The sequence below is a fragment of the Rhizobium sp. CAU 1783 genome (genome assembly GCF_054551725.1).
Genome location: NZ_JBTOLM010000003.1, coordinates 506,729 through 551,973, shown reverse-complemented (window position 1 = coordinate 551,973; position 45,245 = coordinate 506,729). Strand labels below are relative to the sequence as shown.

The 45,245-nt window shown below is 63.3% G+C and carries 43 protein-coding genes and 1 pseudogene (1 of these 44 cut by a window edge); 9 read left to right on the top strand and 35 right to left on the bottom strand.

What is annotated here, in order from left to right; genetic code table 11:
* The 4 genes and pseudogenes from ACX93L_RS16470 to fghA all read left to right on the top strand — a co-directional run.
* A pseudogene (locus ACX93L_RS16470) lies at window positions 1–295 on the top strand (S-(hydroxymethyl)glutathione dehydrogenase); the annotation flags it as partial.
* A gap of 61 nt (window positions 296–356) precedes the next feature.
* Window positions 357–797 (top strand): YaiI/YqxD family protein, encoded by a 441-nt coding sequence (locus tag ACX93L_RS16465; protein ID WP_459405821.1) that lies wholly within the window; start codon window positions 357–359, stop codon window positions 795–797.
* A gap of 43 nt (window positions 798–840) precedes the next feature.
* Window positions 841–1,500 (top strand): DUF1345 domain-containing protein, encoded by a 660-nt coding sequence (locus ACX93L_RS16460; RefSeq protein ID WP_459405820.1) that lies wholly within the window; start codon window positions 841–843, stop codon window positions 1,498–1,500.
* Window positions 1,501–1,520: 20 nt separating this feature from the next.
* Window positions 1,521–2,354, top strand: coding sequence for an S-formylglutathione hydrolase (gene fghA / locus ACX93L_RS16455; protein WP_459405819.1), 834 nt, complete (start codon window positions 1,521–1,523; stop codon window positions 2,352–2,354).
* 72 nt (window positions 2,355–2,426) lie between these two features.
* Here fghA and ACX93L_RS16450 read toward each other — a convergent pair whose 3' ends face one another.
* The 9 genes from ACX93L_RS16450 to ACX93L_RS16410 form a co-directional block, all read right to left on the bottom strand.
* The gene (locus tag ACX93L_RS16450; protein ID WP_459405818.1) at window positions 2,427–4,061 is read right to left on the bottom strand and encodes a glycoside hydrolase family 43 protein; all 1,635 of its coding nucleotides are present in this window, start codon (window positions 4,059–4,061) and stop codon (window positions 2,427–2,429) included.
* Between the two features lie 113 nt (window positions 4,062–4,174).
* Window positions 4,175–5,227: an L-glyceraldehyde 3-phosphate reductase gene (mgrA, locus tag ACX93L_RS16445; RefSeq protein WP_459405817.1), complete on the bottom strand. Its 1,053-nt coding sequence runs from the start codon at window positions 5,225–5,227 to the stop codon at window positions 4,175–4,177.
* A 124-nt stretch (window positions 5,228–5,351) separates the two neighbouring features.
* Window positions 5,352–6,485, bottom strand: a complete 1,134-nt coding sequence (locus ACX93L_RS16440) for a Gfo/Idh/MocA family protein (protein WP_459405816.1) — start codon at window positions 6,483–6,485, stop codon at window positions 5,352–5,354.
* A 32-nt stretch (window positions 6,486–6,517) separates the two neighbouring features.
* Window positions 6,518–7,279, bottom strand: coding sequence for a sugar phosphate isomerase/epimerase family protein (locus tag ACX93L_RS16435; RefSeq protein ID WP_459405815.1), 762 nt, complete (start codon window positions 7,277–7,279; stop codon window positions 6,518–6,520).
* 77 nt (window positions 7,280–7,356) lie between these two features.
* A complete protein-coding gene (locus ACX93L_RS16430) occupies window positions 7,357–9,819 on the bottom strand; it encodes a beta-mannosidase (RefSeq protein ID WP_459405814.1) in 2,463 nt (820 codons plus the stop codon).
* A 235-nt stretch (window positions 9,820–10,054) separates the two neighbouring features.
* Window positions 10,055–11,146, bottom strand: a complete 1,092-nt coding sequence (locus ACX93L_RS16425) for an ABC transporter ATP-binding protein (protein ID WP_459405813.1) — start codon at window positions 11,144–11,146, stop codon at window positions 10,055–10,057.
* A 6-nt stretch (window positions 11,147–11,152) separates the two neighbouring features.
* Entirely contained in the window at window positions 11,153–12,097 is a 945-nt protein-coding gene (locus ACX93L_RS16420; RefSeq protein WP_459405812.1) for a carbohydrate ABC transporter permease, read from the bottom strand.
* A complete protein-coding gene (locus ACX93L_RS16415) occupies window positions 12,090–12,992 on the bottom strand; it encodes a carbohydrate ABC transporter permease (RefSeq protein ID WP_459405811.1) in 903 nt (300 codons plus the stop codon). Before ACX93L_RS16415 ends, ACX93L_RS16420 begins: the two co-directional genes overlap by 8 nt.
* Window positions 12,993–13,127: 135 nt before the next feature.
* The gene (locus tag ACX93L_RS16410) at window positions 13,128–14,363 is read right to left on the bottom strand and encodes an ABC transporter substrate-binding protein (protein WP_459405810.1); all 1,236 of its coding nucleotides are present in this window, start codon (window positions 14,361–14,363) and stop codon (window positions 13,128–13,130) included.
* Window positions 14,364–14,811: 448 nt separating this feature from the next.
* On the opposite strand from ACX93L_RS16410, the gene ACX93L_RS16405 reads away from it, so the two are divergent.
* A complete protein-coding gene (locus ACX93L_RS16405) occupies window positions 14,812–15,846 on the top strand; it encodes a LacI family transcriptional regulator (RefSeq protein WP_459405809.1) in 1,035 nt (344 codons plus the stop codon).
* A gap of 86 nt (window positions 15,847–15,932) precedes the next feature.
* Here ACX93L_RS16405 and gndA read toward each other — a convergent pair whose 3' ends face one another.
* The 9 genes from gndA to ccoN form a co-directional block, all read right to left on the bottom strand.
* Entirely contained in the window at window positions 15,933–17,357 is a 1,425-nt protein-coding gene (gene gndA / locus ACX93L_RS16400) for an NADP-dependent phosphogluconate dehydrogenase (RefSeq protein WP_459405808.1), read from the bottom strand.
* Window positions 17,358–17,463: 106 nt separating this feature from the next.
* On the bottom strand, window positions 17,464–17,619 hold the full coding sequence (gene ccoS / locus ACX93L_RS16395; RefSeq protein WP_459405807.1) for a cbb3-type cytochrome oxidase assembly protein CcoS: 156 nt from the start codon (window positions 17,617–17,619) through the stop codon (window positions 17,464–17,466).
* Window positions 17,616–19,916: a cation-translocating P-type ATPase gene (locus ACX93L_RS16390; RefSeq protein WP_459405806.1), complete on the bottom strand. Its 2,301-nt coding sequence runs from the start codon at window positions 19,914–19,916 to the stop codon at window positions 17,616–17,618. The genes ccoS and ACX93L_RS16390 overlap by 4 nt, the downstream gene beginning before the upstream one ends.
* Complete coding sequence (locus tag ACX93L_RS16385) at window positions 19,913–20,410, bottom strand: FixH family protein (RefSeq protein ID WP_459405805.1); 498 nt, start codon at window positions 20,408–20,410, stop codon at window positions 19,913–19,915. Before ACX93L_RS16385 ends, ACX93L_RS16390 begins: the two co-directional genes overlap by 4 nt.
* Entirely contained in the window at window positions 20,407–21,993 is a 1,587-nt protein-coding gene (ccoG, locus tag ACX93L_RS16380) for a cytochrome c oxidase accessory protein CcoG (RefSeq protein WP_459405804.1), read from the bottom strand. The genes ACX93L_RS16385 and ccoG overlap by 4 nt, the downstream gene beginning before the upstream one ends.
* Window positions 21,994–22,281: 288 nt before the next feature.
* The gene (gene ccoP, locus ACX93L_RS16375; protein ID WP_459405803.1) at window positions 22,282–23,145 is read right to left on the bottom strand and encodes a cytochrome-c oxidase, cbb3-type subunit III; all 864 of its coding nucleotides are present in this window, start codon (window positions 23,143–23,145) and stop codon (window positions 22,282–22,284) included.
* Window positions 23,146–23,148: 3 nt separating this feature from the next.
* Entirely contained in the window at window positions 23,149–23,301 is a 153-nt protein-coding gene (locus ACX93L_RS16370) for a cbb3-type cytochrome c oxidase subunit 3 (RefSeq protein WP_169588202.1), read from the bottom strand.
* Window positions 23,302–23,311: 10 nt separating this feature from the next.
* Window positions 23,312–24,043, bottom strand: coding sequence for a cytochrome-c oxidase, cbb3-type subunit II (ccoO, locus tag ACX93L_RS16365; RefSeq protein ID WP_459405802.1), 732 nt, complete (start codon window positions 24,041–24,043; stop codon window positions 23,312–23,314).
* A 15-nt stretch (window positions 24,044–24,058) separates the two neighbouring features.
* Window positions 24,059–25,687, bottom strand: a complete 1,629-nt coding sequence (ccoN, locus tag ACX93L_RS16360; RefSeq protein WP_459405801.1) for a cytochrome-c oxidase, cbb3-type subunit I — start codon at window positions 25,685–25,687, stop codon at window positions 24,059–24,061.
* 291 nt (window positions 25,688–25,978) lie between these two features.
* Between ccoN and ACX93L_RS16355 the strand changes: the two genes are divergently transcribed.
* Window positions 25,979–26,500 (top strand): hemerythrin domain-containing protein, encoded by a 522-nt coding sequence (locus ACX93L_RS16355; protein ID WP_459405800.1) that lies wholly within the window; start codon window positions 25,979–25,981, stop codon window positions 26,498–26,500.
* 71 nt (window positions 26,501–26,571) lie between these two features.
* On the opposite strand, the gene ACX93L_RS16350 is transcribed toward ACX93L_RS16355, so the two are convergent.
* The 8 genes from ACX93L_RS16350 to hemN all read right to left on the bottom strand — a co-directional run bounded on the left by ACX93L_RS16350 (window position 26,572) and on the right by hemN (window position 34,442).
* Complete coding sequence (locus ACX93L_RS16350; protein WP_459405799.1) at window positions 26,572–27,279, bottom strand: PAS domain-containing protein; 708 nt, start codon at window positions 27,277–27,279, stop codon at window positions 26,572–26,574.
* A gap of 303 nt (window positions 27,280–27,582) precedes the next feature.
* Complete coding sequence (locus ACX93L_RS16345; protein WP_459405798.1) at window positions 27,583–28,512, bottom strand: lipid A biosynthesis lauroyl acyltransferase; 930 nt, start codon at window positions 28,510–28,512, stop codon at window positions 27,583–27,585.
* 4 nt (window positions 28,513–28,516) lie between these two features.
* Entirely contained in the window at window positions 28,517–29,545 is a 1,029-nt protein-coding gene (locus ACX93L_RS16340) for a zinc-binding dehydrogenase (protein WP_169588212.1), read from the bottom strand.
* Window positions 29,546–29,607: 62 nt separating this feature from the next.
* The gene (locus ACX93L_RS16335) at window positions 29,608–30,897 is read right to left on the bottom strand and encodes a beta-ketoacyl-ACP synthase (RefSeq protein WP_459405797.1); all 1,290 of its coding nucleotides are present in this window, start codon (window positions 30,895–30,897) and stop codon (window positions 29,608–29,610) included.
* 12 nt (window positions 30,898–30,909) lie between these two features.
* Window positions 30,910–32,115 (bottom strand): beta-ketoacyl-ACP synthase, encoded by a 1,206-nt coding sequence (locus tag ACX93L_RS16330; RefSeq protein WP_459405796.1) that lies wholly within the window; start codon window positions 32,113–32,115, stop codon window positions 30,910–30,912.
* A gap of 96 nt (window positions 32,116–32,211) precedes the next feature.
* A complete protein-coding gene (locus ACX93L_RS16325) occupies window positions 32,212–32,685 on the bottom strand; it encodes a hotdog family protein (protein WP_459405795.1) in 474 nt (157 codons plus the stop codon).
* Window positions 32,686–32,708: 23 nt separating this feature from the next.
* On the bottom strand, window positions 32,709–32,987 hold the full coding sequence (locus tag ACX93L_RS16320) for an acyl carrier protein (protein WP_003502893.1): 279 nt from the start codon (window positions 32,985–32,987) through the stop codon (window positions 32,709–32,711).
* A 105-nt stretch (window positions 32,988–33,092) separates the two neighbouring features.
* On the bottom strand, window positions 33,093–34,442 hold the full coding sequence (gene hemN / locus ACX93L_RS16315) for an oxygen-independent coproporphyrinogen III oxidase (RefSeq protein WP_459405794.1): 1,350 nt from the start codon (window positions 34,440–34,442) through the stop codon (window positions 33,093–33,095).
* 202 nt (window positions 34,443–34,644) lie between these two features.
* On the opposite strand from hemN, the gene ACX93L_RS16310 reads away from it, so the two are divergent.
* Window positions 34,645–35,373: a Crp/Fnr family transcriptional regulator gene (locus ACX93L_RS16310; protein WP_459405793.1), complete on the top strand. Its 729-nt coding sequence runs from the start codon at window positions 34,645–34,647 to the stop codon at window positions 35,371–35,373.
* Between the two features lie 149 nt (window positions 35,374–35,522).
* Here ACX93L_RS16310 and ACX93L_RS16305 read toward each other — a convergent pair whose 3' ends face one another.
* The 5 genes from ACX93L_RS16305 to cobA all read right to left on the bottom strand — a co-directional run bounded on the left by ACX93L_RS16305 (window position 35,523) and on the right by cobA (window position 40,216).
* Window positions 35,523–35,951: a L,D-transpeptidase gene (locus tag ACX93L_RS16305; RefSeq protein WP_169588223.1), complete on the bottom strand. Its 429-nt coding sequence runs from the start codon at window positions 35,949–35,951 to the stop codon at window positions 35,523–35,525.
* Between the two features lie 140 nt (window positions 35,952–36,091).
* A complete protein-coding gene (cbiB, locus tag ACX93L_RS16300; RefSeq protein WP_459405792.1) occupies window positions 36,092–37,075 on the bottom strand; it encodes an adenosylcobinamide-phosphate synthase CbiB in 984 nt (327 codons plus the stop codon).
* Complete coding sequence (gene cobD, locus ACX93L_RS16295; protein WP_459405791.1) at window positions 37,072–38,076, bottom strand: threonine-phosphate decarboxylase CobD; 1,005 nt, start codon at window positions 38,074–38,076, stop codon at window positions 37,072–37,074. Before cobD ends, cbiB begins: the two co-directional genes overlap by 4 nt.
* A complete protein-coding gene (locus tag ACX93L_RS16290; protein ID WP_459405790.1) occupies window positions 38,076–39,377 on the bottom strand; it encodes a cobyrinate a,c-diamide synthase in 1,302 nt (433 codons plus the stop codon). Before ACX93L_RS16290 ends, cobD begins: the two co-directional genes overlap by 1 nt.
* Window positions 39,374–40,216, bottom strand: a complete 843-nt coding sequence (gene cobA / locus ACX93L_RS16285) for a uroporphyrinogen-III C-methyltransferase (protein ID WP_459405789.1) — start codon at window positions 40,214–40,216, stop codon at window positions 39,374–39,376. Before cobA ends, ACX93L_RS16290 begins: the two co-directional genes overlap by 4 nt.
* A gap of 92 nt (window positions 40,217–40,308) precedes the next feature.
* Between cobA and ACX93L_RS16280 the strand changes: the two genes are divergently transcribed.
* Both ACX93L_RS16280 and ACX93L_RS16275 read left to right on the top strand, forming a co-directional pair.
* Window positions 40,309–41,439, top strand: coding sequence for a cobalt-precorrin-5B (C(1))-methyltransferase (locus ACX93L_RS16280; protein ID WP_459405838.1), 1,131 nt, complete (start codon window positions 40,309–40,311; stop codon window positions 41,437–41,439).
* The gene (locus ACX93L_RS16275) at window positions 41,429–42,112 is read left to right on the top strand and encodes a cobalt-precorrin-6A reductase (RefSeq protein ID WP_459405788.1); all 684 of its coding nucleotides are present in this window, start codon (window positions 41,429–41,431) and stop codon (window positions 42,110–42,112) included. Before ACX93L_RS16280 ends, ACX93L_RS16275 begins: the two co-directional genes overlap by 11 nt.
* Before the next feature lie 101 nt (window positions 42,113–42,213).
* Here ACX93L_RS16275 and ACX93L_RS16270 read toward each other — a convergent pair whose 3' ends face one another.
* The 4 genes from ACX93L_RS16270 to cobJ form a co-directional block, all read right to left on the bottom strand.
* Window positions 42,214–43,176, bottom strand: coding sequence for a nucleoside hydrolase (locus tag ACX93L_RS16270; RefSeq protein WP_459405787.1), 963 nt, complete (start codon window positions 43,174–43,176; stop codon window positions 42,214–42,216).
* A gap of 74 nt (window positions 43,177–43,250) precedes the next feature.
* Window positions 43,251–43,706, bottom strand: a complete 456-nt coding sequence (locus ACX93L_RS16265) for a GFA family protein (RefSeq protein ID WP_459405786.1) — start codon at window positions 43,704–43,706, stop codon at window positions 43,251–43,253.
* Between the two features lie 86 nt (window positions 43,707–43,792).
* On the bottom strand, window positions 43,793–44,581 hold the full coding sequence (gene cobM / locus ACX93L_RS16260; protein WP_459405785.1) for a precorrin-4 C(11)-methyltransferase: 789 nt from the start codon (window positions 44,579–44,581) through the stop codon (window positions 43,793–43,795).
* Window positions 44,582–44,837: 256 nt separating this feature from the next.
* Window positions 44,838–45,245: the 3' end of a precorrin-3B C(17)-methyltransferase gene (gene cobJ, locus ACX93L_RS16255; RefSeq protein ID WP_459405784.1), read on the bottom strand. It continues 1,509 nt past the right edge of the window; the window shows 408 of its 1,917 coding nt (coding positions 1,510–1,917); the start codon falls outside the window, past its right edge; the stop codon is at window positions 44,838–44,840.

The window sequence follows — 45,245 nt, the reverse complement described above, 5'->3', positions numbered from 1 at the left end:
GGCGCTCGAAAGCGCGCATCGCGGCTGGGGCAAGTCGGTGATCATCGGGGTGGCGGGCGCCGGCCAGGAAATCTCGACGCGTCCGTTCCAACTCGTCACTGGCCGCCAGTGGATGGGAACCGCGTTCGGCGGCGCGCGCGGCCGCACCGACGTGCCGAAGATCGTCGACTGGTACATGGACGGCAAGATCCAGATCGACCCGATGATCACCCACACCATGCCGCTCGAAGACATCAACAAGGGCTTCGACATGATGCACAAGGGTGAATCCATCCGCGGCGTCGTCGTCTATTGAGACCTGCCTGATCAAACATCGCGGTGGCAGGGACGCCCTTGCCACCGGGTACGGAGTGATCATGATCTATGTCGATGCCGATGCCTGTCCGGTGAAGCCGGAAATCCTGAAGGTCGCCGAGCGCCACGGCCTCGAGGTGACCTTCGTCGCCAATTCGGGCCTGAGACCGTCCCGCGATCCGATGGTGAAGAACGTCATCGTGTCCGGAGCATTCGATGCCGCCGACGACTGGATCGCCGAGCGCGCCGGTCCGGGCGACATCGTGGTGACAGCAGACGTTCCGCTCGCCGGGCGCTGCGTGGCCGCTGGCGCTTTCGTGACCGGGCCGACGGGGCGTGTCTTCGATACGACCAATATCGGCATGGCGACCGCCATGCGCGACCTCGGGGCGCATTTGCGCGAAACCGGCGAGAGCAAGGGTTACAACGCCGCCTTTTCGCCGCGCGACCGTTCCGCCTTTCTCGAGACGCTGGAGCGGCTTTGCCGCCGCTCCAAGGCGTGATAGTCGGTTGCCTCCCCGTAACCCGCGCACCGGAGGTCCGGACATGGCCAGTCTCTTCGACCGCCTGATCGCCCACCGGCACGGGCCTTTCTATGCAGGTCTCTCGACCGGACTGGTTGCCGCGCTCGCGGCCTTTCTGATCAAGCCTCGGCTCACCCTGGACGCCGGCGCTGTCGTCTTCTTCTTCACCTATCTCGCGCTGATCGCTCTTCGGATGCCGCAACTGACGGCCGACTATCTGAGGGACAATGCCGAGCAGGCCGACGAACCGGCGCCAGTGATTCTGGTCGTCACCCTCGGCGCCGTGGTAATTGCCGTCGTCACGCTCTTCCTCGCACTCAACCGCACCTCCGGCGGCAGCGCCGTCGGACTCGTGCTCTCCTTTCTCTCCGTCGTCGGCGGCTGGGCGACCATCCACACGATGAGTGCCATCCACTACGCGCATCTCTACTGGCGTCCGGAAACGACGGCCGACGGTGCCGACAACAAGGGCGGCCTCGCCTTTCCGGAGACCGAGGCGCCGTGCGGCTGGGACTTCCTCTATTTCTCCTTCGTCGTCGGCATGACGGCGCAGACCTCCGACACCGACATCACCTCCACCCGCATGCGACGGATCAACCTGTTACACGCCGTCGTATCGTATTTCTTCAATACCGTGCTCATCGCGGCCGCCGTCAACGGCGCCGTTTCGCTGGCCGGCTAACAGTACAGGGGACCCCAAAGATGAAGATCCTTTCCCAGAACACCGCCTTCGGCGGCATGCAGGGCGTGTTCTCCCACGAGTCGGAAGCGACCAAAGGCGAGATGACCTTTGCCGTCTTCGTTCCGCCGCACGCGATCACCGAAAGGCGGCCGGTTCTCTGGTATCTCTCCGGCCTCACCTGCACCCACGCCAATGTCATGGAGAAGGGCGAGTATCGCCGCATGGCCGCCGAACTCGGCCTGATCATCGTCTGCCCCGACACCAGTCCGCGCGGCAGTGACGTGCCGGACGAGCTCACCAACTGGAAGATGGGCAAGGGTGCCGGCATGTATCTCAATGCCACCGAGACGCCGTGGTCGGATAACTTCCAGATGTATTCCTATGTCACCGAGGAACTGCCGGCGCTGGTTGCCGAGCATTTTCGCGTGGACCTGGACCGACAGGGCATCTTCGGCCATTCCATGGGCGGCCACGGCGCGATGACGATCGCGCTGAAGAACCCCGGCCGCTTCAGGAGCTGCTCGGCCTTCGCGCCGATCGTCAATCCGCTGACCGCCGACTGGACGCAGGACGCCTTCGAGAAATATCTTGGACCCGACCGAGCCAAGTGGCGCGAATACGATGCCTGTGCGCTGGTCGAGGATGGGGCACGCTTCCCGGAATTCCTCATCGACCAGGGCAAAGCCGACAGCTTCCTCGAAACCGGCCTCGCGCCGTGGAAGTTCGAAGAAGCGATCAAGGGCACGGATATCGGGCTGACGCTGCGCATGCACGAGCGCTACGACCACTCCTACTACTTCATTTCGACCTTCATGGACGACCACTTGAAGTGGCATGCCGAGCGGCTGGGGTGAACTTCGAGACTTACGCCGTCATGCTCGGGCCTGTCCCGAGCATGACGACCGGAGAGGCCGGAGCGCGGTCCGTCACACCCGCTGATAAACGAAGAAATCGAAATCGGCGTCTTTCGCCCGGCCGCTGGTGTCGAAGGCGAACATGCCGCAGAAGGCGCCGGTGAAGGAGCCGTGCTCGCCTCGGCCTCCCTCGTCGGAGATTACACCGGCGTCGAGGACCGGGCCGACAAGCTGCCAATCGACATCGCCTGCCCCCGAAGCCGCATCGGTCGCGGCTGGCCGCCAGAAGAACCGAAGATCGTTGTCTATGACCTCCATGGCGAGATCGATGGAGCCATCGGGAACGGAAACGCCAGGGCCGAGCGGGAAACTTAGCCGGCTATCCGGGTAGTCTCCGGCGCACGACAGGATGGTGATCATACGACCGAGCTTCTCGTGCAGCGTCACGCCGAGGGCGTGAAGCTTGTGCCGATTGTAGTAGTGGGTGAGACCGGCCACCTGCTGGTAGGTGTCGGGGGCAAAGTCGATGCGGGTCTCGGCCCGGAAGCGATGGTCTTCCTGCCTGCGGGCTACGAGCGCCTGTTCGAACCATGAGCCGAGGCTTTCCCGGCCATAAAGGCGCAGATGCCCCGGACGGGCGGCGAGCGAGAAGAGCCGGTCCGGTTCCGGAGTTCGAAGCCACTGGAACTCGGGCGGAAGGACGGTGTCATCGAAGTGCCGGCTGATGACGGTAGGCCTCGCGTGGCGATCGACCGGTTTCGGCGGCGCAACTTCCAAGGCCGGAACCGGGGTGTCGTCCACGAGATAGAGCCAGCCGTCGTCCCTCCAGACACATTTCTGCACAGCGGTTTCGCGGCCCAGCGTGCAGCGGCGCTTCGGCGCCAGCGGCCGGCCGCAGAGATGGGTGTGATAGGCCTCGCCGTCGGGCGTTTCGACATACTGGCCGTGGCCGGCCCGCTGAAGCGCTGCCCCCGTATCATCTTTCGAGGTGATCAGATGGGTGTCGGGATGCATCTCGTAAGGGCCGTCGATCGCCCGCGAGCGCGCCATGGTGACGGCATGGTCGTAGCCGGTGCCACCCTCGGCGGTGGTCAGGTAATACCAGCCGTTCTTCTTGAACAGATGCGGCCCCTCGACCAGGCCGAGCGGACTTCCGGCAAAGATGTTCCTCACCGGCCCTTTCAGCGCACCCACGGCCGGGTCCCATTCCTGCAGAAGGATGCCGTCGAAGGCCGGGTGTTTCGGCGAGCCGCCATAGCTCTCCGTTCGGTGGTTCCACTGCATGTTGAGGAACCATTTGCGACCGTCGTCGTCATGGAACAGCGAAGGATCGAAGCCGGAGGAATTCACATAGACCGGGTCGGACCATTCGGCTTCGATCGATGGTGCGGTGACGATGTAGTTGTGCGCGTCCTTGAAGTTGCCGTCGAAGCGCTTGACGTCGGTATAGACCAGCCAGAACCGGCCGTCGGCATGGGAAAGGCAAGGCGCCCAGACGCCGCAGCTGTCGGGATTGCCGCGCATGTCGAGTTGGCTCTTACGCTCCAGCGGCCGGCGCACCAGCGTCCAGTTCACCAGGTCGCGCGAGTGATGGATCTGCACGCCGGGATACCACTCGAAGGTCGAGGTGGCGATGTAGTAGTCCTCGCCGACCCGGCAGATCGACGGGTCGGGGTTGAAGCCCGGCAGGATGGGATTGATGATCATGCTACGTCTCTCCTTCGTATGCGATGGTACCCCCCGCTGGCGTGCCGACATGTCCCCCTTTGAGGGGGGAGATGTCGGCGCAGCCGACAGATGGGGGTATCATTGCTCCGGGTTCATTTCTTTTTGCGTGCCGGCCCCTTCCGCTCGGCGGAAGCGGCCCAGAGGTTGATGTCGGCTTCCCGCGCGTAAACGTCGATCTCGGCCAGTTCGTCGGGGGTGAAATCGCGCCGTTCGAGCGCCTTGACGCAGTCCTCGACCTGGGCTGCCTTCGAGGCGCCGATGAGGGCGGTGGTTATGCGGTCGCCGCGGAGCACCCAGGCGAGCGCCATCTGGGCGAGCGTCTGGTCACGACGCTCGGCGATCGCGTTCAGCTTGCGAATGTTGTCGACATTGCGCTCGTTCAGGAATTCGCGGTTCAGCGATTTATCCTGCGCCGCCCGGCTCTCGTCGGGGATGCCGCCGAGATATTTCGAGGTCAGCATTCCCTGCGCGAGCGGAGAGAAGACGATCGAGCCGATGCCGAGTTCTTCCAGCGTGTCGATCAGGCCGTCCTCCTCGATCCAGCGGTTGATCATCGAATAGCTCGGCTGGTGGATGAGGCAGGGCGTGCCGAGGCTCTTCAGGATGTCGACCGCCTCGCGGGTGCGCTTCGAATTGTAGGAGGAAATGCCGACATAAAGCGCCCTGCCCGACCGGACGATGTGATCGAGCGCGCCGCAGGTTTCCTCCAGCGGCGTATCGGGATCGAAGCGGTGCGAGTAGAAGATGTCGACATAGTCGAGTCCCAGGCGTTTCAGGCTCTGGTCGCAGGAGGCAATCAGATATTTGCGGCTGCCCCACTCTCCATAAGGTCCCGCCCACATGCCGTAACCGGCCTTGGACGAGATGATCAACTCGTCGCGATAGCCAGCGAGATCGGTCCTGAGGATCTCGCCGAAGGCAGCTTCCGAAGCGCCGCCCGGCGGGCCGTAGTTGTTGGCGAGGTCGAAATGGGTGATGCCGAGGTCGAAGGCCTTGCGCACGATCGACTGCTTCACTGCGTGAGGCGTATCATTGCCGAAATTGTGCCACAGCCCGAGCGAGATCGCCGGCAGCTTCAGGCCGCTCCTGCCGCAGCGGTTGTAGGTCATCCGCTCGTAGCGGTCTTCGGCCGGGGTGTAGGTCATGGAAGCCTCCCAAATTCAGTCAGCTCAGGTCGTCATTTACCCCTCATCCCCCTGCCTGGACCTTCTCCCGCGAGCGGGGAGAATGTGGCGGCAGCCGGATGAGGGGCAAGCGACGCCTCTGAACTCATCTAAGCAGTGCCAGCGCCTCGTCCACCCCGAGTGCCGCCGGCTGGGTGCAGGTTGTCGACAGTGTCACGAACTCGCCCGTCTCGCCGGACTTCAGGATCGAAGTCATGACGTCGACGCCATGCAGCGCGCGGTCGAGCGAGCAGCGCGCGTCGCGGTTTTCAAGTATGGCGACGGCCATGTCGGCAAGGCCGGCGGTGCGGTAATTGGCACGCGGGCCTTGCGGGCTCTCCTGGTTGTTGCGGCCGAAGGGGTGGTCCCAGGCGTCGAGCGGCCGGATGTCCTTGTCACGCCCCGAGGCCTCGACCAGACCGCCGAAGAAGTTGGGATCGGGGACGTAGAGCGAGCCCTCGGTGCCGTAGAGTTCCATGTTGGCGTGGCGATGCGACCAGACATCCCAGCTCGCCGACAGCGTAATCGTGGCGCCGTTTGCGAATTCCAGAAGGGCGTGGATGTTGGTCGGGGTCTTCACGGGGATCACGTCGCCGGCGCGCGGCTGGCTGGTGATGGTGCGGGTTTCGCTCGCCATCGAGGTCAGTGCGGCGACCCGCTTCACCGGGCCGATCAGGTTGACGAGATTGGCGATGTAATAGGGTCCCAGATCGAGGATCGGACCGCCGCCGGGCAGGAAGAAGAAGTCCGGGTTCGGATGCCACATCTCCATGCCCGGGCTCATGACATGGCAAGTACCGGAGGTGATCCGGCCGATGCCGCCCTGGTCTACGAAGGCGCGGGCAAGCTGATGCGCACCGCCGAGAAAGGTATCCGGCGCGCATCCGACGGATAGTCCCCGGCCGCTTGCGATCCGGCGCAGGTCCTCGCCGGCCTCGAGGCTCAAGACCAGCGGCTTTTCCGAATAGACATGCTTGCCGGCTTCGAGAATGCGCTTCGAGACGGCGTAGTGGGCGTCCGGGATGGTCAGGTTGACGACGATGTGGATCTCGTCATTGGCGAGCAGCTCGTCGATCGTCTGTGCCTTCACGCCGTATTCCTCGGCGCGCAGCTCGGCGGCGTTCATGTTTAGGTCTGTGCAGGCCAGCACCTTCAGGCCCTTGAAGAGCGGTGCGAGCGAGAAATAGGTGGTCGAGATATTGCCGCATCCGATGATGCCGACGCCGAGTTCGCGTGCCATGGATAAGTCCTGCTTTCTGAGGCCGGTAGAGTTCAATAAGTGCGAAAGGAGGCGATCGAGCGCTCGATCAAGCGCGCAAGATCCTTCGGATTGTCATGTTCAAGAACGTAATGACGGACGCCGGAAAGGCGAAGGCGGGCCAGCAGGTCCTTCCACGGCACGGTGCCGTGGCCGAGATCCGCCCAGCCGTCCTCGTCCACATTGGCGCCGGTGGGGGCTATATCCTTCACATGCACCGCGGTGATGCGCTTGCCATAGCTTTCGATCCAGGCGAAGGGATCGGCGGAGCCCCGGATGATCCAGGCGATGTCGGCCTCCCAGGCAAGCTCGGGGCCGCCGGCGAAGATCTGTTCCTGCGGGGTCGATCCGTCCTCCAGCGTGGCGAATTCGAAGTCGTGATTGTGCCAGCCAAAGGTAAGCCCGGCATCACGGATCGGCTTGCCGATCTCCTGCAGACGCTGGCCGAAGGAGAACCAGCTCATCGGATCCTGCGGGCGCAGTTCCGGCAGCAGATAGGGGCAATAGATCGCCTCGATGCCGAGCGCCCGGGCGATCTTCAAGGCCCTTGCCGGGTCGCTTTCGAGGAGGTCGAGGCCGAAATGGGCTGTCGGCATGGTCAAACCATTGCGGTCGAGGTCGCCGCGCAGCCCATCGAGACCCGCGTCATCGAGAGACGCATACATGGCGCCGTACCCCTCGACATGGGCGTATCCGGCTTCAGCAAGCAATGGATAGACGTTGGTGAAGGGCTGGAAATTGCGGGCGCTGTAAAGCTGGAAACCGAATTTCGTCATGGTGTTTTCCTCCTCTTCCTGTAGGCGCTCGGCGCGGGACCGCCGCGGCACTTGTTCTCATGCGGTGAAGACGATCCTCAGCCGACCTGCTGGCAGCTGAAGAGGTCGTAGGTGCGAAATTGCGGAACGGCGCCGGAGCCGGCACCATCGGCGGGGGTGAAAATGATGCGGCGGGTCTCGCCGCCCGCGAGATCGAAGGCATTGTCCGAACAGCGCCCGGGGCGATCGGCCTCGATCACGACGAAGAGCGCCAACTCCGCCGCGGTCAAGGACACCTCGTAGGTGCCGTCCGGCAGCGGCCGGACATTGAGGGCAAGGCTAGGCTGCTCGAGTTCGAGCGCCTTGTAGGGCAGAACCGAGAGATGCCCCTCGCCTGCCGTTCCATTTGCGGCTGTGAAGCGCCAGCCGAGCAATGCATCTGCCGGGATATCCGCCTGGGCCACCTCGAGGAGGGCGATCGCGCGGTCCGCCGAAGCGCTCCCCGTCACCGTCTTCAGCGGCAAGCGGCGACCGGACAGCGTCAGCGCAAAGAGCTCGACCTCGACGGTCACGGCATCGGTCGTGTCGTTGACCAGGGACAGCGCGATGGAACTGCCGTCCTCGGACGGGATGGCGACGACGTTGACCGGCTGGAAGAAACGCCGCGCCATGTAGTGCAGAGCCTTCCAGCCGCCGCCGTAGTCGAGGCTAGACCAGGATGCGACCGGCCAGGTGTCGTTCAATTGCCAGTAAAGCGTGCCCATGCAATGGGGCTTGAGCGAGCGCCAGTAGTCGACCGCGGTCTTGATCGCGAGGCCCTGCTGGATCTGGCTCAGATAGACGAAGTTGGCAAAATCCTTCGGGAAGCGGAAATAGCGGAACATGGTGGCTGCGATCCGCTCATTCCCACCGGCATTCTTCTGGTGCAGCTCGATCACCGGCGAGGCGATATTGAGGTCATCCTTTTCCGCGAAGGTCTCGATCACCGGCATCGAGGTGTAGGACTGAAAGCCGAATTCCGAGCAGAAGCGCGGTTTGACAGTTCGGTAATTAGCGAAACTCTTGTTTTCGTGCCAGACCGACCAGTAGTGCATGTCGCCGGATCCGTCGGCATGCCATGCGTCGCCATAATCGAGATAACCCGAGGCCGGGCTCGACGGCCACCAGATGCCCTGCGGATGGGCCTTGCGCACCCCCTGTTCGATCACCCGGTTCAGGCGGTCATAGGCGACGAGATAGCGGTCGCGATTGTCGCGGCTCTCCTGAAACCAGGTGAGAGCGCCGACCAGTTCGTTGTCGCCACACCAGAGCGCGATCGAGGGATGCGAAGAGAGCCGACGGACCTGATAGTCGACCTCCTGCGCCACGTTGGCGAGGAAGTCTTCGGAGCACGGATAGAGATTGCAGGCGAACATGAAGTCCTGCCAGACCATCAGCCCGAGTTCATCGCACAAATCGTAGAACCAGTCGGCCTCGTAGAAACCGCCGCCCCAGACGCGGATCATGTTCATATGGGCCGCGGCCGCGGAGCGCAGCAGGTCCCCGGTCCTGGCTTGGCTCGTTCGGGAGAAGAGCGCATCCGCGGGAATCCAGTTGGCGCCGCGGCAGAAGATCTCACGTCCATTGACCCGGAAGGCGAAGCGCGCGCCCGCCTCGTCTGGATCGGTGATCAGCGTGACGGTCCGCAGACCGATCTGACGCGTCAGCGTTTCGCCCGGGATCTCCGCCGACAACGTGTAGAGCGCCTGCTCCCCGCTTCCGGCCGGCCACCACAGGCGCGGCTTTTCGACGGTGAAGACATGGGAAATCACCGTCTGACCCGCGGCGATGCCGCAATCAAGGCGCTCCCTCTGGGCGTCGAATTCGAAATGCACCGGCACCACGCTCGGTTCGAAGGCGTGAAGTGTCAGACGGACATGCAGATTGACGCTGCCGTCGTCGTGATGGACCTGCTCGGTCTCCAGGTGCTCGATCCGGGCCGGGTCGAGCTTCCTCAGCGCGATGGTGCCGTAGAGGCCGAGCGGCGCGATGGCGATGTTCCAGTCCCAGCCGAAATGGCATTGCGGCTTGCGCAGCATGTTGCCGTTGGCGATCGGCGAGTTGGCCGTCGAATACGGAACGAAGAACGGCTGCCGCGCCTGGCGTTCGGCGCCGGCGGCAATCGAGGAATGAAAGAGAATGCGGATGCGGTTCTCGCCGGGCTGCAGGGCCTGGGACACGTCCGGCCGGTAGCGACGGAAGCAATTGTCGGCGGAGAGGACCGGAATGTCATTGACGAAGACGACGGCAACCGTGTCGAGATAGTCGACGTCGAGATACCAGCGGCCCTCGGCAGACTCGAGGAAGACGCTGCGTTCGACCATCCAGTCGCGTTCCGCCACCCACTGGACTGCCTCCTCGTTGCGGCCGAAGTACGGGTCGGGAATGATGCCGGCAGCCTCGAGCGCCGAATGCACGTCGCCCGGCAGCGTGATCGGCGCGTCGTGCTGACCGTCGGCCGAGGCGAGGCGCCATTCGCCGGAGAGATCGATCGTGGTTTTGGCATCACTCGCAGTCTTCATGGGTCATCTCATTCCGGGCAGCAGGCCCATTTTCATCTCTCGCGGTCACGAGGGGCCATCCTCGCGGCCCCTCATCCGCCTGCCGGCACCTTTGCCAGCCTTTCGCCTTTGCTCAGGGCGTTCGTCATTCGAAACGGTTCACTAGATCGTTTCGTCGGCTGCGCCGACCATCCCTCACCCTGACCCTCTCCCCTCAGGCGGGGAGAGGGTCAGGGTGAGGGGCAGGTCATGCGTCTCAAAGCCGCTCCTCCGTTTCGGCGTCGAACAGCGAGGCAACAGACATGTCGAAGCCGAGGCGAAGCCTTGCTCCGGGTTGGTAGCGGCGGGTGCCGGAGGTGCGGACCGACATGACGTGGCCGGCATGTTTCAGCCACAGCAGGTTGTCGGCGCCCATCGGCTCCTCGATATCGACCACGGCCTCGTGGGTTTCGGCGCCGGCCGGCACCTCGTCGTCGATCAGCACGTGTTCCGGGCGGATGCCGAGCACGACCTTGCTGCCCGCAGCGAGCGGCCCGGCCGTCTCGTAGCCGTCAAGGGAAAAGTCGACACCGCCGGTGGTGAAGACCAGGCCGTTGGCGCGCTCGACCAGTTCACCGCGCAGGAAGTTCATCGACGGCGAGCCGATGAACCCGGCGACGAACAGGTTCTTCGGGCGGTTGTAGATGACCATCGGGTCGTCGAGCTGCTGGATCACGCCACTCTTCATAATGGCGATGCGGTCGGCGAGCGTTAGCGCCTCGATCTGGTCGTGGGTGACGTAGATCATCGTGTTCTTCAGCGAATGATGCAGCCGCTTGATCTCGACGCGCAGCTCTGAGCGCAGCTTGGCGTCGAGGTTGGAGAGCGGTTCGTCGAACAGGAAGACGTCGACGTCGCGGACCAGCGCCCGGCCGATCGCCACGCGCTGGCGCTGACCGCCGGAGAGTTCGGCCGGCTTGCGCTTAAGCAGCGCCTCGATCTGCAGGATCTCGGCGGCGCGCGCCACCTTCTCGCGGATCTTCTCTTCCGGCACCTTGGCGACCCGAAGACCGAAGGACAGGTTCTTCTCCACCGTCATCTGCGGATAGAGCGCGTAGGACTGGAAGACCATGCCGATACCGCGGTCCTTCGGCTCCTCCCAGGTGACGTTCCGGTCCTTGATGAAGATCTGCCCGTCGGTCGGCTCGAGCAGGCCGGCGATGCAGTTGAGAAGCGTCGACTTTCCGCAGCCGGACGAGCCGAGCAGCACGAGGAACTCGCCGTCGCGAATGTCGAGATTGAGGTCTTCGAGAACGGTGACCGCTCCGAACGAGAGCGACAGATCCCTGATCGAAACACTGTTGGACATGAGCACTTAACCCTTCACTGCGCCGGCGGCGATACCCCGGACGAAGAGCCGGCCGGATACGAAATAGACGATGAGCGGGACGAGACCGGTCAGCAGGGTCGCTGCCATGTTGACGTTGTATTCCTTCACCCCCTGCACCGAATTGACGATGTTGTTGAGCTGAACGGTCATCGGATAATATTCCGGCCGCGTGAACACGACGCCGAAGAGGAAGTCGTTCCAGATGCCGGTGATCTGCAGGATCATCGCCACGACGAAGATCGGCAGCGACATGGGCAGCATGATCCGCCCGTAAATCTGCCAGAAGCCGGCCCCGTCGATGCGGGCCGCCTTGAACAATTCCTCTGGCAGCGAGACGAAGTAGTTGCGGAACAACAGCGTCAGGATCGGCATGCCGAAGATGGTGTGGACGATGACAAGGCCAGTCAGCGTGCCGTAGATGCCCATTTCGCGCAGCACAATGACGATCGGGTAGATCATCACCTGATAGGGGATGAAGGCGCCGACGATCAGGATGGTGAAGAAGATCTCCGAGCCCTTGAACTTCCAGTTGGCCAGCGCATAGCCATTCACCGAGGCGATGATGATCGACACAATGGTGGAGGGAATGGTGATGCGCACCGAGTTCCAGAAGCCGCGCGACAGGCCGTCGCAGTTGAGCCCCGTGCAGGCTTCCGCCCATGCCTTGACCCAGGGTTCGAAGGTGATCTCCATCGGCGGCGAGAAGATGTTGCCGAGCCGGATCTCGGGCATGCCCTTGAGCGAGGTCACGACCATCACATAGAGCGGCACGAGGTAGTAGACGGCGGCGAAGAACAGCGTGCCGTAGAGCATGATGTTGCGCGACGAGAGCGTGCGCCGGGGCTTGCGACCGCGCGGGCCGGAGCCGAGCCTGTCGGAGACAGCGTCGAAGCCGGCGGCCGTCGCGTTGAGTGTTGCGGGATTAGCCACGCTTCTTTCCTCCGAATTCCAGATAGGCCCAGGGAACGACGATGATAGCGACGGTCAGCAGCATCATGGTCGAGGCGGCGAAGCCCTGGCCAAGATTCTGCGCCTGGAACATGTAGTCGTAGACGTATTTCGCCGGCACTTCGGAGGCGATGCCAGGGCCGCCGCTGGTCTGGGCGACGACGAGGTCGTAGACGCGGACGATACCGCTGGCGATGATGACCAGCGTGGTGATGAAGACAGGGCGCATCATCGGGATGATGATGAAGAGATAGGTCCGCCACATCGGAATGCCATCAACCCGCGACGCCTTCCAGATGTCCTCGTCGATGCCTCGCAGGCCGGCCAGCATCAGGCACATAACCAGGCCCGTGCCCTGCCACAGCGCGGCGATCAGGATGCCGTAGATGACGATGTTGGGATTGTAGAGCGGGTCGAAGGCGAAGCTATCCCAGCCGAGCGAGCGCACGATCGACTGCACGCCGAATTCCGGATTGAGGATCCACTGCCACACCAGGCCGGTGACGATGAAGGACAGCGCGAAGGGATAGAGGAAGATCGTCCGGAAGGCATTCTCGAAGCGGATCTTCTGGTCCATCAGGGCGGCCAGCAGAAAGCCGATCACCAGGCTGAAGATCAGCGACAGGATGCCGTAGACGGCGAGATTCTGGATCGCCATCAGCCAGCGCGGGGCGGCCCACAGGCGCTCGTACTGGTCGAGACCGACGAAGGAAAGCCGCGGCAGCAGCTTCGAATTGGTGAAGGAATAGAAGACGGTCCAGAGCGTGCCGCCGAGAAAGACGACGACGGCGGTCAGGATCATCGGGATGGAGGCAATCTTCGCATTGAGATTGCGCAGCAATTGGTTCGGCCGACCGGCGCGCACTTGGCCCGTCATGGGTCACTCCCTTTCTTCGCGATCCGCATTGGTGGCTCGACCCGGCCTCCCAGAGCCGGGCCCGACACCCCTCCCCGCAGAGCCACCGGCCCCGCGTGAAGCGGGACCGGCACACTGCGGCCGGGAGGAATGGGATCAATCGGCGCTGGCGATGATGTCGGTGAAGCGCTTCTGCGCGTCTTCCGGCGTCATCGACGGCGTGGCGAAGAACTCGGAGAACAGGTCTTCCATCTGCTTCTGGCTGTCGGCGGAAAGCATCTGGTCGGTGCTGATCAGGACATTTCCCTTGGCGAGAATGTCGAGGCCCTTCTTCATGCAGTCATTGGCGGCGGCCAGATCGACGTCGCCGCGGATGGGCAGCGAGCCCTTCTTCAGGTTGAAGGCGACCTGGGTGGTCGGATTGACCAGCGTCGAGGCCAGGACTTCCTGCGCCTTGGACTTTTCCTCGTCCTTCAGCACGGGGAAATAGAAGGCGTCGCCCCCCGTGGTGATGATCTCGTTGACGCCGAGACCCGGAAGGCAGGTATAGTCCTTGCCGGCGACTTGACCAGCCAGCTGGAATTCGCCCTGCGCCCAGTCGCCCATGATCTGGCCGCCGGCCTTGCCGGTGATGACCAGATTGGTCGCCTGGTTCCAGTCCTGCACATTGCTGCCCTTGGACATCCGACGCGCATCGTCGGCCGCCTTGAACACCTTCGCGATCTCAGGCCCGGCCGCCACTTCCGCGTCCTTGTCCTGGAACACCTTGAGATAGGTGTCCTTGCCGCCGATGGCGATCATCAGAACACCGAAGGCGCCATTGGCCTGCCACGGCTGGCCACCGACCGCGAGCGGCTGGATGCCGGCCTTCTCAAGCGCCGGGGCGGCGGCGACGAACTCGTCCCAGTTCTTCGGAACCGGCACGCCGGCCTTCTCGAAGGCGGCGTTCGAAAGCCACAGCCACTGCCAGGAATGGATATTGACCGGGGCGCAATAGATCTTGCCGTCGATGGTGCAGGAATCGAGCAGGCTGAGCGGCCGGATGAAGTCCTTCCACTTTTCCTTCTCGGCAACCGCCGTCAGGTCGCGCATGAGGCCGGACTGGGCCAGTTCCTCGGCCTGGCGGCCATGGTTGAACTGGGTGGCACCCATCGGGTCCCCGCCGGTGATGCGGCTGACCATGATCGGCCGGGCCGTGCCGCCCGAGCCGGCGATCGCGCCGTCGACCCATTTGTTGCCCGTCTTGTCGAACGCCTTGGCAAGCTCCGCGACCGCGGCCGCCTCGCCACCGGACGTCCACCAATGCGTGACCTCCAGGTCGGCTGCCTGAGCCACGGCAAAAGGCAATACGACGCTTGCGACCAATCCGGCCGCGACGCTACGAAAATTCATGAGTCTCCTCCCTCACTGAAACGTTGCCGGAAAAACCTATTCGAATCGATTTAAACACGCAACCTCCGCGAACATTAATTTTTTCCTTCGACGTATTTTCCACCGACGGTCGAGCCAGACACAGGATTTCCGGCATGCCGCTTTCCGGTGATTCCATCCGAAAAAAGCGACATTGTCCGTTCCTTTATCGTCATTTACCGCAAATATGTTCGCCCTTATGGTGCATTGCGGCATCTCATGCTCGCTTGTCGCGTTTTTCCTGCTCGAGAATGCGCGTACAATTTATGATTGCACCTCCTTCGCAAACGCACACAAATCGGCACTCGACTTTTCACCTGTATCGTTACAGATTTTGCCGTCCATAATACGAAGGATTAGCGCCGATGCGCATTTGCAGCCGACGCTCGGGCATCTATAAGGGAAGCTCAAGGGAAGCGGTGGGGACAGCATGAAAGAAGACAATGCGCGGGACGTCGGCAGTCTCGCGAAGGAAACGAAGGAGCGACCGACGCTCAAGACGATCGCCTTCATGACCGGACTCGGCATCACCACCGTTTCACGCGCACTGAAAGACGCTCCGGACATCGGCGCCGAAACGAAGGAACGTGTGCGCATGGTGGCCCGCCAGCTCGGCTACCAGCCCAATCGTGCCGGGGTTCGCCTGAGGACGGGCAAGACGAACGTGATCGCGCTGGTGCTCAGCATTGACGAGGAGATCATGGGCTTTTCCAGCCAGATGGTATTCGGCATTTCCGAAGTACTGTCGGGCACCCCCTATCACATCGTCGTCACGCCGCATTCGCACAGCAATGACCCTATGCAGCCGGTGCGCTACATCCTCGACACCGGATCGGCCGACGGGGTGATCATCTCGAGGATCGAGCCCGATGACGCGCGGGTCAGGCTGCTTGCCGAACAGAACATGCCGTTTGCCACCCATGGGCGGACCAATGCGGGGCTCACCCATCCGTTCCACGACTTCGACAACGAGGCCTTCGCGCGCCAGGCGGTGGAGCGGCTCGTCGCCCGCGGGCGGCGGAAACTCGCCCTGCTGCAGCCGCCGGGCAAGCTCACCTACTACACCCATACGCGAAACGGCTTCCTCGAGGGGCTGAAAGCCTGCGGCGCGACGGAAGTTCCGCTCACGGTGACGATCGACACGCCGCTCGCCGAGATCCGCGACGCCGTGGAGGCCGTGATGCGTTCCGACAATCCGCCCGACGGCATCGTCTCGTCCTCGGGAAGCTCGACGATCGCGGTTAATGCGGGCATCGAGGCGGCCGGCAAGCGGGTTGGACGCGACATCGACCTTGTGTCGAAGCAGTCAGCCCCGATTCTCAACTGGATCAGGCCCGAGATCATCACCGCCTATGAAGACGTGCGGCTGGCCGGCCGGGAACTGGCGAAGGCGGTGATCGCCAGCATCGACGGCGTCGCGCCGGACATGCTCCAGAGCATCAGCCAGCCGATCTGGGAACACTGAGGCGTCCCGGAAGAAGCAGCAAACCACTCACAAAAAAGCCGGCGCGACGCCGGCTTTTTTGTATTTGTCCAACCTGCTTTGGAGCATCACGCACCCGCGCTCCACGGCCCGTGGTGGACGTCGAAGCCGTCGGTGCGATCGAAGCCGTGGGCGCCGAAGAAGTCGCGTTGCGCCTGGATCAGATTGGCGGTACCGCGCGCCTGGCGATAGGCGTCGAAATAGGTGAGCGCCGACGCAAGCGCCGGAACCGGAATTCCGGCCGTGACGGCAGCGGCCACGATCCGGCGAAGGGCTGGCAGGCTTTCGCGGACCATCGCGGAAAAAGCCGGCGTGACGATCAGGTTGGCGACATCCGGTGTCTCGGTGAAGGCCTTGGTGATCTCGTCGAGGAACTGCGAGCGGATGATGCAACCGGCCCGCCAGATCCGCGCAATCGTCGGCATGGGGAGAGACCAGCCGAACTCGCGGGATGCTTCGGCCATCACCGCAAACCCCTGCGCATAGGCACCGATCTTGGCGGCGAAGAGCGCCAGTTCGAGGTCCTTCAGCAACGCAGCACCGTCCTCAAGCGGAAAGGCATAATCCGGAGCGCCGAAGATCGCCTGGGCGGCCTCGCGCTCCGCCTTCATCGACGAAAGACTGCGAGCGGCGACCGCCGCCTCGATCGCCGTCGCCGGCACGCCCATCTGCTGGGCCTCGATGACCGACCACTTGCCGGTGCCCTTCTGGCCCGCACGGTCGAGGATGACGTCGACGATCGGCCGGCCGGTCGAGGCATCGCCGGCGGCCAGGACCTTTTCGGTGATCTCGATCAGGTAGGAATTGAGCCGGCCCTTGTTCCAGCCGCCAAAGATCGCACCGATCTCGCCGGCCTGCTTGCCGAGGCCATCGCGCAGGATTCCGTAGATCTCGGCAATCATCTGCATATCGGCATATTCGATGCCGTTGTGGATGGTCTTGACGAAATGGCCGGCCCCGTCGGTTCCGAGCCAGGCGCAGCACGGATCGCCTTCATAGCGGGCCGAGATCGAGATCAGAACCTTTTCAACGCGTTCATAGGACTGCCGGGTCCCACCGACCATGATCGACGGGCCGTGGCGGGCGCCCTCCTCGCCACCGGAAACGCCCATGCCGATGAAGGTGAGGCCCGTATCCTTCAGCCGGTCGAAACGGGCAATGGTGTCACGGAAATTGGCGTTGCCGGCGTCGATTACTATATCGCCACCCGACAGCAGCGGCTTCAGCGCGTCGATCTGCTGGTCGACCGCCTCACCTGCCTTGATCATGATGATGATCGGCCGTGGTGGACGGATGGCGGCGACGAAGGCTTCGATCGTGTCGCAGCCGACGATGTTGCCGGCCAGCGAACCGGCCTCGGCGACGAATTCCGCTGTCCGTGACGGCGTGCGGTTGAAGACCGCGATACGGCTACCCTTTTCGGCGATGTTGAGCGCCAGGTTGGATCCCATCACGCCAAGACCGATCAGCCCGATTTCCGCAAGTTCCGTCATGTTGTCCCTCGTTGCCGTCTAATGCATGAGGTCCACTTTGTGACATTCTGAAACGTTGCCGACAAGCGGGGCGCGGTTGACCGCGATCAAAATTCCGTTGACGAAATCAGGTACCGGGACGGTCGTCGTCTTCGCTGATCGCTCGCCAGGCGGCGCCTTCGAGGTCCTCGTATTGCCCGCTCTTCAACGACCAGAGGAAGGCGAAAAGTCCCAAGCCTCCCAGAAACAGGGCGATCGGGATCAGGTAGATCAGCATGTTCATGATGCGAGGCTCGCATTGGGCCCGACATAGGCCGGCGCCGGCTGCACCTGGTCGGCATCATCCTTCAGCGCCAGCCGATTGAGGCGGAGCGCATTGACGACGACGATGATCGACGAGGTGGACATTGCCACGGCGGCAATCAGCGGGGTGGCGTAACCAAGGATGGCAATCGGCACGGCAATGACGTTGTAGCCGATGGCGAGCACGAAGTTCTCGCGGATCAGCCGGCCGGCACGCCGGGATGCCTCGATGGCAAAGACAACCGAATCGAGGTTCTGGCGCATGAAGACGAAGTCGGCCGCCTGGCGCCCGACATCGGCAGCCGTTGCCGGTGCGATCGACACATGGGCGGCGGCAAGCGCCGGCGCATCGTTGATCCCGTCGCCGACCATCAGCAGCTTGTGGCCTTCGGCCTGAACGGAAGCGCAGAACTCGGCCTTTTCGCGCGGGGCAAGTTCGGCCTTCCAGTTGTCGATACCGAGGCGCCGGGCGAGCGACGCGACCACGCCGCGGCGGTCACCCGACAGGATGCCGACCGCATAGCCCTTGGACTTCATCAGGTCGATCGCCTTTTCGGCGCCGGGTCGCAGGGTGTCCTCGAAACGGAAGGCCTGCAGTTCACGGCCGTCGAGCGAAAGCACGACCTCGGAATTTGCGTGATCGGCAGCGTCCCCCGCGGTTTCAGCGCAGGCAAAGCGGCGGCTGCCGAGCCGGTAGACGCCATCGGCCGTCGTGGCTTCGATACCGGCACCCGGGATTTCCTTCACGGCATCGAACACCATGGTCGGGCCCGAGGCAGCGCGCCAAAGGGCCTCCGACAGCGGATGGCGTGAATGCGCCGCAAGGCCGGCTGCGATCGAAAAAGCATGAGCGTCGATCGACGCGGTATCGAGCAGGCGCGGCTTGCCAAGCGTGAGCGTGCCGGTCTTGTCGAAGGCGACGGTATCGATCTCGGCCAGTCGCTCCATCGCGGATCCGTCCTTGACCATGATCCCAGCCTTGAAGAGCCGACCGGCGGCGACAACCTGCACCACCGGAACGGCAAGGCCGAGCGCGCAGGGGCATGTGATGATCAGTACCGCAACGGCGACGAGCATCGCGTGCTTCCAGTCACCATCGTAGAGGCCCCAGCCGAGAAAGGACAGCAGCGCCGTCAGATGGACGGCCGGCGAATAGTATTGTGCCGCACGGTCGGCAATGCGGCGGTAACGGGCGCGACCGCCTTCGGCCGCCTCCATCAGGTTGATCACCTCGGCGAGGAACGAATTGCGCGCCGTGGCCGTCGCCTCGATCACCAGCGATCCGGTAAGGCTCAGCGTACCCGCCTGGACCGTGTCGCCGGCGGCGACCTCAAGGGGCGCGCTTTCGCCGTTGACGATCGACACGTCCATGTCGCTCGCGCCGCTTACGATGGTGCCGTCGACCGGGACCCGGTCGCCGGTCGAGACGGCCACCTTGTCGCCGACCCGGATTTCCTCGAGTGCACGATAGTCCCGCGAGCCGTCTTCCGCCACGACGAGTGCGCCGCGCGGGCTGAGGCGGGCCAAACCGCTGATCGCCGAGCGCGCGCGGTCACGCATGATGTGGTCGAGGGTACGCCCGATCAGCAGGAAGAAGAGCAGCGATGCGGTCGCGTCGAAATAGGCATGCTCACCGTGATGGATCGTCTCCCACAGCGAGATGAAGTAGGACATCGTGATCCCGATGGCGATCGGCACGTCCATGTTGGTACGGCCATGACGCAGCGCGTTCCAGGCGGACTGGTAGAAGAAACGACCGGCATAGATCAGTGCAGGCGCCGCGATCATCGCCGAGATCCAGTGAAACATGTCGCGGGTCGAGGCGTCGGCGCCCGACCAGACCGAGACCGAGAGCAACATGATGTTCGTCGCGGCGAAGCCGGAGACGGCAACCGCCCGGATCAGCTTATTGCGCAGTTCGTCACCGGCTTCCTCGGCGGCGGTGAAGAGATGCGATTCGTAGCCGGTCGAGGCGATCGCACGCGCAAGGCCGACCGGATCGGTGGACGTCTCGCCGACCTTGTCCTTCCAGACGATGGAAACCCGCTTGGTCGAAAGATTGACGCGGGCGCGCTCGACTTCCGGAAGAGCTCGCAGGGCCCGCTCAATGGTGGTGATGCAGGTGCCGCAGTGGACTGCAGGAACGCTGAGATCGGTCTGCAGGAGCCCCTGCCCCAAATCCCGACTCGCCAGACGCAGCTCTTCCGCCGTCGGAAGAGCATGTCCGGCACGCTCCATATCGAGCGCGCCTTCCGTTCCTGCGGCACAGCAGCTCATTTTGCCTCTCCGATTACCGCAATGCGGTTCGCTTCATGCATGATGGTCTGCCCCTCCCTGACCGCGATCACCTCGACGATCCAGTGGCCGTGCAGAACCTCGTGCGGCGCCTCGAAGACACCCGCGCCGACCGACTGCAGCTCGGCGACAAAGTCCTGGTGTTCGCCGACCGGGCGCTTGAAGTGAGCCGTCACCTTGTCGGCGATGACCGGCTCGTCGCCCGACATGGTCAAGTGATAGCGGATGACGCCGTCCTTGACCTCGAGCTTGCCCTTGATACCGGTCGCCAGCATGGCGCGGATGCCGGCTGCCTTGCCGTTGAACTCCTGGCTGGCGACGTAGGTGTTTTTCACCACAAGGCCGCTCCAGGTCGAGGACGCCAGATAGGCCATGGTAAAGTTGACGGTGATGATGGTGCCGAAGAACAGCACCATGATCGTCAGCATGTGCCAACCGGTGAAGACGAAGGGCCGCTTCTCGCTCTGCGTGGTCATTTCCTTGCTCCGGGGCCGAAGAATACGGCGTCGTAGGTATCCTGCTCGTCGCCACCCTGATCCTTGACGACGAATTCAAACTCTTCCGCGTGATGTTCGAGGCTACCTTTGGGCAGGGTGACAAAGACCTTGAGCGTGGTCGCTTCATCCGGACCGGCATCAACCGTGAAGGAGCGAACCTCCTCGTCCGAAGTTCCGTTGACCTTCATCGTCGCATCCGGCAGGCCCTCGAGCGAGACCAGGATATTGCGCGGTTGTGGGATCATGTTCAAGATGCGCACCGTGTAGCCGTTGCGGATGGAACCGTCAGATTCCAGAACGAACTGCGGGTTACGGTCATGGAGAACGTTGACCTCAAGCCGATCGCGGCTGAGAAGCGCGACCAGCAAGCCCACGCCGACCGCGGACCAGACACCCATGTAGAGCAGCGTGCGGGCACGGAAGATGATTCTCCAGTCGAAGTGGCGGATGCTGTCGATGAACTTGCCATCGGCATCGCGCACCTTGTGCGGATCGATCGGCGTGGTGCCATCGGCGGTCGCGAGCGCCATGTTGCCCTGATATTCGTCGAGCGTCGCATAGGCGATCAGGCCGCGCGGCTTGCCGATCTTGTCCATGACGCTGTCGCAGGCGTCGATGCAGAGCGCACAGGTGATGCATTCGAGCTGCTGGCCGTCACGAATGTCGATGCCCATCGGACAGACGGCAACGCAGGCGTTGCAATCGACACAGTCCCCGACCGGAATCCCGGCGGCTGCGGCCTTCTTCGCGCCGCGGGTGCGCGGTTCGCCGCGCCAGTCGTTATAGGTGACGACCAGCGAGTTCTCGTCGAGCATAGCGGCCTGGATACGCGGCCAGGGGCACATGTAGATGCAGACCTGCTCGCGCATGATGCCGCCGAACACATAGGTGGTGGCGGTGAGCACGGCGACGGTCATGTAGGCGACCGGTTCTGCGTAGCCGGTGATGAAGTCCATCGCGAGCGTCGGCGCATCGGCAAAATAGAAAATCCACGCACCGCCGGTCGCCACCGCGATCGCCAGCCAGATGGCATGCTTGACCACCCGCTTCGAGATCTTGTCGAAGGTCCAGGGACCGGCATCCAGCTTCATGCGGGCATTGCGGTCGCCTTCGACCGCGCGCTCGACGACGAGGAAAAGGTCCACCCATACGGTCTGCGGACAGGTGTAACCGCACCAGGCACGGCCGACCGCCGACGTGATGAGGAAGAGGCCGAACCCGGCCATGACGAGAAGGCCGGCGACGAAGAAGAATTCCTGCGGCCAGATCTCAATGAAGAAGAAGTAGAAACGGCGATGCGCGAGGTCGATCAGCACCGCCTGGTCAGGAGCGAACTCGCCGCGATCCCAGCGCAGCCAGGGTGTCAGGTAGTAGATGCCGAGCGTGACCAGCATGACCAGCCACTTGAACTGACGGAAACGCCCCTCCGCCCGCTTCGGGAAGATCTTCTTGCGTGCCTCGTAAAGGGGACGCCGGACCTTGGCCGACATGACCGGTTCGGCTTCAAGACGTTCGATTTCGGCGGGCTCGGCCGCCTTGCCTTTTTCAGCATGCAGATTCATCAGAGGACCTCTTCGATTAGGGCTTCTTCTCCCATTCGGCACCATATCCCGCCTTGACTTATATCAAGCAGCGGCGAAGCGTCGCAATGCATAGAAAAAGCACCATATCGGGAAAGATGCGACGTTATTGCACAGCAAGAGCGCACGCCTGCGGCGCACCGCGAGAAAAGCTGCATGGAATCCGTCCCAAAGCAAGAAAAGGCCACGCCCAAAGGCGTGGCCCGGAGTCTTGAAGTGCGGCGATCGGCGGCACGTTGCCAGTGCCGCCGAGGCCTCATGCCGATCGGCTTATTCGCCGCCACCCAGCGAGTGGACGTAGATGGCGAGCTGCTTGACGGTCGCGTCACCGAGGCGTGCGCTCCAGGCCGGCATCACACCGTGCTTGGGCTGCGCGACCTGCTCGGCGATCTGTGCCTCACCATCGACCTTCAGCCAGATGGCGTCGGCCAGGTTCGGAGCACCGAAGTCCCGGCCGCCCTTGGCGTCTTCGCCGTGGCAGGAAGCGCAGTTCTCGGCGAACACGGTCTTGCCGGGTTCGACCATGGCTGCGTCGGCCGGGGTGCCGGACAGGCTGACCACATAGGCGGCAACCTGCTTGATCTGCTCCGGCTGGAGAATGTCGGCGAAGGCCGGCATTTCGGAGACGCGGGTGTCGGCGTCGCTGGCATAGCGGATGCCGTGCGCCAGCGTGGTGTTGATGGTCTCAAGATCACCACCCCACAGCCAGTCGTCGTCGTTGAGGTTCGGATAGCCGTTGCCGCCCTGTGCGCCCGAGCCGTGGCAGGGCGAGCAGTTGACCTTGAAGGCTGCAGCACCGCCAGCGATGGCGAACTGAGTGAGCTCCTTGTCGGCGACGATGTCGGCGAGCGGCAGAGCGGCGATCTTGTCGAGATACACCGCCTGGGCAGCCTTGGCGTCGGTGAGTTCGGCAGCGACCTGGGCACGACTCGAGAAACCGAGCATGCCCTTGGTGTTTTCCTTCAGGAGCGGCCAGGCCGGGTAAGCGATCGTGTAACCGATCGCCCACAGGATGGTCGCGTAGAAGGTCCAGACCCACCAACGCGGCATCGGATTGTTGAGCTCGCGGATACCATCCCACTCATGGCCAGTGGTTTCGACGCCACTGATTTCATCAATATGTTTCTGTGACATCTCTTAGTCCTCCTTGAGAGGGATGCTTGCCGCCTCGTCAGCAACTCGCTTGCCGCCGGGCCGGAACGTGAAGACGACAACGCCGACAAAGAACAGGGTCATGGCGAGCAAGCCCCAGCTGTCTGCGAAGTGGCGCATGGCCGTATAGGTTTCCATGTGCCCCTCCTCAGCGATAGCCGGTGGCGTCGTCGTAGGTGGTGAAGTCGACGAGCGTGCCGAGCATCTGGAGATAGGCGACGAGTGCGTCCATCTCGGTCAGTTCAGCCGGATTGCCGTCGAAGTCGCCGACCTTGGCCTTCGGATAGCGGGCCAGCAGCGCAGTCGTATCCGCATTCGGATCGGCCTGGGCTGCAAGGTCTGCGGCCGCGTTCTCTACCATCTCGTCGGAGTAAGGAACGCCGACGGTGCGGTTGGCCTTCAGTTCCATGTCGATGCTGGCGATCTTGAGCGGCGTCGTCTTGAGGAACGAGTAGCTCGGCATGATCGATTCCGGCACGACGTCACGCGGTTCGGTCAGGTGCTGGACGTGCCATTCGTTCGAATAGCGGTCACCCACGCGGGCCAGATCCGGACCGGTACGCTTGGAACCCCACTGGAACGGATGGTCGTACATCGACTCCGCAGCCAGCGAGTAGTGGCCATAGCGTTCGACCTCGTCACGGAACGGACGGATCATCTGGCTATGGCAGACATAACATCCCTCACGGATGTAGATGTTGCGGCCGGCCAGCTCCAGCGGCGAGTAGGGACGCATCCCCTCGACCTTCTCGATGGTGTTCTCGAGATAGAAGAGCGGTGCAATCTCGACGATGCCGCCGATGGTGACGACCAGCAGTGAGCCGAGAAGCAGAAGGCTGGAGTTCTTCTCGAGGATTGCGTGTTTATCAAGAATAGACATCTTTAGCCTTCCTTCTTATTCGGCCGGCTGGACGGCGGCAGGTGCGACAGAGCCCGGGATCGGGGCTTCCTGGCGCTCGTAGCCGAGGATCGTCATGAGCACGTTGTAGGCCATGATGATGCCACCGAGCAGGTACATGCCACCGCCGACGGCGCGCAGGACGTAGTACGGGAACATGGCTGCGACCGATTCGGCGAACGAATAGACCAGGAAGCCCTGCTCGTCGTATTCACGCCACATCAGACCCTGCTGGATACCGGCGACCCACAGAACGGCGGCGTAGACGACGATGCCGAGGGTGGCGAGCCAGAAGTGCCAGTTGACCAGGCGCAGCGAGTAGAGACGGTTGCGGTTCCACAGCTTCGGCGTCAGGTAGTAGACGGCACCGAAGGTGATCATGCCAACCCAGCCGAGTGCGCCGGAGTGAACGTGACCGATGGTCCAGTCGGTGTAGTGGCTGAGCGAGTTGACGGCCTTGATGGACATCATCGGACCTTCGAAGGTCGACATGCCGTAGAAGGCGATCGCGATGACCATCATGCGGACGATCGGGTCGGTACGGATCTTGTCCCAGGCGCCCGAGAGCGTCATCAGACCGTTGATCATGCCGCCCCAGGAGGGCATCCACAGCATGATGGAGAAGACCATGCCGAGGGTCTGGGCCCAGTCCGGCAGAGCGGTGTAGTGCAGGTGGTGCGGGCCGGCCCAGATGTACATGAAGATCAGAGCCCAGAAGTGGATGATCGACAGACGGTAGGAATAGACCGGACGGCCGGACTGCTTCGGAACGAAGTAGTACATCATGCCGAGGAAGCCTGCGGTCAGGAAGAAGCCGACGGCGTTATGGCCGTACCACCACTGGGTGAGCGCGTCCTGAACACCGGAGAAGGCCGAATAGCTCTTCACGCCGAGGAAGGAGACCGGCATCGCCAGGTTGTTGACGATGTGCAGCATCGCGATGGTGACGATGAAGGACAGGTAGAACCAGTTCGCGACATAGATGTGCGATTCCTTCCGGGTCATGATCGTGCCGAGGAAGGTGATCAGATAGGCAACCCAGACGACGGTCAGCCAGAGGTCGACATACCATTCCGGTTCCGCATATTCGCGGCCCGAAGTGATGCCGAGCAGGTAGCCGGTGGCGGCCATGACGATGAAGAGGTTGTAACCCCAGAACACGAACCAGCCGAGCGAACCACCGAACAGGCGTGCGCGCGAGGTGCGCTGGACGACGTAGAAGGAGGTGGCGATCAGCGCGTTACCGCCGAAGGCGAAGATAACGGCGGAGGTGTGCAGCGGACGCATGCGGCCGAAGTTGAACCACGGCTCGATGTTGAGGTCCGGAAAGGCCAACTGCAGCGCCACGACGACGCCGACGAGGAAGCCGACGACGCCCCAGAACACCGTGGCGATCACGCCGTACTTGACGACTTCGTCGAAGTATTCGGACTTGATCTGCTCGGCGGTCTTGGCGTTGACCGGAGCGAACTTCATGCGGCGAAGCATGACGATCGTACCGGCTGTCAGCACGAAGAACGCGACCCACATATGGGCAGCGAACAGGCTGTCGTGGGCAAAAGCGACCCCGAGCAGCGCAGCGAAGGCCAATACGGCCATCACTATTGTTTCTAACGTGTAGTTCATTGTTGGCATCCCCCAACGGCTTGCTGATCACTCACGAAAACATACCCGTACGAGACGGAGAATCCTTTCGCGTCACGTGCAGAATTCGCATTCCGGCCCACAATCCACCTTGATCCAAATCAATGCAAGCGGGGTCTGAATTACGGAATTATGCATTCACACTACCCCTTCTGCGATTTGCCGGACCGGCGCCATGCGTCATCGGCGCGCAGTCGGAAGGGATCTTGAGGCTCGCCGGGAACTTGCGAGGGATCGGGTCCCGGCGGAGACCGATGCGGTGGAGGTGGCGGAATGCACGCAAAGAAAGTGAATAATGGGCCGACCGGCGGGATTGAGCAGTCGCTCGCCAACGGCCAGCAGGACAGCCAGCGCTCGCTCGCCTGGCTTCGCAGAGCACACGAAGAGCAGCTGGCGCTGTGCGGCGAACTGGAAGAGATTGCCGATTCGCTGCCTGCCAGCGTCAACCGGCAGAAATGCATCTACGCGGCCAAGTCACTCGGACCGCTGATCAAGGGCGTGCACCACTATGAGGAGACGGTGCTGTTCCCTTGGCTGGAGACGGCGAACCGGAACGTGGAAAACCTTCGCGACACCCTCGACCGGCTGAAGTTCGAGCATTGCGAGGATGAATGCTTTGCCGAGGAGCTGACCGATGCGCTGCTCAAGCTCGGATCGGGAACGGCGGTGAACATGGAGGCGGTGGGTTATATGCTGCGCGGCTTCTTCGAAGGCATCCGGCGGCATATCGCGTTTGAGCGCGAGCATCTGCTCTACAGCATCCCGGAAGACGCGAAGGTTTCCGGCCACAACTGAGCCGGCCCCGTCATCAAATTTCGGTAAAGAAATCGGCGGCGCTCCTTGGGGCGCCGCTTCTCGTCATTCCCTCAGGCGGCGATCTCGCCGGAGGCGACCTGATTGTCGAGTAGCATCATCACTGCGCCGATGACATCGCCTCGCCCGGTGCGGAGCGGCGTCAGACGACAACGCAGCGGCATGCTGCGGCCGTCCCCGAACGACCAGTAGGAATAATCTCCCTGCTCTCCGGCAAAACAGCGGTCGAGCTGGACTCGCATGCCGTCGCTGACCTGGCCATCTTCAAGGAAATCGAACAGGTTGCGGCCGACAAGTTCCAGCGGCGTCGACTTCAGATAGGCCGCATGGGCAGGATTGGCGTAGAGATACCGGTAGTCGAGCGTCAACACGGCGACGCGATCCGGCAGGCTGTTGAGGATCGACTCGTTCAATAGACCGTCCTCGCCCTGAACACGGGCCTCCAGCGGCACTTCGCCGCGAGAGGACGGCGAACGCCCCTTGTTGGCCGTATTGTCTCCGAAATAGCGATCAAGCAATACGGACAGAACGGCGGCATGTCGCTGCACACAAGAGCGGTCGTCGGCATCCTCCCGGATGAGATTGCTGATGAAACGGAGCTGCAGATGAATCTCGGCGAGATCGGCCGCATGGTAGTCGATGACGGCGGCAATCAGCGGATCCAGCTCGCGATCGAGGAGACGGACCAAGTGATCGTCACCGACGCGGATCGCCTGCTGCAACTGGACATTCTTCAGCGAAACCGCTTCGAAGAGAGGCAACAAACTCGGGTATGGGAAAACTTGAGATGCCACTTTGACAACTACCCTGAATACGCGTGGGAAAAGGTCGACATCGACGGGCGTCCAGAGTGAACGTGCACCAATGCGGCTGTATTAGGGGCAGTTAACATGAATGTTACTCACATTCAATTGCCTAACTTTTGGGGTAGAAAAGCCCTAAAATTGATGCTTGTGAAGTATTTGGGCCGTTTTACGCGCTGAAACGATACCGGTGGCGCTCATAGCGCTTGAGAGGGTGTCCGACAGGCACCCAAGACCCAATAAAAGTCAGGTCCGGCTCTTTCAGAGCTCTTTCTTGATGTTCCAGCGGTCGTGATACCAGAGCCATTGCTCGGGATATTCGCGCACCCAGGCCTCGACTTTGTCGTTCAGATACTGCGCGGTTCCCCGGACGTCGATGCGCCCGTCGGCATCCTTCGGCAGATCGACGCGCGGTTCGATCTCAAGCCGGTAGCGGTTGTTCGGCAGGCGGATGCAGCGAGCCGGATAGACGTCACAGCCGAACTGGCGCACGAGCTTTGCCAGCAGAGGGTTGGTGTGAACGTCGCGGCCGAAAAATTGCGTCGGCTGGCCCTTCTTGAACTTCTGGTCGACGAGCACGCCGACACCCTGCCCCGCTTCCAGCTGGCGGGCAAGCTGGAAGGACGAGCCGGCATGCGAGGGAACGAGGTTGCCCATGCGTGCGCGTCGGAAGTCGAAGACCATGTCGGCGATGTAGGGATTGTTCGGCGGACGGAAGAGCACGGTCACATAAAGGCCGAAGGCGGCCCCGGCGACCGGAAGCATCTCGAAATTGCCGGTATGACCGGTGAAGACGATGAACGGACGCGGATTGTTCAAGAGATCGAGGAAGATCGGTACGCCCGACACCTCGACACGCCCCTCGCCCGGCCGTTCGGGATCGAAATCGAAGAGTTCGTCGAGAAAGACATATTCGGCGAACTGGCGTCCCATGTGTCCCCAGGCGTCAGAGGCGATCTTCTGGATTTCCGCTTCGCTCTTTTCCGGAAAGGCGTTGCGAAGATTGGTCAGCATCAGCCTGTGACGCGACAGCTTCGGTCCGATGAAACGGACCAGCCGGTCGGCGGAATTGATCGCGGCATCGGCCGGCAGAAGCTTCAGAACCTTGAGCAGGACGAGCACCAGCTTCGCCACCAGCCATTGCGGGAAGCGGCGAAACGCCAGGACGATCTTGGTGACGACCTGCCTCAAGCGATCAATCCATCCGCAGGATGATCTTGCCGAAGACCTGGCGGCCTTCCATGCGCAGCAGGGCGCGATCGATATCCTCGAGGCTGACCTCGGTATCGATCACCGGATGGACGAGACCGCGCGCCATCTTCTGCATGGCATTCGCCATGTTCTCCATGCGGCAGCCGAAGGAACCGAAAAGCTTCAGCTGCTGCTGGAAGAGCATCATCAGGTTGATGTCGGTGGAGACGCCGGACGTCGAACCGCAGGTGACCAGGCGGCCGCCGCGCTTCAGCACGAACATCGAGCCCGCCCAGGTATCCTTGCCGACGTGTTCGAAGACGACGTCCACGCCCTTCTTCTTGGTGATCTTGCGCACCACGCCCTCGAAACGGTCAGTGCGGTAGTTGATGACGTGATCGGCGCCGAGCGCCTTGGCCGGCTCGATCTTGTCGTCGGAACCGACGGTGGTGATGACCGTGCAGCCGATCTTCTTTGCAAGCTGAATCGCGGCGGTGCCGATGCCGGACCCGCCGGCATGGACCAGGATGGTTTCGCCGGATTCCAGCTTCGCGTTGTCGAACAGCATGTGCTCGACCGTGCCGAAGGTGACAGGCGCCAGCGCCGCGCCGACCGCATCGACGCCGGGCGGTGCCGGAACCAGCAGGCGCGCCGGCAGGTTGATCTTTTCCTGGGCGAAGCCGTCGAGATGGAAGCCGTGCACGCCGCCGACGTTTTCGCAAAGATTGTCGCGGCCCTCGCGGCAGGGCTTGCAGAGTCCGCAGGTGCGCGCACCGTAAACGGCGGCAAGCTGACCCGGAAGAATGTTGCCGACACCCGGACCGATCGCCTCGACCACACCGGAGGCTTCTGCGCCAATGGTCAACGGCATCTTGCGCTTGGCAAACGCCATGCCGCGCCAGCCCCAGACATCGATGTGGTTCAGCGCCACGGCTTTGACGCGCAGGGTCACCTCGCCCGGGCCGGGTGCATCCGGTTCCGGGATATCAACGATTTCGAGCTTGCGATCATCGACGAGTTGAAGTGCGCGCATAAGGTCTATCCTCGCGCCCCGAGGGCGCTCAATTCAAGGTAAAGGGACTAGAGAACCGTCGCTTAAGCCGGTTCACGCGTCATGACAAGGCTGGCGTTCTGGCCGCCGAAGCCGAAGGAGTTCGACAGGACGGCCGAAACCTCCGCCTCTCGCTTCACGTTCGGCACCACGTCCAGCACGATCGCCGGATCCGGATTGACGTAGTTGATGGTCGGCGGGATCGTGCCGGTCAGCATGGTCTGGATGGAAAAGACCGCTTCGACGGCGCCGGCCGCCGTCAGCGTGTGGCCGATCATCGACTTGTTGGACGAGACCGGGATCCTGTCCTTCAGCTGCTCACCGAACACCGAGAGCATGGCCCCGTATTCCATCTTGTCGTTTTCCGGCGTCGAAGTGCCGTGGGCGTTGATGTAGCCGATCTGCTCTTCCGAGAGGCCGGCGTCGTCGAGTGCCGCGTGGATCGTGGCGATCGCCGGTCCACCGTCCGGCGACGAACGGGTACGGTGGAAATGGTCGGCCTTCTCGCCGCAACCCTTCATCACGCCGAGCACGCGCGCGCCGCGGGCGATCGCCGATTCCAGCGATTCCAGCACGAGGGTGGCCGCACCTTCGGCGATGACGAAGCCGTCACGGTCCTTGCTGAACGGCTTGGAGGCCTTTTCCGGCGGATCGTTCTGGGTCGAGAGGGCGGACAAAAGCGCAAAGCGGATCAGCGCCTCAGCGCTGACCGAGCCATCCGTCGCCACCGTCAGGGCGCGATCGGTGCGGCCCTGGCGGATCGCCTCGACGCCAAGCTGGATCGCCGTTGCACCGGAGGCACAGGCAGTCGACAGCGTCACGGGAAGGCCGCGCGTGCCAAACCTGTCCGAAAGGCGCTCGGAGATCGAACCGAACTGCACCGCCTCCATGAAAACCGGATCGGCCTTGGCGCGCATGGCGGCGAGCAGGCGATGATAGGCGTGGCCCTCGTTCTCTTCCGGCGGAATGCGTTCAGCGAGACGGAAGCGGTCGTCCCACTCCGGTTCGACCGGCGGTGCGGCGAGGAAAAGAGGTCCGTCGAAATCACCCGACAGGCCGGCCTGGGCGAGCGCCTCGATGGTGGTCTCGCGCGCCATCGCATAGGAACGGTCGACCGCGTTGACCGCCGGCAGATCGATGAAATCGACGGTGCCGCTGATGCGGGTATTGAGACCCTCGGTAGGGAAACGGGTAATCTTGTGGATACCCGAGACGCCGCCGGTGAGCTTTTCCCAATTGTCGGTGAGTCCCTGGCCGAGCGAGGTGATGACGCCCATGCCGGTCACGGCGACAATCGGGCGGCCCAGATGATCCTTGAAGCGAGATTCAGTCATGGTCCTGTCTCCTCACGCCTCGGCCGTCAGGTGCGCAAGGCCCTCGCCGCGCACATATCCGACCGTGGTCACCACGGCATCCGTCGCCGGTGCTGCCATGACCGTTTCATTTTTGTCGTCAAAGGCAGGAACAACCGCCTTGCTGTCCAGCGCCAACGCCGCAAGCGCGAGGCCCAGCGGGAACTGAGCCTCGAGCGCATGGCCGGTCACGCCGCCGAAGCCGCGCACGACCGAACCGGGGAAAACCTCGCCAAGAACGGCCTTTTCGCGCTCCGAAAGCGCATGCAAGCCGCTCGCGCCCGACAGGACGAGCGTGCCTTGGTGGGCTTCGCCGGCAACCGAAGCGGCCATGCGCTTCAGGCGCTTTTCGAGCCCGCCGTCGTCGCGCCGTCCGCGATCGCCCTCGATGGCGTCAATCGACGCATAGATGTGGGTGCCGCGCGCCTCGGCATGGGCACGGGATTCGAGCATTAGGAAGGCGCCGACGGTGCCGAGCATCATGCCGCCGCCCTTGCCCGAGCCGCGCTGCCAGAGAGGTTGCCAGTCACCGGTCGCGTGGGCCTGGATGCCCTCGACGAGCAGGAAGATATCGTCTCGATCGGCAACGAATGCACCGCCGACCAGCGTATGGGTGGACTGGCCCGCGCGGATGCGGGCGAAAGCGGTTTCCACGGCCGAAATGCCGGCAGCTTCTTCACCCATGAAGGTGCGCGAGGAGCCGGTCACCTTGTGAACGATCGAGATGTTGCCAGCCATCAGGTTGGACAGCTGGGCAAGGAACAGCGTCGGGCGGAGCTCGGTGGTCAGCTTCTCGTTGACCAGCTGGGCGCGGTCGTTACGCTTCAGGCCCTCGTCAACGATGATCGTGTCGACGTTCACGTCGCGCTCGCCACCACCGGCGGCAACGATCATGTCCATGGTCGAACAGGCTTCCAGATTGTCCTTCAGCCCCGCATCGTCCAGCGCCAGACCCGCCGCATAAACGCCGAGGCGCTGCCAGTTTTCCATCTGGCGCTGATCGCCGCGCTTGGCGATCTGCTGGGACCAGTCGATCTCCGGCATCGGGTGGATCGGATAAGGCTTGAACTTCTCCACCTCGACGACGGGCGTCGGCGCCCTGGACGAAGACAAAAGAGCGAGGTGCGGTTCCTTGCCGGTCCCGTGGCACGTCACGATGCCGATACCGGTAATCACCACATCATTGGGCTTCTTGACCATCTTACATCCTCTCGCCGGAGCGTTTCCGGCGCAGCGAGCCGCGGCAGTTCGGTCGGCCCGCATCCGTCAACAACGAAAAGCCACCCGCAGGCAGGATCAGCGGGCGGCGGCAATGGCCTCGACGAGGCCGATTTCTGTGGCACGCTTGCGCACGATGTCGGCAAGCGGCACTTCGCTGAACGGCATGGTCCGCAGTTTCAACTGCGCGTCGCAGACCTTCTTGCCCGACGACGAGATCCTTGCCTTCGTCACAGCGAAGCCGGAGCCGTCGTGTTCCAGCTCGGCCTCGATGTCAAGAGCCGCACCCGGCTCCACGAAGGTTCGCATCTTCGCGCCGTCGACAGACATCAGGAACGGCATCACGGAAAAGTCCTTGACCGCGAGCAGCAGCATGCCGGAGGCCTGCGCCATCGTCTCGATCAGGAGCACGCCCGGGACAAGCGGCATTCCGGGAAAATGGCCTTCAAAGACCGGGCTCTTTTCCGGCACGACCGACCGGGCCTTGAGCGTGCCAAGGCCGAGGTCCAGCGCCTCGACCCTGTCAATCATCTGGAAGTATTCGAGCAGCATTGAGACCTCCGCCCCGAGGCGGATCAGCCCTTGGCTGCCCGCAGCTCGTCGATCTTGGCGCAGAGGTTCTTCAGGACGAAGTACTCCTCGGTCGAAACCTTGCCTTCGTTGACTTCCTGCGTCCACTGCTCGAGCGGGATCTTGATGCCGAATTCCTTGTCGATCGCAAAGACGATGTCGAGGAAGTCGAGGCTATCGATGCCGAGGTCATCAATCGTGTGGCTTTCCGGCGTAATCGTCTCGCGGTCGATTTCGCTGGTTTCAGCAATGATGTCGGCAACTTTGTCGAATGTAGCGGTCACGCCAATTACCTCATGTGTCTAAAATCTGAGTTCCACATAGGGAAAACTGTTTTAAAAGCCAATGGCAAGTTTGAGCGACTGCAAAATTTGGCGCCGAAGTGTTGCTCAAACAGCAATTGAATGGCGGCCCTTTCCGGTGGCTAGGTAACTGTCGAACACCGCGGCCACGCTGCGGGCAAACGGCCGACCGGCCTGCGTCAGGCGGAACTCGTCGCCGGAAATCTCGCAAATTCCGTCCGGATTCGAGGCCGAGAACTGCCGCGCCTCGGCAATGACGGTCTCGCCGATTTGGGGAAAGAGCGCCCTGACGGTCGCGAAGGAAAAGGCGAAGCGGCACATGATCTCCTCGATCACGTGGGCGCGCAGCCGGTCGTCGGCGGAAAGTTCGATACCGCGCACCGCGGTCAGTCCGCCTGCATCAGCCATCTTCTGGTACTCGCCGGTCGCCGGCATGTTCTGCACATAGCCCTGCGGCAGCTGCCCGATGGAGGAGGCGCCGAAACCGATCAGCGCCTCGGCGGCATCGTCGGTGTAACCCTGGAAATTGCGGCGGAGACGGCCATTGCGGGCGGCAACGGCGAGACGGTCGTCGGGCTTCGCAAAGTGGTCGATGCCGATCGGCTCGTAGCCGGCGGCAACAAGCATGTCGGCGGCACGGCTCATCTGGTCGAAGCGGGTTTCGACATCCGGAAGCGCCTCTTCCGGAATCATCGTCTGGTGCTTCTTCATCCACGGCACATGGGCGTAGCCGAAGAGCGCGATGCGGTCGGGCGAGAGCGAGACGATGTCGTTGACCGTCGCCTCCAGCGTTTCCATCGTCTGGTAGGGCAAGCCGTAGAGAATGTCGCAATTGACCGAGTGGACACCGCGAGCCCGGACAGCATCGACGACCGACCTGGTCTGTTCGAATGTCTGGATGCGGTTGATGGTCTTCTGCACCTTCGGATCGAAATCCTGCACGCCGAGGCTCGCACGGGTCATGCCGATCGCCGCCAGCGCATCGTAGCGCGGCTCATCGAGGTCGTTCGGATCCATCTCGACGCTGATCTCGGCATCGGCACGGAAATCGAAGGCGGCGCGGAACGCCCGCATCAGATCGATCATGTCCTCCGGCTTCAGCATGGTCGGCGAGCCGCCGCCAAAGTGAAGGGCCGAGACCTTCGCGTCGCGGCTGACGAGACTGCCGACCTTGGCGATCTCCCGCTTCAGCGATTCGAGATAGCTCGTGATCGGCTCGTATTTCAGCGTGTGCTTGGTATGGCAGGCGCAGAACCAGCAGAGGCGATCGCAATACGGAATGTGCACGTAGAGCGACAAATCGTGCTCCGCGCCCAGTTCCCCGAGCCATTGCGTATATTTGCCGCAGTCCACGCCTTCATGAAAATGCGGCGCCGTCGGGTAGCTCGTGTATCGTGGGACAGAGCCGGAATACTTGGCCAGCAAGGGGTTTCGCATGTCATACGCCGCTTTTCAGATGGATGTTCATAGCCTTTTGAATAACCCCGCAGGCATGGTCTGCCTTTGACTTCGATCAATTTATAGGTAGATTTGCGTAGCTGTACGCATTCGAGCGTGGAGGGAGTCGGAACCCGGCATCGGGACCTGCGAATTCCTCACTTGACCTATGGCCAGTTTGGCGTCAGACGGGATCAACATCATGGACGCGCACAAGAAACATACGGGCGAATGCGAAGCGCCCACGGTCTGCAAAGCCTGCGAGGCCCGCCACGGCGGCATCTGCGCGGCGCTCACCGCAAGCCAGTTGGTCGAGCTCAACAAGCACTCCACCCGCCGCAAGGTCGAACCCGGCAACGAGGTGATCGGCCAGGGTGAGCGCGTCGGCAGCTACAGCAACATTCTCAACGGCGTGGTGAAGCTTTCCAAGATGATGGCGGATGGCCGCCAGCAGATCGTCGGACTGCAGTTCGCTCCCGACTTCCTCGGCCGCCCCTTCCTGAGCGAAAGCTCGGTCACCGCCGAAGCCGCGACCGAGACGGAAATCTGTTCCTTCCCGCGGCCGCTGGTCGACCGCATGGTCGGCGAGGCACGGGATCTCGAACGCAAGCTGCATTCGCAGTCGCTCAAGGAACTCGACGAAGCGCGCGACTGGATGCTGACGCTCGGCCGCAAGACGGCGCAGGAAAAGGTCGCGAGCTTCCTGTACCTGATCGCTACCCATATCGATCCGGAAAAGAGCGGCAACACGACGACCTTCGACCTGCCGCTTTCACGCGCAGACATTGCGGACTTCCTGGGCCTCACGATCGAGACGGTAAGCCGCCAGATGACGAAGCTTCGCAAGGACGGCATCATCATCATCGAAAACAACCGGCATGTGATCGTTCCCGACGCACGCCGCCTGCGCTATGCGGCCGGCAACGATTGACGTCACCGGCCGCACGGCCCCATTCACCCCCAAGAGATAAGCGACTCGGCCAGAGCGTTCCTGTTTTCCGAAGCTGAGGAAGCGCTCTGTCTCCTTGTTTCTACACAATTCTAACAGGAAAGCCGCTTCACGCCTTTCCTGAAATTGCTTCAGCGCGTCACGATGATCTTCGTATTGCCGAGGCCATTGGCGGTGGCCATGGAGAAGAACTGTGCCGCATTGTCCGGATGCAGCCGCACGCAACCGTGCGACGCCGGCCGACCAAGGCGCTTCAAATCGAAAGTTGCGTGAACGGCATAGCCTCCGTTGAAGAAAATTGCGTAAGGCATCGGCGCATTGTCATACTTGCGCGACCGGTGGTTCTTCGAAGCCCATTTGGCCTTGTAGTTGCCGAGCGGCGTGACATATCCCTTGCGTGCGGTCGAAACCTTCCAGCGATACTTGACGATGCCGTTCTGCGATACGGTCATGGTCTGCTGCGAAATGCTGACCTTGGCGACAAGATTGCTGGCTTCCGCCACGAGTGGCTGGATCTGAAGGCATAGAAAGGCCGAGGCGGCCAGAATGAACTTGCGCATGATGTCCCCTGGTTCTTGTTTGCCGCGTTGTCCGAGGCGCTTGACTGGGGACACTGTAGTATAAATCCGAATATAGGCGATTAAGCAAAAAGGAAAATATTGCTTTAACGCGATCGCATGGGGCTGGGGCGCCGGAAGGACTAGACGAGTAGCGCGGCGGCGAGCATCAAGGCGGCAAGAACGCCCAGCGCGGTGCAGGCGCCATAGAAAAATTCGACGCCGTTTTCGATGTCGCCGGCCGTTGCAACCGCCCGGCCCGATCCGTTGATCATCGGCTCGCTCACCCGCTGGCCAGCGTAGATACGGGGGCCGGTCAGCTGGATGTCGAGCGCTCCGGCCATGGCCGCCTCCGGCCAGCCGGAATTCGGCGAGCGGTGGAGACCCGAATCGCGCAGCGTCACGGAAATCGCCCTGCGGGCGGCACCGCCCCCCTGAAGGATCAAAGCCGCGGCGGCCACGAGGAGGCTCGACAAGCGGGCCGCCGGCCAGTTGGCAAGGTCGTCCAGCCGGGCGGACGCCCAGCCGAAATGGAGATAGCGCTCGTTCTTGTGGCCGATCATCGAATCGGCGGTGTTGAGCATCTTGTAGACCAGGATGCCCGGCAGGCCGCACAGAGCGTACCAGAAGGCCGGCGCCACCACGCCGTCGGCGAAATTTTCGGCCAGACTTTCAATCGCCGCCCGGCAGACCGCCGGTTCATCGAGCGTTTCCGGGTCGCGTCCGACGATCAGGGCGACGGCCCGTCGGCCCCCGGCGAGACCTTCGCTCCGCAAGCCGGCAGCCACGGCGCCGACATGGTCGCCGAGGCTCTTCTGCGCCAGGAAAACCGCGACGACGATTACTTCGAGGACGAAGCCTACCGGGCCGAGATGGTGGAAGATGTCCGAAAGAACGTCGCCGACCAGGGCAGAAGCGGCAAGCAGCGCGACAATCGCCAGCACGCCGTGGCCGCGGCGTCGGCTCGCCGACAGATCGTCTCCGTTAAGGTGGCGATCCAGAACCGAGATCGCCTTGCCGAAGACTACGACCGGATGGGGCAGCCGGGCCCAGAGGGCGGGCGGGTCGCCCACGAGGCGATCGAGCACCAGGGCGATCAAGAGAACGGCAGGAATCCAGACGCTCAATTCCGCCTCCAGTCTGCAAGGGCCGCCGCGAGCCGCGCATCCCCGTCGGCATCGGGCGCAAGGCCGAAGCGCAGCCAGGTCGGAGCATAGTCGAACTTGCGGGTCAGGATGCGCGCGCGGCAGAGATGCTCATGCAATTCACCCGCACGGGAATCGGTCACCAGCGCGAAAAGCCGGGTGGAACCCTCGACCGTCAGACCGGCGGCGGAGAGGGCCGACCCGAGCCCGGCGCGACGCTCCTCGATCACGCGGCGCAGGGGAGCCGGATCCCGGCCGAAAAGATCGGCGGCGACCGAAAGCGCGGGACCAGACACGGCCCAGGGGCCGAGCCAGTCGGCAAAGCGCTCGAGCATGTCCTCAGGGGCAACGACGAAGCCGAGGCGAATGCCGGCATAACCGAAGAACTTTCCGAACGATCGGAAGACGACGAGATTGGACCGCGTCTCCACCGCATCGACAAGGCTTGCCGCCGGGTCGCAGTCGCCGAAGGCTTCGTCGACGACGAGAAGGCCACCCTCGCCCGCCAGCCGGTCGGCCAACGCAAGCAGTTCCTCGCGGGGATAGAGTCTGCCGGTCGGATTGTTGGGATTGACGACGACCACCAAGTCGCTTGCCGGAGCGACAGCGTCGGGCGTTTCGGGCCGATCGACGGCGAAACCGTTCAACGAGAGCACGCTGCCGTATTCGCCATAGGTCGGCGACACGACCGCGACACGGGCGCCGGGACTGACCAGCCGCGGCAGCAACTGGATGACCGACTGGGTACCCGGGACCGGCAAGGGCAGGATGTCGCCGGAGCCATAGAAGCCCCGGGCGGCCTGGCGGGCGCGGGTCACCAGATCCTGGTCGGGAAGCCGGTGCCAGACGCGGTCGGCGATCTCTGGCAGAGCGGGCGGGCACGGGTTGAGACCGGTCGACAGATCGAGCCAGTCTTCCGGGCGTCCGCCGTATAGGGCCGCGGCGGCGCCGATGCCGCCTCCATGGGCGATCCTGCCGCTCATCAGTCTTCGCCCCTTACGTCAATGAGGTGCATGTAGGAGCCCGCGACAGTGCCGCGCCTCAGGCCAACCTCTCCGAGCGACAGTCCAAGCGCATCTTCCGCGCGGAACAACCGGTCGGCTTTACCTTCGGACACGATCGAGGCGTAATGAAACTCGTGCGCGGTGAGCGGCATCGAAAAGAAACTGTCATCGACCGGCCGCAGGCGCCGGTAGCCGAGGTGGCGCTTGCGAGCCGCATAGCTGGTGACAACGGGAAGCAGGCCGAGCATCGGGTGGCTATTGCCCTCACCGTCGATGATCGCCTCGCCGAGCGTCATGTAGCCGCCGCACTCCCCGTAGATCCGGGCGCCGCGCCCTGCCGCGGACAGCATGCCGGCGCGAAAATTTTCGGCCGCAGACAGCTGACCGGCATGGAGCTCCGGATAACCGCCCGGCAGATAGACGGCATCCGCATCCAACACCGGCGCCTCGTCGGCGAGCGGGGAAAAGAAGGTGATCTCGGCCCCCTCGCCGCGCCAGCCGGACAATAGGTGTTCGTAGCAGAAGGCAAACGCCATATCGCGGGCGATGGCGATCCGGCGGCCGAATGGCGGCAGGACCGCAACACGGTCCTTGCCGACGGGCCGCAGAACACCCGCAGCCGAAACCAGCGCGTCGAGATCAAAGCCTGCGGCGACCGCCGCGGCGGCACGCTCGATGAAGGCTTCCAGTTCGGCATGCTCGCCGGCCTGGACGAGGCCGAGGTGTCGCTCGGGAAGATGCAAGGCGGGATCCGATCGCAGGACGCCGAAGACCGGCATTCCGATCCTGTCCAGCGCATCCCGCAGCATCGTCTCGTGGCGATCGCTGCCGACCCGATTGAGGATCACGCCGGCGACATGGGTGTCGGCGCGGAAACCGGCGAAGCCCTTCACCAGCGCCGCGACCGAATGCGAGGTCTTGGCGCAGTCGACGACCAGCACCACCGACAGGCCGAGCAAGGCCGCAAGGTCCGCCGGCGCGCCGCTGCCGTCGGCGGCACCGTCGAACAGCCCCATCATCGCCTCGACGACGAGAAGACGGCCGCCAGCGCCGTGGCTCACGGCATTCGCGCTCAGCAATGCGGAACGCATGGCCCAGGGATCGAGATTGATGCAAGACTCGCCGCTCGCGGCGGCGTGGAAAGCGGGATCGATGTAGTCAGGACCGGCCTTGCCCGGGGCAATTGCCAATCCACGATTGCGCAGGGCCCTCAAAAGACCGAGCGTCACGGTCGTCTTGCCGGCTCCCGAAGACGACGCCGCGATCAGCAGGCCCTTCATGCGCTGTCCTTCGTCTCGCCGGTGGCGAAAGGATCGGGCAGAAGCCTGCGGCCGGAGAGTGCGCCCAGCCAATCGAGCGACGGCCGAAGCCTTACGACTTCGCCGACCACGACGATCGCCGGCGGCTCGAGACCGGAGGCCGCGACATCGACCTCGGCGCGTCCGAGCGTGGTTTCCAGCACCTTCTGGGCCGCGGTTGCCGCATCGCAGACAAAGGCGACCGGTTCATCCGGCGAACGGCCGGCTGCAATCAAGTTGGCGCTGATGGTGCCGATGTGCTTCATCGCCATGTACATGACGATCACCGGAGAACCGCGGCCGATCGCTTCCCAGTCGATCCGGTCTGGCACGACGCCGGAGGAATCATGACCGGTCAGGAAGGTGACGGCATGGTTGATCTCGCGGTGGGTGACCGGGATGCCGGCATAGGCCAGCCCGCCGATGCCCGCCGTGATGCCCGGCACGATGCGGAACGGTATGCCATGGTCGATGAGGGTCAGAGCTTCCTCGCCGCCGCGACCGAAGACGAAGGGATCGCCCCCCTTGAGGCGGAGCACTTTCTGTCCGACCTTGGCCAGTTCAACGAGCCGCAGCGAGATGTCACGCTGGCGGGCCGACGGCTTACCGCCACGCTTGCCAGCATATTCGAGAACGGCACCGGGCCGCGCGAGCTTCAGGCAATCCTCGTTGACCAGGGCATCGTGGACGATCACGTCGGCTTCGGACAGTGCCTTGGCGACCAAGAGGGTCAGGAGACCCGGGTCGCCCGGGCCGGCACCGGCCAGCCAGACATGGCCGGGACTGATCGACGGAAGCTCGGAGAAAGTTGAAAACGTCATGATCCTGCTCTAGGCTCCGCATGGCGAAAATGCAATCGCCGAGGGCGCTCAACGCGCTTTCGGTGCGCCCCGCTCTCGCCTATAACGGGGACATGACCAAGGCGACCGCATCCGTTCCCCCCGAAGCCCCGAGCGACCGTGCCGAGAAGCCGGAAGGCACGCTCAGGACCGGCTGGACGACCGGCGCCTGCGCGACGGCCGCCACCAAGGCGGCGCTCACCGCGCTGATCACCGGAGACTTCCCCGACCCGGTCAGCATCCGCCTGCCGCGCGGCCAGGAACCGGCCTTCGCGCTGGCGCTCGAGGCCCTCGGCGACGGCTATGCGATGGCCGGCATCGTCAAGGATGCCGGCGATGATCCGGATGTGACGCATGGGGCGACCGTAGTCGCCTCGGTGCGGCCCTTGCCGCCCGGAAGCGGTATCCGCTTTGCTGCGGGCGACGGGGTCGGCACCGTCTCCCGCCCGGGTTTGCCGATCGCGGTCGGCGAACCGGCGATCAATCCCGTTCCCCGCGCGATGATGACCGGCGTGGTCGAAGAGCTCTGCGGCGCACACGGGCTGCCGGCCGACGTGGAGATCACCATTTCGATTCCCGGCGGCGAAACGATCGCGGCGCAGACGTGGAACCCGCGGCTCGGGATCGTCGGCGGACTTTCCGTGCTCGGCACGACGGGCGTCGTCAATCCGTTTTCCTGCGCCGCCTGGATCCACTCCATCCATCGCGGCATCGACGTGGCACGGGCGGAAGGCATGACGCATGTGCTCGGCGCGACAGGCTCGACGTCGGAAAAGGCCGCGCAAGCGCTGCACGGCCTGCCGGACGGTGCGCTGCTCGACATGGGCGATTTCGCCGGCGGGCTGCTCAAATATCTGAGGGCACACCCTGTTCCCCGCCTGACGATCGCCGGCGGTTTCGCCAAGATGGCCAAACTCGCCCAAGGGGCGCTCGACCTGCATTCGTCGCGCAGCCAGGTCGACAACGCCTTCCTCGCCGGCCTGATCGACGACGCGGCGCTCTCCCCTAGAGTCAGGGAGCAGATGCTCGACGCGAACACTGCGTTAGAACTATATGAATTAGCAAAGGAAAATGAAATAGACATCGCGGCATCCGTTGCCGCCGCGGCGCGGCAGGCTGCCCTCGACACCCTGCGTGGCGCCGACGTGGCGGTCGACGTCGTCGTGACCGACCGCCAGGGGAAGATCATCGCCCATGCCGTCTGAGCGTCCGGAGACGATCCTGATCCTCGGCGGTACCGCCGAGGCATTCCGGCTGGCCGAACACATGACGGCGAACGGCGGTACGCGTGTCATCACCTCGCTCGCCGGCCGAACCCGCGAACCGGTGCTGCCGCCAGGCGAGGTGCGGATCGGTGGGTTCGGCGGGGCAGACGGCCTCGTCACCTACATTCGCGAAAACCACGTGACGCGGATCATCGACGCAACCCATCCCTTCGCACGGAGGATTTCGGAAAACGCCATCCGCGCGGCCGCGGAGACCGGGGTCACGCTGGAGCACTTCGTGCGGCCCGGCTGGCAGCGCCAGCGCGGTGATCGGTGGCAGGAGGTTTCGACGCTTGCGGATGCGGCCTATGCGCTGCCTTCGGGTGCCGTCGTGTTTCTCGCGCTGGGGCGGCAGCATCTCGACGCATTCTCGAACCGCGTCGACTGCCGGTTCGTCATCCGCATGGTCGACGAGCCGGCAGGGCCGCTCGCTTTCGCCGACTATGCCCTGATCCTCGGAAAGCCCTCGGAGGATCCGACCCGCGAGGCGGATCTCTTTTCCGCCCACGGGATCACGCATCTCGTCTGCCGCAACTCCGGTGGCGCCGCGGGCTACGGCAAGATCGCCGCGGCCCGGGAGATGGGTCTGTACGTGGTGATGATCAACCGCTGATCGATAGCGTTTCAGTTTTCCACGCGGTCACGCGGGCGCCCGGTCTCCCGGTTCCCCGCCATTCCTGACGGAAAACGTTTCCCCGTTTTTTCGTGAAGTCCTTAATCCTCACGGACCGCAACGATGGCGTCGTGGATCAGCTTCAGGATGGCCTCCGAATCGATGCCGGTGCAGATCTTCTGGCTCGGCAGGTTGTCCCACTCGCTGGGGCCGAAGCCGATATGGTCGGGCTTCTGGATGGTCTGGCCGTCGGCGATCCCGCCTGAGACGACACGGATCGATCCGGAACGCGTCGTGAAAAGATGCGGCGCCACGACATAGGCGCAGGCGCAGCTGTCGTGGACCACCATGCCGTCCGGCACGCGGCTTTCGTAGAACTTGATGTAGAACTGCGAGAGATCGAACAGCAGCTTGGCGCGGCTGGAGCCGGCCGCATCGCGGATGTCAGCAAGCTGCTGGCGGGTCATCACCGTCTTCGTCGTGACGTCGAGGCCGACGACGACGACCGGCCAGTCGGCGGTGAAGACCACATCGGCGGCTTCCGGATCGCCATGGATATTGGCTTCCGCCGCCGGCGTGACATTGCCGTTGACGTCGAAGGCTCCGCCCATGATGACGACCTCCTTCACCAGGTCGACGATCTTCGGATCTTCCTTCAAGGCATTGGCGAGGTTCGTCATCCGGCCGACGGCGACCAGCGTCACCTCGCCGGGATTGGCTCTCACCGTCTCCACAATGAAGCGGTGGGCGGGCCGCGGATCGAGCGGCAGGTCGATCACGTCGGGCACACCGATATTGCCGAGGCCATCGTCGCCGTGGATGAACTTCGGCGGCTCATGGCTCACGCGATGGGGAATGAAGGTTTCGCCGGCGCCGCGCGAAACCGGGGCGGCGATCTTCCATTCGCGTTTCAGAAACAGCGCGTTGCGCGTGGTCGTCTCGATCGAGGCATTGCCGAACACCGTCGTGATGCCGACCAGATCGATGTCCGGATGATGATGAAGGAAGAGCAGCGCCATGGCGTCGTCGACGCCCGGATCCGTATCGAAAATGACCTTGTGCATGAAACCGCCGGAATGCTGGTTGGAATGAAAAACGAAGCCGCCGTCTTATCGCATTTGATATGCCGTGGCCACGCTCAGAGATCGCTTGTGGCGAATTCGGCCATCAGGCGCGGAAAGTCCTCCATCGGCGGGAACTGCGGGTAACTGTGGCGCGCCGGCGTCGTCACCCAGGGCAGTTTTTCGGCGACGCAGGTCTCGATGAAGGGTTCGAAGGTCGCGGCATTGTCGAGCATTGTGGACCGCACGTTGACGAAGGGTCCCATGGCGTCGAAACGGGTGAACAGCCAACTCAGGCAATGGGGGCAGAAGAAGTGGCGCAAATCCCCGTGGAGTCCGCCGATCACCGGCTCCAGGCCGGAATATCCGAAGCCATCCTCCGGATAAAGCGAACTCAGCGAAAAGGCGCTCGACGTCATCTTCTGGCAACCGACGCAGTGGCAGGCCATGGTCATGACCGGCCTTCCCTTGACTTTCAGCCGCACCTGCCCGCAACGGCAGCCGCCTTCCGTGGTGGTGTCTTCGCCCGACATCGACTCGCTCCCTTGATGCGGGACGAGCATAACTGAGGTTCGGCGGCGAGCATACCGATTGGCTGTCCCCTGCAATGAGGACACCGTTACGCTTCGGCGGCGCCCTTCTTCTTTTTCTTGCCGACGTTTCGCAGCACGTGGGAAAACTGCGAATTGTAGAGGTCGCTGTCGCGGAACTCGACATGGCCGAAGACCTTGCCAACCATGATGAGGGCGGTGCGGGTGATCTTCGCCTTGCGCACTTCCTCGGCCATGTCCTTCAGCGTGGTGCGGATGAAGAGTTCGTCCGGCCAGGTCGAGCGATAGGCCACCACCACCGGACAATCCTCGCCGTAGTAGGGAGTCAGCGTGTCCCGGATATGGGTGAGGTTGCGGATCGAGAGGTGGATCGCAAGGGTCGCCCGCGACTTGCCCAGGATCTCCAGCGTCTCGAATTCCGGCATCGAGGATGCCTTCATCTCGGTGCGCGTGACGATCACGGTCTGGGCAATCTCGGGCAGGGTCAGCTCGGTCTTCAACCGTGCGGCGGTCGCGGCAAAGGCCGGCACGCCGGGCACGACGTCATAGGGGATGCCCGCGGCATCGAGGCGCCGCATCTGCTCAGCGATGGCGCCGTAGATCGACGGATCGCCGGAGTGGACGCGGGCGACATCCTCGCCACGGCCATGGGCGGCGACCATATCGGCGACGATCTCGTCGAGATGCATCGGGGCGGTGTCCTTGACGATCGCCCCTTCCGGTGCAGCCTGAACGATCTCCTCCGGCACCAGCGAACCGGCATAGAGGCAGACTGGGCAACGCTCGATGAGCCTCAGGCCCCGCACGGTAATGAGGTCCGGGGCGCCTGGTCCGGCACCGATGAAATAGACGGTCATGCTGCTCTCCTTACATCTACGGGAGCGTTACCCCCCTCTGCCCTGCCGGGCATCTCCCCCTCAAGGGAGGAGATCGGCGCGGGGCACGCGATGCGCCAGCCGGCCGATGTTGAAATCAATTGGAAGCCCTGCCCTGCAAGCAGGCTTGCCATCGCAGACGGCGGCAACCGCAATCCGATCTCCGCCCTTGAGGGAGAGATGGCCGGCAGGCCAGAGGGGGGTGCACTGTGTACGAGGACAGTGTTAGAACGAGCCTTCACGCCTTCATCCCCGTGTCCGCCTTCCCGGAATAGCCGCGGGGCGTATAGACCCAGGTCTTGCCGTCGCCGGTCGTCACCGTGCGGCTCTCCGACGAGCCGACCACGACCACGGTCAGCATGTCGACATCGTCGACGTTGAGCTCGCCGAGCGGAACGGTGCGCACATGTTCGCCCTCGCGGCCGAGATTGGTGGCGAGGATCACCGGGGTCGAGGCGGGACGGTATTCGAGCAGCTTGTCCCGGGCGTAGGCCAGCTGGGTGCGGCGTTTCATCGAGACCGGATTGTAGAAGGCAATGACGAAATCGCCCTCGCCGGCCGCCTTCACGCGGCGCTGGATATGCTCCCACGGCGTCAGCAGGTCGGACAGCGAAATGGTGCAGAAATCATGGCCGAGCGGCGCGCC

Excerpts from the sequence above, each read along its gene's own strand:
- ACX93L_RS16465 (WP_459405821.1), top strand. The coding sequence starts at position 357 with ATGATCTATGTCGATGCCGATGCCTGTCCGGTGAAGCCGGAAATCCTG.
- ACX93L_RS16460 (WP_459405820.1), top strand. The coding sequence starts at position 841 with ATGGCCAGTCTCTTCGACCGCCTGATCGCCCACCGGCACGGGCCTTTC.
- fghA (WP_459405819.1), top strand. The coding sequence starts at position 1,521 with ATGAAGATCCTTTCCCAGAACACCGCCTTCGGCGGCATGCAGGGCGTG.
- ACX93L_RS16450 (WP_459405818.1), bottom strand. The coding sequence starts at position 4,061 with ATGATCATCAATCCCATCCTGCCGGGCTTCAACCCCGACCCGTCGATC.
- mgrA (WP_459405817.1), bottom strand. The coding sequence starts at position 5,227 with ATGACCTACACCCCGGCCGAAGACCGCTACGAGCGGATGACCTACAAC.
- ACX93L_RS16440 (WP_459405816.1), bottom strand. The coding sequence starts at position 6,485 with ATGGCACGCGAACTCGGCGTCGGCATCATCGGATGCGGCAATATCTCG.
- ACX93L_RS16435 (WP_459405815.1), bottom strand. The coding sequence starts at position 7,279 with ATGACGAAATTCGGTTTCCAGCTTTACAGCGCCCGCAATTTCCAGCCC.
- ACX93L_RS16430 (WP_459405814.1), bottom strand. The coding sequence starts at position 9,819 with ATGAAGACTGCGAGTGATGCCAAAACCACGATCGATCTCTCCGGCGAA.
- ACX93L_RS16425 (WP_459405813.1), bottom strand. The coding sequence starts at position 11,146 with ATGTCCAACAGTGTTTCGATCAGGGATCTGTCGCTCTCGTTCGGAGCG.
- ACX93L_RS16415 (WP_459405811.1), bottom strand. The coding sequence starts at position 12,992 with ATGACGGGCCAAGTGCGCGCCGGTCGGCCGAACCAATTGCTGCGCAAT.
- ACX93L_RS16410 (WP_459405810.1), bottom strand. The coding sequence starts at position 14,363 with ATGAATTTTCGTAGCGTCGCGGCCGGATTGGTCGCAAGCGTCGTATTG.
- ACX93L_RS16405 (WP_459405809.1), top strand. The coding sequence starts at position 14,812 with ATGAAAGAAGACAATGCGCGGGACGTCGGCAGTCTCGCGAAGGAAACG.
- gndA (WP_459405808.1), bottom strand. The coding sequence starts at position 17,357 with ATGACGGAACTTGCGGAAATCGGGCTGATCGGTCTTGGCGTGATGGGA.
- ccoS (WP_459405807.1), bottom strand. The coding sequence starts at position 17,619 with ATGAACATGCTGATCTACCTGATCCCGATCGCCCTGTTTCTGGGAGGC.
- ACX93L_RS16390 (WP_459405806.1), bottom strand. The coding sequence starts at position 19,916 with ATGAGCTGCTGTGCCGCAGGAACGGAAGGCGCGCTCGATATGGAGCGT.
- ACX93L_RS16385 (WP_459405805.1), bottom strand. The coding sequence starts at position 20,410 with ATGACCACGCAGAGCGAGAAGCGGCCCTTCGTCTTCACCGGTTGGCAC.
- ccoG (WP_459405804.1), bottom strand. The coding sequence starts at position 21,993 with ATGAATCTGCATGCTGAAAAAGGCAAGGCGGCCGAGCCCGCCGAAATC.
- ccoP (WP_459405803.1), bottom strand. The coding sequence starts at position 23,145 with ATGTCACAGAAACATATTGATGAAATCAGTGGCGTCGAAACCACTGGC.
- ACX93L_RS16370 (WP_169588202.1), bottom strand. The coding sequence starts at position 23,301 with ATGGAAACCTATACGGCCATGCGCCACTTCGCAGACAGCTGGGGCTTG.
- ccoO (WP_459405802.1), bottom strand. The coding sequence starts at position 24,043 with ATGTCTATTCTTGATAAACACGCAATCCTCGAGAAGAACTCCAGCCTT.
- ccoN (WP_459405801.1), bottom strand. The coding sequence starts at position 25,687 with ATGAACTACACGTTAGAAACAATAGTGATGGCCGTATTGGCCTTCGCT.
- ACX93L_RS16355 (WP_459405800.1), top strand. The coding sequence starts at position 25,979 with ATGCACGCAAAGAAAGTGAATAATGGGCCGACCGGCGGGATTGAGCAG.
- ACX93L_RS16340 (WP_169588212.1), bottom strand. The coding sequence starts at position 29,545 with ATGCGCGCACTTCAACTCGTCGATGATCGCAAGCTCGAAATCGTTGAT.
- ACX93L_RS16335 (WP_459405797.1), bottom strand. The coding sequence starts at position 30,897 with ATGACTGAATCTCGCTTCAAGGATCATCTGGGCCGCCCGATTGTCGCC.
- ACX93L_RS16330 (WP_459405796.1), bottom strand. The coding sequence starts at position 32,115 with ATGGTCAAGAAGCCCAATGATGTGGTGATTACCGGTATCGGCATCGTG.
- ACX93L_RS16325 (WP_459405795.1), bottom strand. The coding sequence starts at position 32,685 with ATGCTGCTCGAATACTTCCAGATGATTGACAGGGTCGAGGCGCTGGAC.
- hemN (WP_459405794.1), bottom strand. The coding sequence starts at position 34,442 with ATGCGAAACCCCTTGCTGGCCAAGTATTCCGGCTCTGTCCCACGATAC.
- ACX93L_RS16310 (WP_459405793.1), top strand. The coding sequence starts at position 34,645 with ATGGACGCGCACAAGAAACATACGGGCGAATGCGAAGCGCCCACGGTC.
- ACX93L_RS16305 (WP_169588223.1), bottom strand. The coding sequence starts at position 35,951 with ATGCGCAAGTTCATTCTGGCCGCCTCGGCCTTTCTATGCCTTCAGATC.
- cobD (WP_459405791.1), bottom strand. The coding sequence starts at position 38,076 with ATGAGCGGCAGGATCGCCCATGGAGGCGGCATCGGCGCCGCCGCGGCC.
- ACX93L_RS16290 (WP_459405790.1), bottom strand. The coding sequence starts at position 39,377 with ATGAAGGGCCTGCTGATCGCGGCGTCGTCTTCGGGAGCCGGCAAGACG.
- cobA (WP_459405789.1), bottom strand. The coding sequence starts at position 40,216 with ATGACGTTTTCAACTTTCTCCGAGCTTCCGTCGATCAGTCCCGGCCAT.
- ACX93L_RS16280 (WP_459405838.1), top strand. The coding sequence starts at position 40,309 with ATGACCAAGGCGACCGCATCCGTTCCCCCCGAAGCCCCGAGCGACCGT.
- ACX93L_RS16275 (WP_459405788.1), top strand. The coding sequence starts at position 41,429 with ATGCCGTCTGAGCGTCCGGAGACGATCCTGATCCTCGGCGGTACCGCC.
- ACX93L_RS16270 (WP_459405787.1), bottom strand. The coding sequence starts at position 43,176 with ATGCACAAGGTCATTTTCGATACGGATCCGGGCGTCGACGACGCCATG.
- ACX93L_RS16265 (WP_459405786.1), bottom strand. The coding sequence starts at position 43,706 with ATGTCGGGCGAAGACACCACCACGGAAGGCGGCTGCCGTTGCGGGCAG.
- cobM (WP_459405785.1), bottom strand. The coding sequence starts at position 44,581 with ATGACCGTCTATTTCATCGGTGCCGGACCAGGCGCCCCGGACCTCATT.